The 57,671-nt window shown below is 67.3% G+C and carries 47 protein-coding genes (1 of these 47 running past the window's edge); 19 read left to right on the top strand and 28 right to left on the bottom strand.

The annotated features are described in order from the left end of the window. From tsaC to ACQGNJ_RS17480, 4 genes are all read left to right on the top strand, one after another. Positions 1–339, top strand: the 3' portion of a protein-coding gene (gene tsaC / locus ACQGNJ_RS17495; protein WP_426690521.1) for an L-threonylcarbamoyladenylate synthase type 1 TsaC. 234 nt of this gene lie to the left of the window's left edge; the window shows 339 of its 573 coding nt (coding positions 235–573); its start codon lies off the left edge, out of view; it ends in the stop codon at positions 337–339. 135 nt (positions 340–474) lie between these two features. After that, positions 475–1,848 carry an AMP-binding protein gene (locus tag ACQGNJ_RS17490; protein ID WP_426690520.1) on the top strand — a complete coding sequence of 458 codons (1,374 nt, stop codon included), beginning with the start codon at positions 475–477 and terminating at the stop codon, positions 1,846–1,848. Between the two features lie 79 nt (positions 1,849–1,927). Beyond that, positions 1,928–3,211 carry a phosphoribosylamine--glycine ligase gene (gene purD / locus ACQGNJ_RS17485; protein ID WP_426690519.1) on the top strand — a complete coding sequence of 428 codons (1,284 nt, stop codon included), beginning with the start codon at positions 1,928–1,930 and terminating at the stop codon, positions 3,209–3,211. Between the two features lie 161 nt (positions 3,212–3,372). Beyond that, positions 3,373–4,254: a YbaY family lipoprotein gene (locus ACQGNJ_RS17480; protein ID WP_426690518.1), complete on the top strand. Its 882-nt coding sequence runs from the start codon at positions 3,373–3,375 to the stop codon at positions 4,252–4,254. A 66-nt stretch (positions 4,255–4,320) separates the two neighbouring features. On the opposite strand, the gene ACQGNJ_RS17475 is transcribed toward ACQGNJ_RS17480, so the two are convergent. From ACQGNJ_RS17475 to mnmG, 4 genes are all read right to left on the bottom strand, one after another. Further along, entirely contained in the window at positions 4,321–6,183 is a 1,863-nt protein-coding gene (locus ACQGNJ_RS17475) for an autotransporter outer membrane beta-barrel domain-containing protein (RefSeq protein ID WP_426690517.1), read from the bottom strand. 126 nt (positions 6,184–6,309) lie between these two features. Next, on the bottom strand, positions 6,310–8,643 hold the full coding sequence (locus tag ACQGNJ_RS17470; protein WP_426690516.1) for a Tex family protein: 2,334 nt from the start codon (positions 8,641–8,643) through the stop codon (positions 6,310–6,312). 151 nt (positions 8,644–8,794) lie between these two features. Further along, positions 8,795–9,574, bottom strand: a complete 780-nt coding sequence (locus ACQGNJ_RS17465; protein WP_426690515.1) for an RDD family protein — start codon at positions 9,572–9,574, stop codon at positions 8,795–8,797. A gap of 63 nt (positions 9,575–9,637) precedes the next feature. Continuing rightward, the gene (gene mnmG / locus ACQGNJ_RS17460; RefSeq protein WP_426690514.1) at positions 9,638–11,515 is read right to left on the bottom strand and encodes a tRNA uridine-5-carboxymethylaminomethyl(34) synthesis enzyme MnmG; all 1,878 of its coding nucleotides are present in this window, start codon (positions 11,513–11,515) and stop codon (positions 9,638–9,640) included. A 608-nt stretch (positions 11,516–12,123) separates the two neighbouring features. On the opposite strand from mnmG, the gene ACQGNJ_RS17455 reads away from it, so the two are divergent. Next, the gene (locus ACQGNJ_RS17455; RefSeq protein WP_426690513.1) at positions 12,124–12,309 is read left to right on the top strand and encodes a hypothetical protein; all 186 of its coding nucleotides are present in this window, start codon (positions 12,124–12,126) and stop codon (positions 12,307–12,309) included. A gap of 94 nt (positions 12,310–12,403) precedes the next feature. On the opposite strand, the gene pepN is transcribed toward ACQGNJ_RS17455, so the two are convergent. Next, entirely contained in the window at positions 12,404–15,058 is a 2,655-nt protein-coding gene (pepN, locus tag ACQGNJ_RS17450) for an aminopeptidase N (RefSeq protein WP_426690512.1), read from the bottom strand. A 66-nt stretch (positions 15,059–15,124) separates the two neighbouring features. On the opposite strand from pepN, the gene ACQGNJ_RS17445 reads away from it, so the two are divergent. Further along, on the top strand, positions 15,125–16,126 hold the full coding sequence (locus ACQGNJ_RS17445; protein WP_426690511.1) for an aldose 1-epimerase: 1,002 nt from the start codon (positions 15,125–15,127) through the stop codon (positions 16,124–16,126). Then, a complete protein-coding gene (locus ACQGNJ_RS17440) occupies positions 16,120–17,073 on the top strand; it encodes a pyridoxal-phosphate dependent enzyme (RefSeq protein WP_426690681.1) in 954 nt (317 codons plus the stop codon). The genes ACQGNJ_RS17445 and ACQGNJ_RS17440 overlap by 7 nt, the downstream gene beginning before the upstream one ends. A 70-nt stretch (positions 17,074–17,143) precedes the next feature. Here the strand turns inward: ACQGNJ_RS17440 and ACQGNJ_RS17435 are convergent, their stop codons facing one another. Then, entirely contained in the window at positions 17,144–18,037 is an 894-nt protein-coding gene (locus ACQGNJ_RS17435) for a DMT family transporter (RefSeq protein WP_426690510.1), read from the bottom strand. Positions 18,038–18,117: 80 nt separating this feature from the next. Here ACQGNJ_RS17435 and ACQGNJ_RS17430 point away from each other — a divergent pair, with 80 nt between their 5' ends. The 6 genes from ACQGNJ_RS17430 to ACQGNJ_RS17405 all read left to right on the top strand — a co-directional run bounded on the left by ACQGNJ_RS17430 (position 18,118) and on the right by ACQGNJ_RS17405 (position 23,476). Further along, positions 18,118–18,708, top strand: coding sequence for a DNA-3-methyladenine glycosylase I (locus ACQGNJ_RS17430; protein WP_426690509.1), 591 nt, complete (start codon positions 18,118–18,120; stop codon positions 18,706–18,708). A gap of 120 nt (positions 18,709–18,828) precedes the next feature. After that, complete coding sequence (rhtA, locus tag ACQGNJ_RS17425; RefSeq protein ID WP_426690508.1) at positions 18,829–19,710, top strand: threonine/homoserine exporter RhtA; 882 nt, start codon at positions 18,829–18,831, stop codon at positions 19,708–19,710. A 117-nt stretch (positions 19,711–19,827) separates the two neighbouring features. Beyond that, on the top strand, positions 19,828–20,334 hold the full coding sequence (locus ACQGNJ_RS17420) for a Cif family virulence factor (protein ID WP_426690507.1): 507 nt from the start codon (positions 19,828–19,830) through the stop codon (positions 20,332–20,334). Positions 20,335–20,379: 45 nt separating this feature from the next. Beyond that, positions 20,380–21,489: a sensor histidine kinase gene (locus ACQGNJ_RS17415; protein ID WP_426690506.1), complete on the top strand. Its 1,110-nt coding sequence runs from the start codon at positions 20,380–20,382 to the stop codon at positions 21,487–21,489. Further along, positions 21,486–22,232, top strand: a complete 747-nt coding sequence (locus tag ACQGNJ_RS17410) for a LytR/AlgR family response regulator transcription factor (RefSeq protein WP_426690505.1) — start codon at positions 21,486–21,488, stop codon at positions 22,230–22,232. The genes ACQGNJ_RS17415 and ACQGNJ_RS17410 overlap by 4 nt, the downstream gene beginning before the upstream one ends. A gap of 119 nt (positions 22,233–22,351) precedes the next feature. Continuing rightward, positions 22,352–23,476: an acyltransferase family protein gene (locus ACQGNJ_RS17405; protein ID WP_426690504.1), complete on the top strand. Its 1,125-nt coding sequence runs from the start codon at positions 22,352–22,354 to the stop codon at positions 23,474–23,476. Between the two features lie 163 nt (positions 23,477–23,639). Here ACQGNJ_RS17405 and ACQGNJ_RS17400 read toward each other — a convergent pair whose 3' ends face one another. Next, positions 23,640–25,760: an autotransporter family protein gene (locus ACQGNJ_RS17400; RefSeq protein WP_426690503.1), complete on the bottom strand. Its 2,121-nt coding sequence runs from the start codon at positions 25,758–25,760 to the stop codon at positions 23,640–23,642. Between the two features lie 475 nt (positions 25,761–26,235). Between ACQGNJ_RS17400 and ACQGNJ_RS17395 the strand changes: the two genes are divergently transcribed. From ACQGNJ_RS17395 to ACQGNJ_RS17380, 4 genes are all read left to right on the top strand, one after another. Further along, positions 26,236–27,660 carry a serine hydrolase domain-containing protein gene (locus ACQGNJ_RS17395; RefSeq protein ID WP_426690502.1) on the top strand — a complete coding sequence of 475 codons (1,425 nt, stop codon included), beginning with the start codon at positions 26,236–26,238 and terminating at the stop codon, positions 27,658–27,660. Continuing rightward, a complete protein-coding gene (locus ACQGNJ_RS17390; RefSeq protein ID WP_426690501.1) occupies positions 27,651–27,929 on the top strand; it encodes a hypothetical protein in 279 nt (92 codons plus the stop codon). The genes ACQGNJ_RS17395 and ACQGNJ_RS17390 overlap by 10 nt, the downstream gene beginning before the upstream one ends. Positions 27,930–28,081: 152 nt before the next feature. After that, positions 28,082–29,368, top strand: coding sequence for a sensor histidine kinase (locus ACQGNJ_RS17385; RefSeq protein WP_426690500.1), 1,287 nt, complete (start codon positions 28,082–28,084; stop codon positions 29,366–29,368). After that, complete coding sequence (locus ACQGNJ_RS17380; RefSeq protein WP_426690499.1) at positions 29,361–30,137, top strand: LytR/AlgR family response regulator transcription factor; 777 nt, start codon at positions 29,361–29,363, stop codon at positions 30,135–30,137. The genes ACQGNJ_RS17385 and ACQGNJ_RS17380 overlap by 8 nt, the downstream gene beginning before the upstream one ends. A gap of 93 nt (positions 30,138–30,230) precedes the next feature. Here ACQGNJ_RS17380 and bla read toward each other — a convergent pair whose 3' ends face one another. From bla to bioB, 6 genes are all read right to left on the bottom strand, one after another. Then, the gene (bla, locus tag ACQGNJ_RS17375; RefSeq protein ID WP_426690498.1) at positions 30,231–31,061 is read right to left on the bottom strand and encodes a subclass B3 metallo-beta-lactamase; all 831 of its coding nucleotides are present in this window, start codon (positions 31,059–31,061) and stop codon (positions 30,231–30,233) included. A 553-nt stretch (positions 31,062–31,614) separates the two neighbouring features. After that, the gene (gene bioC, locus ACQGNJ_RS17370; protein ID WP_426690497.1) at positions 31,615–32,493 is read right to left on the bottom strand and encodes a malonyl-ACP O-methyltransferase BioC; all 879 of its coding nucleotides are present in this window, start codon (positions 32,491–32,493) and stop codon (positions 31,615–31,617) included. Then, positions 32,490–33,275 carry a pimeloyl-ACP methyl ester esterase BioH gene (gene bioH / locus ACQGNJ_RS17365; RefSeq protein ID WP_426690496.1) on the bottom strand — a complete coding sequence of 262 codons (786 nt, stop codon included), beginning with the start codon at positions 33,273–33,275 and terminating at the stop codon, positions 32,490–32,492. The genes bioC and bioH overlap by 4 nt, the downstream gene beginning before the upstream one ends. Further along, positions 33,272–34,048 (bottom strand): sulfurtransferase, encoded by a 777-nt coding sequence (locus tag ACQGNJ_RS17360; protein ID WP_426690495.1) that lies wholly within the window; start codon positions 34,046–34,048, stop codon positions 33,272–33,274. The genes bioH and ACQGNJ_RS17360 overlap by 4 nt, the downstream gene beginning before the upstream one ends. A 28-nt stretch (positions 34,049–34,076) precedes the next feature. Further along, positions 34,077–35,282, bottom strand: coding sequence for an 8-amino-7-oxononanoate synthase (gene bioF / locus ACQGNJ_RS17355; RefSeq protein WP_426690494.1), 1,206 nt, complete (start codon positions 35,280–35,282; stop codon positions 34,077–34,079). A 143-nt stretch (positions 35,283–35,425) separates the two neighbouring features. After that, the gene (gene bioB, locus ACQGNJ_RS17350) at positions 35,426–36,457 is read right to left on the bottom strand and encodes a biotin synthase BioB (protein WP_426690493.1); all 1,032 of its coding nucleotides are present in this window, start codon (positions 36,455–36,457) and stop codon (positions 35,426–35,428) included. Between the two features lie 150 nt (positions 36,458–36,607). Here bioB and ACQGNJ_RS17345 point away from each other — a divergent pair, with 150 nt between their 5' ends. After that, complete coding sequence (locus ACQGNJ_RS17345) at positions 36,608–36,814, top strand: hypothetical protein (RefSeq protein ID WP_426690492.1); 207 nt, start codon at positions 36,608–36,610, stop codon at positions 36,812–36,814. Between the two features lie 7 nt (positions 36,815–36,821). Continuing rightward, complete coding sequence (locus ACQGNJ_RS17340) at positions 36,822–37,541, top strand: ComF family protein (RefSeq protein WP_426690491.1); 720 nt, start codon at positions 36,822–36,824, stop codon at positions 37,539–37,541. Between the two features lie 33 nt (positions 37,542–37,574). On the opposite strand, the gene ACQGNJ_RS17335 is transcribed toward ACQGNJ_RS17340, so the two are convergent. From ACQGNJ_RS17335 to ACQGNJ_RS17265, 15 genes are all read right to left on the bottom strand, one after another. Continuing rightward, on the bottom strand, positions 37,575–38,555 hold the full coding sequence (locus tag ACQGNJ_RS17335) for a sulfotransferase (RefSeq protein WP_426690490.1): 981 nt from the start codon (positions 38,553–38,555) through the stop codon (positions 37,575–37,577). A 277-nt stretch (positions 38,556–38,832) separates the two neighbouring features. Further along, positions 38,833–40,896 carry a DUF7024 domain-containing protein gene (locus ACQGNJ_RS17330; RefSeq protein ID WP_426690489.1) on the bottom strand — a complete coding sequence of 688 codons (2,064 nt, stop codon included), beginning with the start codon at positions 40,894–40,896 and terminating at the stop codon, positions 38,833–38,835. Positions 40,897–41,026: 130 nt separating this feature from the next. Then, entirely contained in the window at positions 41,027–41,920 is an 894-nt protein-coding gene (ubiA, locus tag ACQGNJ_RS17325; protein ID WP_426690488.1) for a 4-hydroxybenzoate octaprenyltransferase, read from the bottom strand. A gap of 301 nt (positions 41,921–42,221) precedes the next feature. After that, positions 42,222–43,073 (bottom strand): hypothetical protein, encoded by an 852-nt coding sequence (locus tag ACQGNJ_RS17320; RefSeq protein WP_426690487.1) that lies wholly within the window; start codon positions 43,071–43,073, stop codon positions 42,222–42,224. Between the two features lie 3 nt (positions 43,074–43,076). Next, the gene (locus ACQGNJ_RS17315) at positions 43,077–44,315 is read right to left on the bottom strand and encodes a hypothetical protein (protein ID WP_426690486.1); all 1,239 of its coding nucleotides are present in this window, start codon (positions 44,313–44,315) and stop codon (positions 43,077–43,079) included. A 200-nt stretch (positions 44,316–44,515) separates the two neighbouring features. Then, a complete protein-coding gene (ilvA, locus tag ACQGNJ_RS17310) occupies positions 44,516–46,144 on the bottom strand; it encodes a threonine ammonia-lyase, biosynthetic (RefSeq protein WP_426690485.1) in 1,629 nt (542 codons plus the stop codon). Then, on the bottom strand, positions 46,141–46,389 hold the full coding sequence (ilvN, locus tag ACQGNJ_RS17305; protein ID WP_426690484.1) for an acetolactate synthase small subunit: 249 nt from the start codon (positions 46,387–46,389) through the stop codon (positions 46,141–46,143). The genes ilvA and ilvN overlap by 4 nt, the downstream gene beginning before the upstream one ends. A 23-nt stretch (positions 46,390–46,412) precedes the next feature. Next, the gene (gene ilvB, locus ACQGNJ_RS17300) at positions 46,413–48,269 is read right to left on the bottom strand and encodes a biosynthetic-type acetolactate synthase large subunit (protein WP_426690483.1); all 1,857 of its coding nucleotides are present in this window, start codon (positions 48,267–48,269) and stop codon (positions 46,413–46,415) included. A gap of 187 nt (positions 48,270–48,456) precedes the next feature. Beyond that, positions 48,457–49,467 carry a ketol-acid reductoisomerase gene (gene ilvC, locus ACQGNJ_RS17295; protein ID WP_426690482.1) on the bottom strand — a complete coding sequence of 337 codons (1,011 nt, stop codon included), beginning with the start codon at positions 49,465–49,467 and terminating at the stop codon, positions 48,457–48,459. Continuing rightward, positions 49,464–51,167 (bottom strand): dihydroxy-acid dehydratase, encoded by a 1,704-nt coding sequence (gene ilvD / locus ACQGNJ_RS17290; RefSeq protein WP_426690481.1) that lies wholly within the window; start codon positions 51,165–51,167, stop codon positions 49,464–49,466. Before ilvD ends, ilvC begins: the two co-directional genes overlap by 4 nt. A 327-nt stretch (positions 51,168–51,494) precedes the next feature. Beyond that, entirely contained in the window at positions 51,495–52,592 is a 1,098-nt protein-coding gene (gene leuB, locus ACQGNJ_RS17285; protein WP_426690480.1) for a 3-isopropylmalate dehydrogenase, read from the bottom strand. Beyond that, positions 52,589–53,173 carry a 3-isopropylmalate dehydratase small subunit gene (gene leuD, locus ACQGNJ_RS17280; protein WP_426690479.1) on the bottom strand — a complete coding sequence of 195 codons (585 nt, stop codon included), beginning with the start codon at positions 53,171–53,173 and terminating at the stop codon, positions 52,589–52,591. The genes leuB and leuD overlap by 4 nt, the downstream gene beginning before the upstream one ends. A 139-nt stretch (positions 53,174–53,312) precedes the next feature. After that, positions 53,313–54,725: a 3-isopropylmalate dehydratase large subunit gene (leuC, locus tag ACQGNJ_RS17275; RefSeq protein WP_426690478.1), complete on the bottom strand. Its 1,413-nt coding sequence runs from the start codon at positions 54,723–54,725 to the stop codon at positions 53,313–53,315. Continuing rightward, positions 54,722–55,705, bottom strand: coding sequence for a branched-chain amino acid transaminase (locus tag ACQGNJ_RS17270; RefSeq protein ID WP_426690477.1), 984 nt, complete (start codon positions 55,703–55,705; stop codon positions 54,722–54,724). The genes leuC and ACQGNJ_RS17270 overlap by 4 nt, the downstream gene beginning before the upstream one ends. Continuing rightward, positions 55,702–57,303 carry a 2-isopropylmalate synthase gene (locus ACQGNJ_RS17265; RefSeq protein ID WP_426690476.1) on the bottom strand — a complete coding sequence of 534 codons (1,602 nt, stop codon included), beginning with the start codon at positions 57,301–57,303 and terminating at the stop codon, positions 55,702–55,704. Before ACQGNJ_RS17265 ends, ACQGNJ_RS17270 begins: the two co-directional genes overlap by 4 nt. Positions 57,304–57,671 lie beyond the last annotated feature (368 nt).

Genomic DNA, 57,671 nt, shown 5'->3' with positions numbered 1-57,671 from the left:
GGGGCGGTACTGCAACAGGTACGCGCGAGCTGGCCCGGGCCCCATACGTGGATCTTCCCGCGGTCGAACCAGGTGCCCGACTGGGTCGCCGGCAAGCATGCGGGCATCGCGCTGCGGGTTACCGCTCATGCACCGGCCGCCGCGCTGTGCCGCGCCTTTGGCGGTGCGCTGGTGTCGACCAGCGCGAATCCCCATGGCCAGCCGCCGGCACGCACGGCGCAGGTGGTGGCGGAGTATTTTGGCGATGAGCTGGACGGCGTGCTGGAGGCCCCGCTGGGTGGCCAGTGCAGCCCCACGGTAATTTGCGACGCGCTGTCGGGCGCTATCATTCGGGCCTGAGCGGGCGGGGGAGCGCACGCCGGCGGTGCCGACGTTGCATCGCCGCCATCATCCGCGACCGTCGTTCACGTCGCCGTTCACCTCGCGGCGCGATGCTGATGCACGCGAGGTATCCAGGATCAGGGAGTCAGCAGTTTGGTTATCGTCTACGACCCGTACCAGCGAGAGCTGTCGCCGCTGCTGCCCTTGCTGGAAGCCGCCGATCCGGCACGGACCGTCGCCTGGCGGGATGGCGGGGCGATCACCGCGGCGCACTTCCTGGCTGATGTCCGCGCGGTATCCGCGTCCCTGCCGAATGCAGCGGCGGCGGTAAACCTGTGCGAAGACCGCTATGCCTTCCTGGTGGCGTTCTGTGCGGTGGTGTTGCGCGGCCAGATCAATCTGCTGCCCTCTTCACGTGCGCCGCAGGCGGTGGACGAGGTGATGAGGGCACATCCCGGTTGCTACGCGCTGGGCGAGCACCGGCTTGATCCGCCACCGCCGGGCTATCGACAACTGCCGCCGCTGGAAGCGCTGCCGCCGCCCACGAGCGATGCCGACTGGCCGTCGATTCCCGCCGATCAGGTGGTGGCGATCGGCTACACCTCCGGTTCCACCGGGGTGCCCGGCGCCAACCTGAAGACCTGGGGCAGCTTTCGCGCCAGCAACGCCGGCAACCTGGCGCGGCTGCGCGCGATCGCCGGCGATCGCTTCGAGGTGGTTGCCACCGTGCCGCCGCAGCACATGTACGGCATGGAGATGTCGGTGCTGCTGCCGTTGCTGGGCAACGTGGGCGTGCATATCGGGCGTCCCTTCTTTCCCGGCGACGTGGCCGCCGCGCTGGCGGCCGTGCCGGCGCCACGGGTGCTGGTGACCACGCCGGTGCACCTTCGCGCCTTGATCGAATCGGGCATTGCGCTGCCCGCGATCGCGGCGATGGTTTCGGCCACCGCGCCGTTGCCGCTCGAACTGGCGAGCGCCGCCGAGCAGCGCTTCGGCGCGCCGCTGCTGGAAGTGTTCGGCTCCACCGAAACCTGCGTGTTCGCCAGCCGCCGCCCCACCGTGGACGAGGACTGGTCGCTGTACGACCAGGTGACCCTGCATCCGCAGCCGGACGGCACCGCGGTCGATGCGCCGCAGCTGGCTGCGCCGATTACCCTGGCCGACATTGTCAGCCTGTCCCACGGCGGTCGGCGTTTCCGCCTCTGTGGTCGCCATGCCGACATGCTGGAGATCGCCGGCAAGCGCGCCTCGCTGGCCGACCTCACCCGCCGCCTGCTGGCAGTTCCCGGCGTGCGCGATGGCGTGGTGTTCCAGCACGGTGACGGCGACACGCTCGGGGTGCACCGGATCGCCGCCCTGGTGGTGGCGCCGGGGCTGGACGAGCACACCATCCTCGACGCCCTGCGCTGTGCCATCGACCCGCTGTTCCTGCCGCGCCCGCTGAAACTGGTCGATGCACTGCCGCGCAACGAGACCGGCAAGCTGCCGCGTGCGGCGCTGCTGGAGCTGCTGCAAACCCGCGTCTGAGCTGGCTGGCTCCTCACGACAGTCCCGTCGCTGCCGTTACAATGCGCAGCTGCGCCGGGTGGCGCACGGGAGTGCAGGCATGAAGGTTCTGGTGATCGGTGGCGGCGGGCGCGAACACGCGCTGGCGTGGAAGCTCAGGCAATCGACGCAGGTCGACGAAGTGATCGTTGCGCCCGGCAATGCCGGCACCGCGCGTGAACCGGGCGTACGCAACGCGGACGTCGCGATGAACGACATCGACGGCCTGCTGCAGCTGGCCAGGCGCGAGAAAGTCGGGCTGACCGTGGTTGGACCCGAAGTGCCGCTGGTGGCGGGGGTGGTCGACAAGTTCCGCGCAGCCGGTCAGCGCGTCTTCGGGCCGCGGGCGATCGCCGCCCAGCTCGAGGGCTCCAAGGCGTTCGCCAAGGATTTCCTGCAACGCCACAACATACCCACCTCGCATTACGCCGTATTCAATGAACTGAACCCGGCGCTGGCCTACGTGCGCAAGCAAGGCGCGCCGATCGTGATCAAGGCCGACGGCCTGGCTGCCGGCAAGGGCGTGGTGGTAGCACTGACCCTCGCCGATGCCGAGCTGGCGTTGCACGACATGCTCGGCGCGCACAGCTTCGGGGATGCCTCGGCGCGGGTGGTGATCGAGGAATTCCTCGACGGCGAGGAGGCCAGCTACATCGTGATGAGCGACGGCAGCCACGCGCTGCCGATGGCCAGCAGCCAGGATCACAAGCGCCGTGACGAAGGCGATCTGGGTCCGAACACCGGTGGCATGGGCGCGTACTCGCCCGCGCCGGTGGTCACGCCGGAAGTCGAGCGGCGCATCCTGCGCGAAGTGATCGAGCCGACCCTGCGCGGCATGGCCGCCGAGGGCGCGCCGTTCATCGGTTTCCTCTACGCCGGGTTGATGATCGACAAGGATGGCGCGCCCAAAGTGATCGAGTTCAACGTGCGCTTCGGCGATCCGGAAACCCAGCCGATCATGCTGCGGCTGAAATCCGACCTGGTGGACCTGATCGATGCGGCGCTGGATGGTCGGCTGGCGCAGATCTCGGCGCGCTGGGACGCACGGCCGGCGATCGGCGTGGTGATGGCTGCCGGCGGCTATCCGGCCCGTGTTCGGCTGGGCGATGCGATCAGCGGACTCGACGCGCCGACCGCTGCTGACGTCAAGGTGTTTCATGCCGGCACCCGCCTCGACGAGGCGGGGCGCGTGGTCACCGCCGGCGGGCGCGTGCTGACCGTGTGCGCGCTGGGCGCGGACATTGGCGCGGCGCGCGAGAACGCCTATGCCGCCGTCAGCCGGATCCACTATGACGGCGCCTTCTGTCGCCGCGACATCGCGCACCGGGCGTTGCACCGCGGCTGATCGGGCAACCAGTACGCCGGCGCATGGTAGGCCGTTGGATGGATTGACTTTTCCGGGCTGCGCTTTTTGGGCTATGCTTGGAACTTCCCCCGCGTAAAAGTCGTGGCGCCGAGCGCTCGAACGGACACGTGCCTGATTTCACGTTGAAGAGGTTTCCCCCGATGCGCAAGACGGTTTTGTCGCTGATGTCGGTTGCTGCACTGGCCCTGGCTGGCTGCAACAACGCTTCCAATTCGTCCCAGCCGGCGGATGCTTCCGCGCCCGCCTCCGCGAACACTGCCGGTGCCGTGGCCAAGGCGCCGAGCCAGGTGAGCGGCACGATCTCGCTGCGCGCGGGTTCGCCGGCGCCTTCGGAAAAAGCCAGCCTGGTGCTGAACCTGGTCGACGTGTCTTCCACCGCGGTGGGTTCGGCGCCACTGGCCAGCAAGACGTCACCGGCCGGCACGTTCCCGCAGGCGTTCACGCTCAGCTTCAATCCGGCCGATGTCAAGCCGGCCGATCTGTACGTGATCCAGGCCACCCTGACCGACGGCGAGCGTCAGTACACCATGCCGATCCAGGCCCCGGTGCTGGCCAAGGGCAGCAACAACGACGCGGTGGCGATCCAGCTGCAGGCCGAACAGACCCCTGCCGAAAAGCTGCTGGCGGATTTCGCCGACGTGAAGGCGCAGATCGGCGGCATGAAGATCAGCCACGGCACCAAGCTGGAGAAGGACGACTCGCGTGGCTGGCAGCTGTTCCGCCAGGCGGGTGAAGTGAAGTACATCCGTGAAGAAGTCGACTACGGCGACAAGGGCTATACCAGCACCGATTACGCCTACAAGAACGGCAAGCCGTGGGTAGTCGTGCAGGAAACCAAGGCGAACCGCGACGGCAAGCCCAGCGCGATCGACCGCGCCGGCTGGAGCGACGACGGCACGCTGGTGCTGCAGCAGCATCAGGTCGGTTCGGACGTGCAGCCGCTGGATGCCGCCGCCGCCGCAACCATGAAGAAGGACGCGATGTCGATCCTCGGTATCGCCACCGGCGGCAAGAACAAGTAAGCCGTCTGGACGTCCAAAAAAAAGCCGCCGGGAAACCGGCGGCTTTTTTGTTGCGCGGGCGTCGGCTCAGAACTTGATCCGGAAGCCCATGTTGAAGCTGCTGTTCTTCTCGCTGGTGTCGCTGAAGCGGCTCTCGTAACCGATCCAGCTGGTGATCGTCGGCGTCAGCTCGGCGGACAGGCCGAGTGAGACATCGCCCCATGCCTTGTCCGGCGTGAAGCCGCTGATCGCAAACGACCCGTTCATCGTATTGAGCCCGGTCGTCACCATGCGCGTGGCATCGGCCTTGCTGTCGCGGTTCCACGCCAGCTCGGCGTAAGGCGCCATCACCAGGTTGGCGACCTGCCAGTGCCCCTGCAGGCGCCAGCCCAGGCTGCCGACCAGGGCTTGGCGATGCTGCCGGCCGAACCACATGGCGGTCGCGTCGCTGCCGCGCTCGTGATAGCTGTCAACGGTGATGTCCTGCCAGTCCAGGCTGGCGAACGGGCCGGTCTTGATGTCGTCCATGTTGAACCACCAGCCGCCGCTCACGCCGACGCCGTAGTGTGAACCGTTGGTGTCGCCGGTCTCGCTGATGTTTGCGGCGCCAATCTGGAAGTTGCGCTTGATCCCGCTGAAATCGGATCGGCCGAGGTGGCCATAGCCGCTGACGTAGCCACCGCCGAGGTGATAGGTCACGAAACCGAGCGCCGAGTAGTCCTTCATCTCGTAACCGCCGCCGCCCTGCATGTGCGCCGCATCGTGACTGACGCCAAGCGCGGCACCCGCGGACAGGCTGTCGCTGGTCTTCCAGTCATAGCCGAGTGTCAGGTTGGCGTTGTTGCTGTTCAGCGCCGGCGAGCTGGGCGTGGCGTCGAAGCGATGCGTGGCATAACCGACGTTGACGAAGGCGCGGGTGCCTTCGCCCAGGCTGTCCTTGGCCATCTGCATGTCGAGGGTGCTGCCGTAGGCGTTGGCCGCAGCCAGCGGCGCCTCCGGCAACAGCGAGATCTGCTGCGGCGCCTGCAACTCCGACATCACCACCTGGGCCAGCATCGCGTGCGTGGCCGGGGTCGGGTGCACGCCATCGGCGAACAGGTAGGTCTGAGCTGCCCCCGGCGCCACCAAGGTGCTGCCGTCGCAGTCGTGCGAGCTGCCGCCGGCGTCATTGCAAGCCGGCGTGGTGATGTTGGTGAAGCCGTATTTTCCCGGGTTCGCGATGATCTGCTCGAACAGGCCAAACGTATTGACGCCCAGGGTATGCGTGCCCAGCCCGGCGTTGAGCGTCGCGTTGTAGGACTGCGACACGCTGGTGAGGTAGGCGCTGATGCCCGGTACGAGGGCTTCATTCGCGTGCGCCGACGGCGTCGCGCCGATGTCCGGCAGGTTGAAAACGACCACGTAGTTCGCGCCGGCCTGCTTGAGCTGGTTGATCAACACCAGTTCCTGGGTTGCCGCGGCATTGATGTTGCCGCTGGCCTGCGCCGCGGTTTCGCCCAGCGACGGGATCAGCGTGTGCAGGCCATACTGGGTGGAGTGATAGAAGATGTCGTTGGCGCCGCCCCAGACCATGTAAAGGCTGTGCGGGTCGGCCTTGGCACCGTTGGCGAGATAGCCCGTCACCTGCTCGGTGATGGTGGGGATGGCCGGGTCCGGACCATTGTCATCGGTGACCACGCCGGAGCCACCGAAGGCGTAGTCGCTGCCACCCACGCGGGAGGGTTGCAGGTTGAAGCCATAATTCCTGGCCACGATCTGCACGGTGACATCGCCGGGATTGACGGTGAACTTGGTGTAGTCGTTCAGCGCGGTGGAGAAAAACTGGCCGGTGTCGCTGAGGCTGTCGCCGAATACCACGACATTGTTGAATGGCACCGACCCGGCGTGCGCGGCGCCGGCGCAACCGAGGGCCAGCGCCAGCGCACTGGCGAGCTTGCGCGAATGGAACATGGTGACACTCCTTTGTTCGTTAACGAGAAGTTAGATGGCGCGTATCCTGACGCATTCCATACGTTTGCGCATGCTGCGCTGCGTACAGGTACTTCGTGGCCAGCTTGGCAGCTCCAGCCACGGGCTTCAGCGCTTGATGGCGCGTGACATCGCGTCGGCGAAAGCGCTGTTGGCGGGGACCGCCACCGGTTTCGGCGTGCTCTCGCGCGGTCGTGCGCCGCGCGGATTGCGGGCATCGCCACGCGTTTCATCACCACCACGCCCACTGCGCGCCTGTCCGGGTTCGTCGTCCAGTCGCATGCTGAGGCCGATGCGCTGGCGCGGCAAGTCGACCTCCATCACCTTGACCTTGACGATGTCGCCGGCCTTGACCGCGTCGCGCGGATCCTTGACGAAGGTGTGCGACAGCGCCGAGACGTGAACCAGACCATCCTGGTGCACGCCGATGTCGACGAAGGCGCCGAAGGCGGCGACGTTGGTGACGCGCCCTTCCAGAATCATGCCCGGCTTGAGGTCCTTCACGTCCTCGACGCCTTCGGCGAAGCTCGGCGCCACGAACTCCGGGCGCGGATCACGGCCGGGCTTTTCCAGTTCCTTGAGGATGTCGCGCACGGTCGGCACGCCGAATTTTTCGTCGGTGAACTGCTCGGGCTTCAGGCTGCGCAGGAAACTGCTGTCACCGATGATGCTGCGTACTTCACGACCGCATTGCGCGATGATCCGCTCGACCACCGGGTAGGCTTCCGGGTGCACCGAGCTGGCGTCCAGCGGGTTGTCGCCGCTGGACACGCGCAGGAAGCCGGCGCATTGCTCGAACGCCTTGTCGCCCAGCCGCGGCACTTTCAGCAGCGACTTGCGGTTGGCGAACGGACCGTTGGCGTCGCGATGCTTGACCAGGTTCTCCGCCACGCTGGCGCTGAGCCCGGCGACCCGCGACAGCAGGGCGGCCGAAGCGGTGTTGACGTCGACACCGACTGCGTTGACGCAGTCCTCGACGCGGGCATCGAGTGCACGCGCCAGCTTGATCTGGTTGACGTCGTGCTGGTACTGCCCGACGCCGATCGCCTTCGGCTCGATCTTCACCAGTTCGGCCAGCGGGTCCTGCAGGCGTCGCGCGATCGAGACGGCGCCGCGCAGGGTCACGTCCAGGTTCGGGAATTCCTTCGCGGCGGTTTCGGAGGCCGAATACACCGAGGCGCCCGCTTCACTGACCACGACCTTGGCGATCGCATGCGCAGCGTCAGCCTTGGCCAGGCCCTTGATCAGCTCACCGGCCAGCTTGTCGGTTTCGCGCGAGCCGGTGCCGTTGCCGATCGAGATCAGGTCGACATGGTGCTGCTTGCACAGCCGCGCCAGTACAGCCAGCGACTCGTTCCACTGCCGCTTCGGCTCCAGCGGATAGATGACATCCGTGGCCACCACCTTGCCGGTGGCGTCGACCACCGCGACCTTGCAGCCGGTACGGATGCCCGGATCCAGCCCCATCACCGTCTTGGCACCGGCCGGGGCGGCCAGCATCAGGTCCTTCAGGTTGTCGCCGAACACGCGGATCGCCTCGTCCTCGGCGCCTTCGCGTACGCGGCCGAACAGATCCAGGGTGAGGTGCAGGTGCAGCTTCACGCGCCAGGTCAGCCGCACCGTCTCGCGCAGCCAGGCATCGCCGGCGCGGCCGCGATCATGGATGCCGGCGTGGGCAGCCACCCGACCTTCGGCTTCGAGATGGCCCCGCTCGCTGTCGGCAGCGGGCGCCAGCTCGATCTCGATCACGCCCTCGTTGCGCGCGCGCATCAGCGCCAGCAGACGGTGCGAGGGAATCTTGCCGAGCGGCTCGACGTGGTCGAAGTAGTCGCGGAATTTCGCGCCTTCGGTTTCCTTGCCCTCGACCACTTTGGCGCGGATCTGCCCCTGCACCCACAGCCAGTCGCGCAGCTCGCCGACCAGGTGGGCGTCCTCGGCGATCGACTCCATCAGGATCGCGCGCGCGCCGTCCAGCGCGGCGCGCACATCGGCCACGCCTTTTGCCGCATCCACGAAGGATTCGGCGAAGGCTTCCGGAGTCAGCGTCGGATCTTCCCGCAAGCCCAGCGCCAGCGGCTCCAGTCCCGCTTCACGGGCGATCTGCGCCTTGGTGCGGCGCTTGGGCTTGTACGGCAGGTACAGGTCTTCCAGCCGCGCCTTGGTATCGGCGGCGAGCAGGTCGGCCTTCAACGCATCGCCGAGCTTGCCCTGTTCTTCGATGCTGGCCAGGATCGTCGCGCGGCGGTCTTCCAGCTCGCGCAGGTAATGCAGTCGTTCTTCCAGCAGGCGCAGCTGGGTGTCGTCGAGACCGCCGGTGATTTCCTTGCGGTAGCGCGCAATGAACGGCACGGTGGCGCCGCCGTCGAGCAGGTCGACCGCCGCGCGGACCTGGGCGGTGCTGGCGGCGATATCGGTGGCGATGCGTTGTTCGATACTTTGCATGAGCAGCTTTCAATTCCTTGCAACGGCGCGGGCGCCGGGTGAACGGGTTGATCGTCGATGATAACAAGCGCTTTCGCTGGTGCGGTGGCGCAAATGCAAGCGGCGCCGCGGATCGACCGCGGCGCCGCTTGCATGCCCCACATCGCCGTCGTCAGGCGTTGAACGAGTTGTTCTTCCTGGCCGCGGACGGGTTGGTGTTGAATTCGCTGGCGCGGCCGTTCAGCACCAGGGTGCCGCAGATCATGTCGTGCAGGCCCTGCTTGCGCTGGGTCCAGGCCACCATCAGGAAACCGATGGCGAAAATGATCGCGCTGAGGATCTTGGCGAAGTAGCGGCCGAAAGCCCGCGCAAAGCTGATCCGGTTGCCATCCAGGTCGGTGACGCGGATGCCCAGCGCCAGCTTGCCCACGGTGCCCTGCCAGGCCGAGCTTTCGCAGATGGTGAAATAGAGGATGCCGATCACCATGATCAGCAGCATCGCCGGCCACATGGTGCTGTAGTAATGCATGTTGGCGGCCATCAGCGCGTCGGGATTGCCGACGCCATCGAGGGCGGCCTGCTGCAGGGCCGCCTTGGCGGCATCGCCGCCGAATGCCTTTTCGATCAGCATCTGCGGGATGTACAGGATGATCGCATCGAGAATGTAGGCAGCCACGCGCTTCCAGAAGCCGGCATAGTCCTCCAGTGCCGCGGCGGTGGTCTGCGGCAGCAGCGGTGCGGCAGGCGCGGCATACGGGTTGCTGCCCGGACTGGCCGTGGGTGCGGCGCTCACCGCGTCGGGAAACAGCACCGACAGCGGCTGCCAGTCGGCGAGGCCTTCGTACCAGGCCAGGTCGGCCGAGCTGACCTGGCCGCTGCGCAGCCATTCGCGCACGTCTGCTTCCTTGTAGGGGCCATGTCGTTCACCGTCGCGGCCGATCCAGATTTCCATTGCGCACTCCCCGGGCTGGTCAAAGTGGGCATGATGCCATGACCCGGTGTGGCGCCGGCAAGCTCAGGCGGCGTCGCGGCGCTTCAGGTGCACCAGCAGCAGCGAAATCGCGGCGGGCGTCACGCCACTGACGCGTGCTGCCTGACCGACGGTAGCCGGTAGCGAACGCTTGAGCTTCAGCAACACTTCGGCGGACAGTCCGCGCACCTTGTCGTAGTCGAAACCGGCCGGAATCGCCTGGTGTTCCTGGCGGCGCTGGCGCTCGATCTCCTCGCGCTGGCGTTCGAGATAGCCGGCGTACTTCACCTGCACCTCGACCTGCGCGGCGACATCCTCGGCCGCGACCGTGGGTCCCAGTTCGGCCACGCCGGCCAGGCGGGCGTAATCCATTTCGGGGCGGCGCAACAGGTCGGTCGCGCTGGTTTCGCGGCTGACCGTGATGCCCAGCTGCCGCTGTACCGCCGCGCCGAGCGCGTTGGTTGGCGAGATCCACAGCGCGCCCAGCCGTTGCAGTTCGCGCTCCACCGCGTCGCGCTTGCGGCGCAGCGCATCGAAGCGTGCCTGTGCGACCACACCCAGCGCGAAGCCCTGCTCGGTCAGGCGCAGGTCGGCATTGTCCTCGCGCAGATGCAGCCGGTATTCGGCGCGCGAGGTGAACATGCGGTACGGCTCGATCGTGCCGTTGCTGGTGAGGTCGTCGATCAGCACGCCGATATAGGCCTCGTCGCGCCGCGGATACCACGGCGCCTTGTCCAGCACCGCGAGCGCGGCATTGAGGCCGGCGATCAGGCCCTGCGCGGCAGCTTCCTCGTAACCGGTGGTGCCGTTGATCTGGCCGGCGAAGTAGAGTCCGCCGATGGCCTTGGTCTCCAGCCACGGGTTCAGTCCGCGCGGGTCGAAGTAGTCGTACTCGATGGCGTAGCCGGGACGGGTGATGTGGGCGTGCTCGAAGCCCTTGATCGAGTGCACCAGGGCCAGTTGCACGTCATAGGGCAGCGAGGTCGAGATGCCGTTGGGGTAGATCTCGAAGGTGTCCAGACCTTCCGGCTCGATGAAGATCTGGTGCGAGGATTTCTCCGCGAAGCGCACCACCTTGTCCTCGATCGAGGGGCAGTAGCGCGGCCCGACGCCCTCGATCTGGCCGGTGTATAGCGGCGAACGGTCCAGCGCGCCGCGGATGAGCTCGTGCGTGCGCTCGGAGGTGTGCGTGATCCAGCAGCTGACCTGGCGCGGATGCTCGTCGCGCGAGCCGAGGTAGGAGAACACCGGCATCGGCGTGTCGCCGGGCTGCTCGTCCAGGCCGCTGAAGTCGATGCTGCGCAGGTCGATGCGCGGCGGGGTGCCGGTCTTCAGCCGGTCGGCGGCCACCGGCAGTTCGCGCAGCTTTTGCGCCAGCGTGCTGGCCGGCGGATCGCCGGCACGGCCGCCCGCATAGTGCGCCTGGCCGATGTGGATCTTGCCGGCGAGGAAGGTGCCGGCGGTCAGCACGACGCTGCGAGCGCTGAACGACAGGCCCATCTGGGTGACCACGCCGGTGACGCGGCCGCCTTCGATGATCAGGTCGTCCACCGCCTGCTGGAACAACTGCAGATTCGGCTGGGTTTCCACGAGCTGGCGGATCGCCGCCTTGTACAGCGCGCGATCGGCCTGGCAGCGGGTGGCGCGCACGGCCGGCCCTTTCGACGCGTTCAAGGTGCGCCACTGGATGCCGGCGCGGTCGGCGGCGTGTGCCATCGCGCCGCCCAGCGCGTCGATCTCCTTGACCAGGTGCCCCTTGCCGATGCCGCCGATGGCCGGGTTGCAGCTCATCTGGCCGATCGTTTCGATGTTGTGACTGAGCAGCAGGGTGCGTGCGCCTGCGCGCGCGGCAGCCAGCGCCGCTTCGGTGCCGGCGTGGCCGCCGCCGATCACGATGACGTCGTAGTGGGTCGGGTGGTGCATCAAGCTGACCTGAGCGTGCAAAAAGTGACGGAACGGGTCGACATGGTAGCGCCATCAAGCGGTTGGAAGCGTTGACTTCATGATGGCACGCTTCCTGCTTGATCCGGTCAGCACTTTCTTGGGCAGACGCTGCGCGACTACGCGCGCCGAGATCGAACTGACAGGGGTTCGATCGTGTACCGGGAAAGGAAGCAAGACGGCACCCCTCGGGGTGCCGTCGTCTTTTGTGCGGTGTGAGCTTTTTGTGCGCGCCCGCCGAACGTCCCAAATGACGAGGCCCCGCGGCTGGCAGCCGCGGGGCCTCGTGCTTTTAGATCTGGCGCTCGGCGGTCTCAGGAACAGGGGGAATCCAGGATGACCGTGTTGCCGAGCGCCAGAAACCGGAAAATGACTGACGCGAAAGCAGCGTCTGCTGCTTGGTGTTGCGGACCGATAATCACCGAAAATGCGTGAACAAGGGGTGACTGAAAAGGAAATTTGTGCCGGATCACGGCAGCTGATGACGTGCTGCGTCAGTCGCGTGATCCATGCCCGAATAAAGTGTGACCCAGTTCACGCATGGCATGGCGGTTGCATCCACTTCGCTACCAACCACGAAGGGGTACGTCATGGACATGAGCTTCGATTTCCAGCCCGTCTATCCGCGTCATGACCTGCTGATCGAACTGGGCCAGGTCGAGATGGACATCGACGAACTTTACGGCCGCAATGACAGCGACCGCGATGCGTTGCAGCCGGACCTGGAGTCGCGCATGAACAGCCTGCTCGAAGCACTCGATCACCTGGCCGTCTGAATGAAACATGCCGCCCACGTGCGTGGTGATCATTTCACCACGCATTGCCGGACGGTGTAGCGGGCAGCCCCTTTGCGCGGCGCCCCCTCGGCGGTCAGTGATTCAGCACGCTGCCGATGATTTCGGCGAGGTTGCGGGAAAGCCCGCGATGCGCCCCCAGCTCCACGATCACGCTTCGCGCCGCCTCGCGTCGCTTCGGCTCCAGCCGCTGCCAACCGTTGAATGCCGTGGCCAGCCGCGCCGCGACTTGCGGATTCAGTGCATCAAGCGTCACCAGTCGCTCCGCCAGCAGGCGATAACCGGCACCATCCACACGATGGAAACCGCTCGGGTTGTTGCGCACGAAAGCGCCCAGCAACGACTGCACGCGGTTCGGATTCTTGAGCGTGAATGCGGAATCGTCCTCGAGCATGCGTACCCGCGCCAGGGCCGGCTCACCGGGCAACTGCGCCTGTACCGAGAACCACTTGTCCAGCGCCAGCGCGTTGCCGGCGTGACGCGCGCGAAACGCGGCGAGCACCGCGCCCGCCTGCGGGGCGCCGTTGCGCACCAGCACCGACAACGCGGCAAGGCGGTCGGTCATGCCGGGAGCTTCATGGAACTGCCGCTCTGCCACGGCGCAGGCGCCGTCATGGTCGAGCAGGACCAGCAGTTCCAGCACGCGGCGCTTCAGGCGGCGCCGGGCCTGGCTGGCCGCGTCCAGTGCGATCGAGGTTTGTGCTGCCAGCGTGGCGTAGCGCTCAGCCAGCCCGCGCGCGCCCAGTCTTGCGGCGAGTCGCTGTTGCAGCTTCTGGCGCAAGTGATGGATGTGCTCCGGATCGATCGACGATTCGCGCTCGGCCAGCTCCACCTCCCCCGGCGGAGTCAGCAGGTCGGCCAGCAGGGCGTCGTCGATGGCGGCATGGTCGAACAATCCGGCCAATGCATCGGACCAGGCCAGCAAGGCCTCCTCGGTGCTGCCGTCACGGAGGTTCTCGTAGGCGCGCAGGGCCAGTTGCTGGCCAGCCTCCCAACGATTGAAACCATCGACATCGTGGGCCAGCAGCAAGGCCAGGTCGGCGGGGCCGTAATCGCACTCCAGCAGCACCGGAGCGGAGAAGCCGCGCAACAGCGACGGCACCGGTCGCGCCGGCACGGCGGTGAAGACCAGGCGCTGCTCGATCTGGCTCAGCACCACCACCTGCTCGGTATCGCCGTTGGACGTCTGGCCGTCCAGATGCAGCGGCAGCATCCGGCCATGGCGGTCGAACAGCGCCAGCTTGACCGGAATCGGCAGGGCCGGCCGGGCCTCGCCACCGGCGACGGCGGGCGCCTGCTGGGACAGGGTCAGCGTGTATTCCTGTCGCTCGATGTCGTAGTGGCCGTGCGCCTTCAGCCGCGGCGTGCCGGGCTGGGCGTACCAGCCCAGGTACGGCATCAGGTCGGTCTGGTTGGCCTCGCCCAGCGCGCCGAGGAAATCCTCCAGCGTGGCGGCGCGGCCATCGTTGCGCTCGAAATAGCGGTCCATGCCGCGACGGAAGCCATGCTGGCCCAGCGCGCCGGCCAGCATGCGCACCAGCTCGGCGCCCTTCTCGTAGACGGTGGCGGTGTAGAAGTTGTTGATTTCGCTGTACTGCGCCGGGCGCACCGGATGCGCCAGCGGGCCGGCGTCTTCGGGAAACTGCGCGCGGCGCAGCAGCGACACATCATCGATCCGCTTCAGCGGCGCCGAATTCATGTCGGCCGAGAAGCTCTGCTCGCGGAACACGGTGAGCCCTTCCTTCAGGCTCAGCTGGAACCAGTCGCGGCAGGTGACCCGGTTGCCACTCCAGTTGTGGAAATACTCGTGCGCCACCACCGCCTCGACGTGGCGGTACTCGTCATCGGTGGTCGAATCCGGGTCGGCCAGCAGGCACTTCGCGTTGAAGATGTTGAGGCCCTTGTTCTCCATCGCGCCCATGTTGAAATCATGCGTGGCGACCACGTGGAACACGTCCAGGTCGTAGTTGCGGCCGTAGGCCTGCTCGTCCCAGCGCATCGAGCGTTCCAGCGCGTCCATCGCGTAGTGGCAGCGGTCGATCGCGTCGGCCTCGGCCCAGATCTTCAGCTGCACGGCGCGACCGTCGGCGGTGACGTAGTCGCGTTCGAGCAGCTCCAGCCGACCGGCCACCAGCGCGAACAGGTAGCTCGGCTTGGGATGCGGGTCGACGAAACGCGCCCAGTGCCGGCCACCCTCGAGTTCGCCGGCGCCATCGGGATTGCCGCCGGCCAGCAGCACCGGGAAGCGCTCGCGGTCGGCGCGCAGGGTGACCGTGTAGCTCGACAGCACGTCGGGCCGGTCGGGGAAGAAGGTGATGTGGCGGAAGCCCTCGGCCTCGCACTGGGTCAGCAGGAAACCGCTTTCGCGCGGGCCGGACAGGTACAGGCCTTCCAGCGCGGTATTCGCCGCCGGACGCAGCCGCACGCGGGTTTCCAGCACGCTGCCATCGCCGGCGCCGTCCACTTCCAGCACGTTGCCGGCGTAGCGGTAGGCGGTGGCGGGCAGTTGCACGCCGTCCAGGCTGATCGACAGCAACTGCAGGTTCTCGCCGTCCAGGCGCAGCGGCTCGTCCTGCGCAGGATCGCGGCGCAGGCGCAGGCGCGAACACAGCTCGCTGGCGTCGATGCCGAGCTCGAAATCCAGTTCGACCGTCTCCACGTGCCAGGCCGGGGCACGGTAGTCACAAAGGCGGATCAACGCCGGGGCGGCTTGCTCGGGTAGTGCATGCATGGGGAATAGATGGGGCGTGGGGACCGAAAAGGATACCATGCACCTGTTAAACCACGGGAAAGTCACATGGGTGCGACGCGCTACACCGCCCGGCTCAGCCGCCTTGGCGATCAGGACATCGTGGTGCTGACGGATGTCGACGGCGGCCGTTGCATCCGCCTGGCTCGGCATGATGCGGCCTTGCTGAGCTTCGAGGCCGATCTCGATGGCACCACGCGCGACCTCGCCGATGGCTACGACAGCCCCGCCGAAATCGTGCATCGACCCGGCTCGCGCTTCGCCATCATGGTGCCGTTTGCCGGCCGCGTTGCCGATGCCCGCTATGACTTCGACGGCCAGTCGCAGGATCTCGATCCTGGCGTTGCCGGCACCGATCGCGCCAGCCGGCATGGCTTCGTGCGCGACACGGATTTCGAGGTGGCCGGCCTGGCGGCCGATGACGATTCGGCGCGTGTCACGTTGCATACCGGCGCGATCCGCCCACGGCCGGGATACCCGCATGCGATCGACCTGGTGGTGACCTTCACCCTGGATGCCGACGGCCTCACCCTGGATGCCTGCATGAAGAACGTGGGTGACAGCGCGGCGCCCTGCTTCTTCGGCTGGCATCCGTATTTCCGCATGGCCGATGCCGAGGTCGACGGCTGGCAGTTGCAGATTCCCGCGCAGACGCTGATCCGCACCGGCGCCGACCTGATCGCGCTCGCCGGCGCCGAGGCCTACGTGTCGCTGGACGACGCGCCGGCGCTGGACTTCCGCGAGCCGCGCCGGATCGGCGACAGCATCCTCGATCAGGGCTATACCGATCTGGACGTCGAGGCCGACGGCCGCATCCGCACCCGCTTGCGGGATCCGGCCAGCGGCTTCGCCATCGCGGTGTGGCAGGAACGCGGTGTGATGCATGCGTTCACCGCCGACACGATCAGCCGCGATGCGCGCCGTGCGATCGCGCTGGAGCCGATGGAGTGCATGGCCGACGCCTTCAACCGGCCCGAATGCGCCGCGGCGATCCGGCTGGAGCCCGGTGCCGAACGCCATTTCCGTTGTGGCGTGGAGATCGAATCGTGAAAGACGCCTTGCCCGGTTTCGACGATATTCGCGACGCCGCCGCGCGCATCGCGCCGCATGCGCGGATCACCCCGGTGCTGCGCAGCGCAGGGCTGGACGCGCTGGCTGGCGCCGAGCTGCACTTCAAGAGCGAACACCTGCAACGTGGCGGCGCGTTCAAGTTCCGCGGCGCCTGCAACGCGGTGTGGTCGCTCAGCGACGCCGAGGCCGCGCACGGCGTGGTCACGCATTCCTCCGGCAACCACGGCAATGCATTGGCGCTGGCCGCCGCCACCCGCGGCATCGCCGCGCACGTGGTGGTGCCGGAGGGCGCGGTGCGCGCCAAGCTCGAGGCGATCGAGCGCGCCGGTGCGATCCTGCATCGCTGCGCCGCGACCCAGGCTGCACGCGAAGCGAAGTGCGCCGAAGTGCAGCGCGACACCGGCGCCGAGCTGGTCCATCCGTATGCCGACACGCGGGTGATGGCCGGCCAGGGCACGCTCGCGCTGGAACTGCTGCAGCAGGCCGGTGCACTGGACGCGCTGATCACCCCGGTCGGCGGTGGCGGTCTGGCCAGCGGCGTGGCGATCGCCGCGCACGGCATCGACCCGGCGCTGGCGCTGTTCGGCGCCGAGCCGCTCGGCGCCGACGACGCGGCGCAATCGCTGGCGCAGGGCCGGCGGATCACCACGGTGGTGCCGGACACCGTCTGCGACGGTTTGCGCGCGCTGATCGGCGAGCGCAACCTCGATGCGCTGCGCGCCCATCGGGTCGAGGTGATCACGGTCAGCGACGCCGAGATCATCGCGGCGATGCAGCTGCTGTGGTCCGAACTGAAACAGGTGGTGGAAGTCTCCAGCGCCACCGTGCTGGCGGCGATCCTGAAACAGCCGCAGCGTTTCGCCGGCAAGCGCGTCGGCGTGGTGCTGACCGGTGGCAATGTGGATCTGCAGGCGCTGCCCTGGTGAGACGCGAGAAGCCGGGAGTGAGTGAGGAGGAGTGAGAGAAGAGTTGATGCATGGCTGCTGTTGCTCTCTCTCACTTCTCACTCCGCGCTCTGCGTCCCACCCCGCTGACCGCCAGCAACCCCGCCAGCACGAACACGATGCCGACCAGTTCCATCATCGAGGGCTGCTCGTGCAGGATCAGCCAGGCCAGCAGCACGCTGACGATCGGCACGCCCAGGCTGGACACGCTGGCCACCGTGGTCGGCAGCCGCTGCAGCACGATCGACCACAACCACCACGCCAGGCTGGACGCCAGCACCACGCTGTACACCAGCCCGCCGATGAAGGCCGTATTCCATTCGATCGCGCGCTCCGGCACCGCCAGCGCGAGCAGGCCCAGCAACGCGCCGCCCAGCAGCATCTGCCACGCCGTGAGGCTGAGCACCGACGGCGCGTGCTGGCGGAACATGCGCTTGCTGAGCACGGTACCCGCTGCCCACGCGGCACCGCCGACGATCGCCAGCGTGGTGCTCATGATGCTGCCCAGGTCATGCCATGGCTCGATGATGCAGAGCAGGCCGATCGCTGCCAGTCCCACGCCCAGCCAATGCCGACGCGTGGGCCGATCACCCAGCACCAGCCACGCCAGCAGCACCGCCCAGAACGGCATGGTGTAGGCGAGCAGGGCGACGTGGCCGGCACCGCCGCTGAGCAGGGCCAGTTGCTCCAGGCCCTGGAACGCGGTGGTCTGGCACAGGCCGATCAGCAAGGTCGGCAACAGCGGCGGCGGCCGCAACGACTGCCGCGTCAGCAGCAGCGCGGCGAACAGCACGGCGGCGCCCAGCAGATAGCGCAACGCGGCGAAATGGAACGGCCCGGCATACGCCAGCACCTGCTTCATCACCACCCAGCTATAGGCCCAGATCAGGATCGTGGCGATCAGCGCAGACAGCGCGCCGCGTTGGGGCGAGAACGATGAAGGCATGGTGGGTACAGGCGCAGGCGGGGCGACAAGTCTAACGGCGTGGGTTACGTTGTGCGGCACCCCACGACCATCCTCCCGCCATGACCACGACCACCGAGCCGCAACGTTGCCACTGGGCCGCCGCCGGCGACGCGCTGATGCGCGATTACCACGACACCGAATGGGGCGTGCCGCTGCACGACGACCGCGCGCTGTTCGAGTTCCTGTGCCTGGAAGGCGCCCAGGCCGGCCTGTCGTGGCGCACCGTGCTGACCAAGCGCGACAACTACCGCAAGGCCTTTCATCACTTCGAGATCGCCCGCGTCGCCGCGATGAGCGACCGCGAACTGGAACAGCGGCTGCTCGATCCGGGGATCATCCGCAACCGGCTGAAAGTCTCGTCCACCGGCGGCAATGCGCTCGCCGCGCTGGCGGTGATCGAGGAATTCGGCAGTCTGGACGCCTACCTGTGGTCCTTCGTCGACGGCAAGCCGCTGGTCAATCGCTGGCGCAGCCAGGGTGAAGTGCCGGCCAGCACCGAGCTGTCCGACCGCATGAGCAAGGCGCTGAAGAAGCGCGGCTTCCGCTTCGTGGGTACCACCATCTGCTATTCGCTGCTGCAGGCCACCGGGATGATCAACGATCACCTGGTCCGGTGCTTCAGGCACCGGGAATGTGCCGGCAAGGATTGACTGACAGGGCTCGGGCCATCCCATGCTGCTGCCAGCGCGTGTCAGCAGCGACGGCGCGGCGTGTGGGTTCCGCGCGCGGTGGCAGGCATCATGGCCGCGGTTTACCTGCCGGCCAGACCCGTGTTCCCACGTTCCGATTGCACCCCGGTGTTGTTTGCAGTCGCCATGCTGCTGGTCAGCATGGTGTCGTACCAGTGCGGCGCTGCGCTGGCCAAGCAGCTGTTCCCGCTGATCGGCGCGCAGGGCGCCACGGCGTGCCGGCTGGGTCTGGGTGCGCTGATCCTGCTGGCGGTGCGGCGACCGTGGCGTTCACCGCGACGCGTGCGCGACGTGCGCGCGTTGTGGGGTTACGGCCTGTCGATTGGCGCGATGAACCTGGTGTTCTACCTGTCCCTGCGCACCATTCCGCTGGGCATCGCGGTGGCGCTCGAATTCACCGGGCCGCTGGCGCTGGCCCTGTTCGGCTCGCGCCGCTGGCTGGATTTTGCGTGGATCGCGCTGGTGCTGGCCGGGCTGGCGCTGCTGCTGCCGCTGCGCGGGTCGGCGCAGGCGCTTGATCCGGTGGGGGTGATGTACGCGCTGGCCGCGGGCGTGGGCTGGGCGTTGTACATCGTGCTGGGCCAGAAGGCGGGCGCGGCGCACGGCGCCGACACGGTGACGCTGGGCACCTGCATCGCGGCGCTGCTGGCCATCCCGTTCGGGGTCGCCCACGCCGGCAGCGCGCTGTTCTCGCCGACACTGCTGCCGCTGGCCTTGGGCGTGGCAGTGCTCAGTTCCGCCTTGCCGTATTCGCTGGAAATGCTGGCGCTGACCCGCCTGCCCACGCGCAGCTTCGGTACCTTGCTGAGCCTGGAGCCGGCCATAGCGGCGATCGCCGGGGTGGGCTTCCTTGGCGAGCAGCTGAGCCTGCTGCAATGGCTGGCGATCGCCGCGATCATCGTGGCCGCGGCCGGTACCGCACTCAGCGTGCGTCGGCCGGTGGCCGAGCCGCCATTGAACTGAGCGTCGCGGCCCCGGCACTCGCTTCGTCGACAGCCAGGCACGGACTGGCGCAAGACGCTGGTGATCAGCGCGCTCGCATGGTTTCAATGCCACTTCATCCAGCAAAGGAGGCGGTGCATGAGCAAGCTCGCGATGACTTTCGGTTTGTTGACAGGCTTGGCGTGCTCGGGTCTGCCGGCTGCGGCCAGGGCAGTTGATGCCGTCCACGCCAAGGCCCAGGTCGAGCAGGTGATCGAGCGTTTCCAGTCGGCGATCCTCGCGCACGACAGGACGGCGCTGGAAAGCATGTTCATCGCCGAGGGCGGCTCCTGGTTCGAGGTGCTGGGCGCGGACGCGTACCGGCAGATCAAGGCGAAGAAACCGGGCCTGTCGCGCGTGCATGCCGACAACTACCGCCACTTCGCGGCGTTCGTCGGCGACAGCAAGCAGAGCATCGAGGAGAAGTTCTCGAATGAGCGCATCCAGACCGACGGCGCGGTGGCGTCGGTGTATTTCGATTTCGTCTTCCTGGTCGATGGCAAGACCAACAACGTCGGCAGCGAAACCTGGCAGCTGGTGCATACCGGCGAAGGCTGGAAGATCAGCGCCATGGCCTATTCGAGCTACCCAGAGCGCACGCGCTAAAGTGGCGGCCGGCGCGCAAGTCGCGCGTCGTTGTGGGGAGTTCGCATGATTCGTGTCGCCGCCGCCCGTGCTGGTGCGGCATCGTTCTGGCTGCCTTGGCTGGCCGGCGCGCCGCTGGTGCTGTGCATGACGGTGATGGCCTTGCCGGAGATCGGCTACGCACATGCGCTGCAGTTTCGCGGCCTGTACGCGCTCGCCTATCTGCTGTGGACGTTGCCGCTGGTCGTCGCGCAGCGCGCGCTGCAGCGCCGCCTGGCATGGCCGCTGACCGTGCTGGTGCTGCTGGCGCTGACCTACCTGATGTCGATCGCCAACAACGCGCTGGCGATGCTGCTGGCCGTGCACTGGCACGCGGTGCCTGCCTTCGATTGGCGCCGCCTGTTCGGCGGGCTGGACGGTTGCTGGCTGGCGTTGATCGCGTTCTGTGCCATCCACGCGGTGGTCGACCGCTATCGCGCACTCGAGGCCGAGCGCGTGCGCGTGCGCGAAGCACTGGCGCTGGCCCGCGAGGCCGAGCTGCGCGCGCTGCGCTACCAGTTGCATCCGCACTTCCTGTTCAACACGCTCAACGCCATCTCCACCCTGATCACCGAGCAGCGCAGCACGGACGCGAACCGCATGCTGGCGCGCCTGGCCGATCTGCTGCGCGCCACGCTGGCGCGCGGCGAGGTGAACGAGGTTTCGCTGGCCGAGGAACTCGCGCTGACCGGTCACTACCTGGACATCGAGAAGATCCGTCTCGGCGCACGGCTGACGCTGGAACTGCGCGTCGGCGCCGACCTGTTGCAGGCGGCCGTGCCGGCGCTGTTGCTGCAACCACTGGTGGAAAACGCGATCCGCCACGGCATCGCGCCGCGTGCCGCCGGTGGCCGGCTGCAGGTGCAGGTGGAGCGCGCGGGCGAGCGCCTGCAGGTGCGGCTGCACAACAACGGCGTGGCATCACCAGCGGATACCGAGGCGACGTCACGTCCGGCCATCGGCCTGCAGAATGTGCGTGAGCGACTGGATCGTCTCTACGGCAGCGCACACGAATTCGGCTTCGTCCTCGCCGCGAATGGCGACTGCACGGTGGAGGTTTCCATACCCTTCCGCGTCATGCCATCCAACGTCATGCTGCCCGACGCGCTGTCGGCGCCGGCGATGGTGGCTGCATGAGTCTGCGCGTACTGATCGTCGACGACGAACCGCTGGCGCGCGCCGGTGTGCGCGCCCGGCTGGAAGCGCATGCCGATGTCAGCGTGCTCGGCGAGTGTGGCGATGGCGCCACGGCACTGGCCTTCCTGCACACGCAATCGCCGGACCTGCTGTTCATCGACGTGGAGATGCCGGGCTTGAGCGGCCTGGAAGTCATCGAGGCGCTGAGCCTGGAGCAGCGTCCGCTCACCGTGTTGCTGACCGCCTACGAGCAATTCGCGCTGCGCGCCTTCGAGCTGCGCGCGCTGGACTATCTGCTCAAGCCGGTCGACGACGAGCGCTTCGCCGACGCACTGGACCGCGCCCGCGACACGCTGGCCCTGCGCCGGGGCGAACTGCCTGGCGCGCAGGCGCCGCGCTACGTCACGCGTTTCGAAGTGCGGCTTGGCCATCGCCTGCGGCTGGTCGATGCCGACGATGTCGACTGGATCGAGGCGCAGGGCGACTACGCCGGCCTGCACGCAAACGGCCAGCTGCACCTGCTGCGCGAATCGCTGCAGCGGCTGGGCGGGCGGCTCGATCCGGCGCGCTTTGCCCGCATCCATCGTTCCACCATCGTGCGGCTGGACCGGGTCGCCGAAATGCAGCCGCTGTCCAACCGCGATCATCTGCTGCGCCTGCGCGACGGCACCGTGCTGCGGGTCAGCCGTACCTGCGTCGACGCGCTGCGCGCGGCCTTGCTGGCCAGTGGCCCGCCGTCCTAGGCAACGTCGCGCCAGCGCCCGCGGCTTGCCCCGGTCTTGCCAGCATTCGCGCACGCCATTCCGCCAGACTGCCTCGTCGCCATGCATCGGGCGCGCGGCACCCCCGACCAAGGATCACCATGCAACGCCTCCCCGGACTGGACCTGCTGCGCGCCTGGGCGATCGTCTGGGTGATGCTGTTCCACTCGTACATCGTCGGCGGCGTCGGTGAGCATTTCGCCTGGCTGGCCGGCGACGGCTGGATGGGTGTCGACCTGTTCTTCGTGTTGAGCGGCTACCTGATCGGCTACCAGCTGCTCGCGCCGCTGGCACGCGGTGAGCCGCTGGCATGGCAGGATTTCTATCGCCGCCGCGCGTTCCGCATCCTGCCGGCGTTCTTCGTGGTGCTGGCCGTGTATGTCGCCTTCCCGCTGCTGCGCGAGGCGCCCGGCCTGCAGCCGGCATGGCAGTTCCTCAGCTTCACCCTCAACCTGCTGATCGACTACCAGCACAACCAGGCGTTCTCGCACGCGTGGTCGCTGTGCGTGGAAGAACACTTCTACCTGCTGTTCCCGTGGCTGGCGTTCTGGATGACGCGCCGACCGTCCATGCACCGCACGATCGCCTTGGGTCTGACGGTGGTCGCCTTCGGCATGGCCGTGCGCGGCTACGTCTGGCTGCACGAGATGGCGCCGGTGCGCGATCAGGACGGTCCGGCGTTCGGGCTGCGCTTCGTCGAAGGCATCTACTACCCGACCTGGGCCCGGCTCGATGGCCTGCTCGCCGGCGTGGCGCTGGCTGCGCTGCGAGTCAGCCGGCCGGCATGGTGGAAGCGCTTGCAGCTTCATCGCGGCCAGCTGTTCGCTGCAGGCATCGTTCTTTTCGCGTTGGCTATCTGGCTGTTCCGCGAGCGCCTCGGCTTCTGGCCGTCGGTGCTGGGCTATCCGCTGCTGTCGCTCGCGTTGGCGCTGTGCGTCGCTTCGGCCACCGCATGGCCGGCGCGTTGGTCGCTGCCCGGCGTGGGCTGGCTGGCGCGGATTTCCTACAGCCTCTATCTCAGTCACAAGCTGGCACTGCATGCGGTGGCGACATGGGTGGTGCAACCGTGGCAACTGCACGGCGGGTTGGCCTTCGTACTTTATGCAGCCGGTGTGCTGACTCTCGGCGCGCTGCTGCACTATCTGGTGGAGCAGCCGTTTCTGGCCTGGCGCGAGCGGCTTGATGCCCGGCGACTGGCGACGACGCTGCCAGCAGCGGCCGTCTGATTCGGTGGTCGTGGTCAGTCGATGGTGAAGGAGCCGATGCCATGCATCGTGCAGGAAACCGGCCGCTCCCATGCGAAAGCGGCAGCATGCGTTCAAGACGCGAGCTGCCGCTTTCATGCCACTTCACCCCATCAGGCGATGCCGTCCGGAGGTGAACCTGTCGTTACAGCGCCAGCGCGAACTTGAGCATGACCTGGCCTGACCGGTAGCTGTGGTTGAACTGGTAGTCGTACGCCGCTTCGAGTGACCACTTCGTGCTGCTGGCGACCAGCAGGCCGGCGCCCAGATCCATCAGATCCCGGCCCGGCTTGACGCCGGTGGCGGTGAACGACGGGCCGCCGCTTTCGAAGGATGCCGTACTGCTCATGGCATTGCCGCGGAACGAATGCAGCCAGTTGGCGTGCAGCTCGGGACGGATGGTCAGCGGGCCGCCGCTGGCAAGGTCGCGGGCCAGCTTCACGCCAAGGCCGGACTGCAGGAAGTCCTCGCTCTGCGCGTCGACCTTGAGGTTGACGGCGTTGCCGCCGGTTTCGCGGTAGCCCGGGGTCTTCATGCGGGTGTATTGCAGGGTGGCCGTCGGGGTAATGACGGTGCGGCCGTCACCCACGTAAAAGTGGTAGCCGGTGGCAGCGAACGCGGTGTACTGATGGCCACTGTAGTCGGCCCGCGCGGTCTCGTTGACTCCCGGGAACACCACCCGGCGCGAGCTCGAATAGTCATCCAGTCCATACACCAGGGCGCCATTGACGAACCACGCCCCCGGCGCATAACCGAGATAGGCGGTCGCCTGGTAGGAACGGATGTTGCCCCGGCTGCGCGCGTCGAGGCCGTCGAGGGTGGAGCGGGCATAGCGGACGCCGACACCGGCGGTCGTCGCCTGGCTGAGCGGAATATCCAGTCCGACCATCGCGCCATGACTGTTGTCGTTGTATCCCTCGTAGCCGTTGTTGTTGCGCTGCGTGCCGGCGGAGCCGTAGGCAGCTACCCATACTTGCGGATCCCTCTTGTCGGGCTGGCAGACTGTCGCATCGTCCTGCCGCTGCCGGTTGCGTTCGTCGGGCTGGTCACCCTGCGCACAGGGCCGCTGGGTGCCTTCCATGTGCGCGGCCCACAGTCCCTGCAGCTGCTGGGTGACCCGGTAACTTGCCTGCGAGGCAGCCAGGTTCGCGGCGCCCGGCTGGAGTTGCCCCAGCGCATCGGCGACGGCGGCAGCGTCCGGCAGCAGGGTAATGGCGGTCAGCAACGGCGTGGTGGCCGGTGTCAACGGCAGCGCATCGATGACCGGGGCGATGATCGGCGCGGTCGGGTTGGCGATCGGCGCCACCACGGTGGCCAGCGGGATCTGCGTCGCGATGATCTGCACCTTGCCGTTGGTGGTCGGCGCCGCCGAAAACAGATAGCGCGTGGTGTTGCTGGTGGCGGTGACGGTGCTGCCACTGGTGCCGCTGGTGGCATCGACGATATTGAAGATGCTGCCTACCGGAATCGGCCCGGTGACCGTCACGTGGACCTGCAGCGCGTTGCCGATGGTGGCCGCGCCGACCGGCACGATCTTGCCGTAAAGCAAGGGACTGAAGATCGTGGTGTTGATGGTGCCGGCCACCGGAATCGCGAACGCACCGGCCACGTTGAGTGTGTTGGTATCGAGCGAGTAGGCGGCGGCATTGGCCTGGCCGGTGATCAGCGCATTGCCGCCGACCACGTTGATCTGCCTGAGTCCGCTGGCAGCGCCCACGGCACCATCCAGGATGCTGTTGGCCTGCAGGGTCAGCGTGCCGGTGCCGGCGCCAGCCGTATTGGTGATGGCGGCCTTGACGGTCTGGCCCGCGCCGACATTGATGAAGCCGTCACCGGCAAAATCCATCGTCGATCCGGTGTTGCTGGTAAAGCCACCGTTGAAATTGACCGTGCCGGTGCCGGCCACCGAAAACGTCGTCGAGTAGACCGGGCCGTTGAAGGTCACCGTGTTGGCGTTGGTGCCCGCGGAAATGTTGAGGAAGGTGCTGCCGGTCGCGCCGACGAAGCCGGTCACCGTTGAGCTGTTGTTGAACAGGACACTCGCGGTATTGGCGGCATCGGTGGTGATCGCGCCACCGGGGTCATTGCCGGTATTGATGTCTTGCGCGCCCACGGTAAGCAGGCCGGGGCCTTGCGTGTCGACACCGCTGACGACGCCGACCGGGTTGACCACGCCGGGCAATACGACGACTTCGCGCGCCACGGTCAGCGGCAGCCAGGCCACCATGGCCGAGCCGAGGAGGGGAATGATGATGGTCTTTTTCACGGGGATGTCCTGCAGAGTGTGCGAACGAAGCTCGCGGTCGTGCTTGGCCCACTGGGTCAGCAGGTGCGAAATATTCGTCAGTCCCCGTTTGGCGTATCACCCCGGAGGCAAGCGTGTGTGGCCTGGAAGTGGCTGCAACCTTCCTTGCTGCGACGGCCTTGGTGCCTGCGCAGTTGATGTGGTGGCTGTGGGCGATGGAGAGGACAGCCGCTGCCGACCTGTCTGGCCGGCCGCATCGCATCCCGCGAGAAAGGTCGAAGCAACCGTTCGCATCAGGCACTGATCCGCGTGACGCAGGCGTGTACGCCTGGTTGCCCGGGCCTGGCGCCAGCGCGGCGTCGGCGCCAGGCCTTCGTCGCGCTGCAGTCGCGGTTCGTCGGCGCATACCGGCATGCATCGCAAATCCCGACGGCGATGGCGCGCCCACGGATAGCCTCGCCGTCTACCAGCAATACCCGTCCCGTCGAGGAAACCCATGCGCCCACTATTTCTTTCCATCGCCAGCGTCATCGCCATCGCCTGCCTCCCGCCCACCGCGGCGCGGGCAGAAACTCCCGTCAGCAAGGCCAGCGTCACCCGCAATGCCGAGCAGATGATGGCGGACTTCTACAGGGCGGACGCCCCCGGCGCCGCGGTGCTGGTTGCCCGCGGTGACGAGATTCTGTACCGGGGCGCCCGCGGTCTTGCCGACGTCAAGAGCGGCGCACCCCTGACGCCCGATTCGGTGTTTCGCATCGGTTCGATCAGCAAGCAATTCGCCGCCGCCGGCCTGCTCAAACTGGTCGAGGCCGGCAAGCTCTCGCTCGATGATCCGTTGTCGAAATTTCTCCCCGACTTTCCGAACGGCAAGCACATCACCGTGCTCGAATTGCTCAACCACACCTCGGGCGTGAAGGACTACACGCACATCGCCGCCTGGCGTGCCGGTCCGTTGGAAAAGGATATGAGCACCGCCCAGCTGATTGCGAGCTTCAAGGACGCCAAGCCCGATTTCGCGCCGGGCGAAGACTGGGCCTATGACAACTCGGGCTACGCGCTGGTCGGCGCCGTGATCGAAGCGGTCAGCGGACAACCGTGGCATGCCTACCTGCGCCGTGCCTTGTTCGAACCGCTGGGCCTGACCCATACCGGCTACGGTGCCGACCCGACATTCACCGCGCAACAGGTGCACGGCTATTCGCTGGACGATGGCAAGGTGGTCCCGGCGAAAATCATCAGCATGACGGTTCCGAATGCGGCCGGCGCGCTGGTCTCCACGGTGGACGACTTGCTGAAGTGGAACCGTGCACTGCACGAAGGTCGCGTGCTCGGGTCGAAGGCCTATACGCAGATGATCACCCCGGTCGGCACGGCGGTCGAGGCACACTATGGCCTTGGCATCGAGCTGGCCACGGTGCAGGGTCAGCCCATGCTCGACCACAGCGGCGGCATCTTCGGCTTCGAATCCATGCTCGACTATGTGCCGGGGCCCGATATCAGCGTGGTCGTGCTGCAGAACAACGACAGCAACGACGACAACAAGGGGCCGGACATGCTTGCCCGCAAGTTGGCGGCGGCGGCCCTGGGCGAGCCCTATCCCGCGGCCAGGGCGATCCCGCTCGACGCAGCCACCTTGAAGCAGTTCGAGGGGGTGTATCGAATCGATGCACACAGTGCGCGCGTGCTGCGCGTGGTCAACGGCAGGCTCACCGCGCAACGCACCGGCGGGCAACGCAGCGACCTGCTGCCGATCGCCGCCGACGAGTTCCTCTACAGCGATGGCCTGACTCGCTTTAACGTGCAGCGCAATGCGGCCGGCACCGTCACCGGCATGCGCTTCTTCGCCGATGGCGAGCCACCGGGCGTGCTGGTCGCCCGCACCGGCGAACCGCTGCCGAGCGAGCGCAGGAGGTGCCGCTGACAGCGGCCGCACTCGACCGTGTGCTCGGCACCTATGCCGCTGGCGACATGAAGATGAAGGTCTTCGTGGAGGGCAAGCAGCTCCAGGCACAGATGGGCGGTCAGCCGCCGGTGGAGATCTTCGCCGAAACGCCGAATCTGTTTTTCATGACCGCCGTCGATGCCACGCTCGCCTTCGCGCCGGGCGCGGGCAAGCCGGGCGCGGGCAAGCCGGGGACGGTCACGCTCAGCGAAGGCGGCCACGCGATGGCACTCCGGCGCCTGCCGTAGACCGGGGCCGACCGCCACGCCGTGTGCAAGCGGGCGCGGGGCAGTCACCTGCCTCAGCTTGCGATCCCGGTCCAGACCACGCCGTTACCTTGTTTCGTCGGCTCCTGTCGCTTTCCGTCGGAAGTGGGAACCCACCCGAGCGCACGCACGATATGCTTGTTCACCATCCAGCACCGGCCGGCATCAACGTGATCAGCGGACTGCTCTTCTTGCTGCGCATCGCGCTGGCCTGGTTCCTGCTCATCGTGCTCGTGGCGCTGGCGTGGAGCACGATCCCCTGGCTCGGTGCATACGACTGGCCGGTCACCGCCGCCGGCATTCTCCTCATGGCATGGGTGGTCGCTGGCGCGTTTTCACATCTGGCCCGTGTGCGGCTGCTCGCCGGCCACCTCGATCACGGCGCGCTCGCCAACCGCCAGCGTCGGCAGATCGAGATTCCGCTGGACGCTGGCGACGCCTTCGACCTGCTCGAGGCTGCGGTCCGCGAGCTGCCACGCATCGAACAGGTAGAGAGCGCACGCGGCAGCTTGATGATTCGTGCCACGCTGGGCCCAAATGGCGAACATTCGCCGGGCCGATGGAACCCGCTGGCGTGGCTCGGCATGCCGTGCAACCAGTTGCAGGCCACCGTGGCAGCCGGCCACGACCGCTGCAGCGCGACGCTGATCTGCGAACCGGCAGCGCCGGCGTGGAGCTACTGGTTTCTGCTCGATGGTGGCAGCAACTTCGAGCATGCCGAGACCGTCACGCGCGCGGTCAGTGAGCAAGTGGCCGCACGGCGTCGCACCGAAAAGGCGGCCGCCGCGCAGACCGAGACGGAGAAGCAACTCACCGTCGCCAAGCTGCGCCTGCTGCACGCCCAGGTGGAGCCGCATTTCCTCTACAACACCCTGGCCAGCGCGCAGTTGCTCGCACGCAACGACCCGCCGCGCGCCGACGAAATGCTCGGGCACCTGATCCATTACCTGCGCCACTCCCTGCCGCGGGCCGATGATCAGATCTCGACACTGGACGTGGAACTGGATCGTGCCGTGGCCTATCTGGAAATCCTCAAGATCCGCATGGGTCAGCGCCTCACAGTGCAGGTCGACGTAGCCGAAGCACTGCGCGCCACCGCGCTGCCACCGATGATGCTGCAGACCCTGGTCGAGAACGCCATCAAGCACGGCCTGGAACCGCGGATCGGCGGCGGCACCCTGTGGATACGCGCACGCCGCAGTGGCGACGCCGTGGCGCTGACCGTGGCCGACGATGGCGTCGGCTTCACCGTCGGCGGCAGTACCAGTGACACCGGTATCGGCCTGAACAACGTGCGGGAGCGCCTGCGGCTGGTCTACGGCACGCACGCGGCGTTGGCGGTGGTCGCCAACTTCCCGGCCGGGGTCGCTGCGACGATCAGTGTGCCGGCCGGGTTCGCCAGGGAAGGCCAGCATGGCTGAGGCCATCGCCACTTGCGTCATCGCCGAAGACGAAGCGCTGCTGCGCCAGGCGCTGCTCGACCAGCTGGCGCAGGCGTGGCCGCAGTTGCAGATCCTCGCCGCCTGCGAAGACGGCGCCAGCGCACTGGAAGCGCTGGCCAGGCACCAGCCGCAGGTCGCCTTCCTCGACATCAGCATGCCGGGCCTGAACGGGCTGGAGGTCGCCGCCGCTGCGGTGCAAGTCAGCCCCGGCACGCAGATTGTCTTCGTCACCGCCTACGACCAGCATGCGCTCGACGCCTTCGAGCACGGCGCGATCGACTACCTGCTCAAACCGATCAGCGCCGAGCGCCTGGCCGCGACCGTGCAACGCCTGCAGGCACGCACCGACCGTGTGGATGTCGGCAGGCTGACCGCGCTGGTCGAACAACTCGGCAAGCAGCTTCCGCGCATCGGTGCCCCCGAGCCATTGACCTGGATCACCGCCAGCGCCGGCCGCGAGACACGGCTGATCCCGATCGAGGATGTCGCCTACTTCCGCGCCGACCACAAATACACCACGGTGATGACGGCCGACGGCGAGGCGCTGCTGCGCACCCCGATCCGCGAGTTGCTGGCCCTGCTCGATCCGGCCACCTTCAAGCAGATCCACCGCTCGACCATCGTCAACCTCACGGCCATCGCGGGCATCGTGCGCGACGACAGCGGGCGCGGCATCGTGCGGCTGAAGTCGCGTCCCGAAACTCTGACAGTCAGCGTGACTTACATGGCGCTGTTTCGGCAGATGTGAGCGGCCGCGGTCATTGTTGGGTCGGGCCCGAGGCGGAGCGCGCTTCGGATGGTCCGCGACTGGCCAGGCGGTGAGCGCTGCCGGGAATCGCCGCTATTTTGCCGATGCCGCTTCCGCCCGCTGCTTCGCCCGCTGTGCCTCGAACCTTTCGCGTGCACTGTCCGCGTAAGTGCGGCATCCCCTGGGATCGATCAGTGCGTTGACATCGCCCTGCTTGCGCGTGGTCACCCGCTCCCAGAAGTTCACCATCTCCGGATGTGGACCAAGCGGGATGTCGCAGGGCAACGCCGCAACCAGCGCAAAGCTGTGCTCAAAATCGCTCACCACGTCCGCGGATCTTGGTTTCCCGACCAAGTGGAAACCGGGCGCCGACAGGCTGCCGACATCAACCACATGCAAGCAGCGCGTGCCCTCGCACGAGGTCCATGTCCAGGTCGTGTTGCCCTTGGTATGCCCCGGTGTCGCGTGCGCAGTCAGCGCCAGCTCACCCAGCTGCAGAACCTCGCCGTTGGTTACCGTGCGCGCCACCCGCACCGGCGGGAACGGAAACCTGTCGCCGTATTGAGGATCATCGTGCCCGCCGCGTTCCAGCAGCGGCGTATCCGCCACATTTGCGATCACCTGCGCACCCGAGTCGTGCGCGAGTCGCGCGATGCCACCGGCGTGGTCTGAGTGCGCGTGCGAATTGAGAATCCATTTGATGTCGTGCAACCGGAAGCCCAGCGCCACGATATTCGCCTCGATCAGCGGAGCCTCTCCGGGCACGCCGCCATCAATCAGGACATGGCCGGAAGGGGACGTGACAAGAAAGACGCCAAGGCCATGCGGCCCGACCGACCATGTATTGCCATAGATGCGAAACGGCTTCTGCGGCGCCGTCCACGACGGATTGCCTGCAATGTTCTCTCGCTCGGATTCAGGCATGTGGAACGCATTCTGCGTGTCCATCCACGCGGGACGGGTCCCGGAGTTCGTGTGCGCGGAAGGCGGTACTTGCGCGTGCGTGCTGTGCACGAGCAGGCCGCCAAGGAGAGTCGCAGCCATCAACGGACGCATACGTCATTCCGATCTGGTGAAAAGCGCAGGGTGAAGGTTCGGCATGACCTGTCGCTGGCGCAGTCATGGAATTTCGCGGGCAGTGAAACGCAGCGGCTGATGCGGAGCGGTGCAGCCAGGAGCCATCCAGTCACGGCAACCCGCTGTCGACGAACGCTTCAGGCGGCAGTGCCCCCCTCGGACAAGTTGCTTTGCTCAACGTACTTGGGCAACGGCAACTGCGTGCGATGCCGCTGCTTCACCGTGTCAGCAAGGGCGCTCGAAGACTCGTCGCCGACCCCGGGGTCAGGTCTTGTTTTGCGACATCCTCTCGCGAATGAGTGATGCGCGGACGAGAGCCAAGGTGCGGTGCGTTTGAGCGCCCGCAGTTGAGGCGCACCGAGGCTGAAGAAGCGGGTGCCACCACGGCGCAAAGGCGGGCCTACTTCCGCCGCGACCCGCGCAGCGAATCGAGCGAGAACGTCGCCACCTCGCCACCGGGCACGCGCCGCGGCTGCCCCACCGGCGGTCCCCACGCGTGGGCGCTGACCACTTCCCACGTCGCCGGAATGCGGCCGTCCTTGCGCCGGGCTTCATACGCCGCCAGCATGCGCTGGTAGGTCGCCTTGCCGGTGAGGCCGCGCGCGCGCGCGCGGTCGGCGTTGGTGGCGCCCAAGCCCTGCAGCTCTTCCAGCAGCTTGCGCGGTTCGCTGTAGGTGAGGGTGTAGCGGAACACGTCGAGAACCGGGTCGCGCAGGCCGGCGGTGAGCATCGCGTCGCCGACGTCGTGCATGTCGAGGAAGCGGGCGACGTGGGCCTGCTGGTCGGCTTCGGCCCAGGCGGCGCGCAGTTCCATCAGGGTATCCGGGCCGAAGCTGGAGAACGCCATGAAGCCGCCGGGTTTCAGCACGCGCATGCATTCGCCGAACAACGCCGGCAGATCGTCGACCCACTGGAAGCACAGGTTGGAAAACAGCACGTCGACGCTGTGGTCGGCCAGCGGCAGCTGCGTAGCCTCGGCACACACGCGGCGGAACGGCTTCAGCCAGCTGCTGTGCTGCTTCGCCGCGCGCAGCATCGGCAGCGCGAGGTCGATCGCGATCACTTCGGCCTTGGGGTATTTCTGCTTGAGCAGGGCGGTGCCGCGACCGGTGCCGGCGCCGATGTCGACCACGCGCGCGGGCGTTTCCAGATAGAAGTCCAGGCGTTCCAGCAGTGCGGCCTGTACTTCGCGCTGCAAGGCGTCGTGGCGTTCATAGCTGCTGGCGGCATGGCCGAAGTGGCGGCGCACCAGCCGTTGATCGAGTTGAAAATCGCTCATTGAATCTGCTCGGGGAAAAGGGGAGCCAGCAGTGGCTGCAAGGCCTGCACTACCGCGTCGGCATGGCCGAAGAACGGCGCGTGGCCGGCCTGCTGGATGTCGGTGTGTTCGCCGCCGCACTGGCTGGCAGACCACGCCATCGCCTGCGGCGGTACCAGTCGATCACGCCGGCCGCTGATCCATGCGCTGCGCACGGCAAGGTCGGGCAGGGCGGCGCGGCGGTCGGTGGTTTCCAGGATGCGGATGCCTTCCTGCAGCACGCGCAGGTCAGGCTCGCCGCGGGCGAACACCAGTTCGCGCAGGTGGCGCAGTTCGGCGCGCGGATCGGCGCTGCCCATCGCTTCCAGGGCGATGAAACGATCGAGCGTGGCGCGGTAATCGGTTTCCAGGTCGCTGGCCAGTTGATGCACCAGCTGGGCATCGCTGCCGTGCGGCCAGCCGGCGTCGCGCACGAAACGCGGCGTGGCGCACAGCATTGCCAGCGCGCGCACCTGGCGTGACATCTCCAGCGCGGCAGTCAGCGCGATGGTGCCGCCCAGTGACCAGCCCAGCCAGATCGCTGGCGGCGTCGCGGCGGCGATCGCGGCGGCGCAGGCGTGCGGTTCCAGCGGCAGTCCGCAGTCGCGCGAGTAACCGTGGCCGGGCAGATCGACCACGTACATCGTGCACTGGTCTTCCAGCGCCTCGACCAGCGGCGCCAGCACGCCGCCGTGCATCGCCCAGCCGTGCAGCAGCACCAGCGGGACGGGGCCGTGGCCGCGCTGGTCGATGTACAGGGTCATGCGTCGGAATCCTTCTCGCCGCTGCGCGGCGCGGGCATCGGGACCTCAGCCGGAGCCAGCGTGCGGTCGACTGCTACCCGCCCATCGAACACGAAGCAGTCACCGTTCCAGTGCTTGCCGTCGGTCTGTTCCAGATATTTCAGGATGCCACCGTCGAGCTGGTAGACGTGCTGCATGCCGAGGTTCTGCATGTGCAGCACGGCTTTCTCGCAACGGATGCCGCCGGTGCAATACGACACCAGGGTCTTGCCTGCGTAGCGCGTGCGATCGGCGGCGATCGCCGCCGGGAACGCGGTGAAGCTGGCGATGCGGTAGTCGACCGCCTGCGCGAACTTGCCCAGCTCGGTTTCGTAATCGTTGCGCGTATCCAGCAGCACCACCTCGCGGCCGTGATCGTCATGGCCCTGGTCCAGCCAGCGCTGCAGGGTCGGCGCATCCACTGCCGGCGCGCGGCTGCCTTCGGGGCGGATCGTGGGCGATCGCATGGTGATGATTTCGCGCTTGATGCGCACCCGCAGGCGGCCGAACGGCACGGCGTCGGACAGCGATTCCTTCGGCGCGATGTCGGCGAAACGCGGGTCTTCATGCAGGCTGCTCATGAAGTCGTCGATCTGCGCGCGGCTGCCGGCCAGGAACAGGTTGATGCCCTCCGGCGCCAGCAGGATGGTGCCTTTCAGGACCAGCACTTCACAGCGTTCGAGCAGCCGTTCGCGCAGCGCGGGCAGGTCGTCCAGGCTGATGAACTTGTAGGCGGAGATGTTGACGATCGACATGCGGGGGAATCGGCAGAGCAGACGCCGATTATACGGGGTCGCCGGGCGCGGCCTGGGCTGAGGCCGCCAGACGCAGTGTTTCCAGCGCGTCCAGCAGGCGATCGACATGGGCTTCCTCGTGCGCCGCCGACAAGGTGATGCGCAATCGCGCCTGGCCGGCAGGCACCGTGGGCGGCCGGATCGCGGTGACCAGCAAGCCTTGCCGTTCCAGCGTTTGCGCAGCGACCAGGGCCGCGTCGGCACTGCCCAGCAACAGTGGCTGGATCGCGCTGCCGGATGCGGCCAGCGGCAGGCCGAGTTGCTCCGCGCCGCGGCGGAAGCGGCTGATCAAGGCGGCGAGTCTGGCGCGACGCCACGCTTCGACCTGCGCCACCCGCACTGCTTCCAGTGCGGCGGCGGCCAATGCCGGCGGCATCGCGGTGGTGTAGATGTACGGCCGCGCGAACTGGATCAGGCCGTCGATCAGCGCAGCCGGCCCGGCCACGAACGCGCCGCTGCAACCAAGCGCCTTGCCCAGCGTGGCCATCAGCAGCGGCACGTCGTGCTGGCTGAGTCCGGCCGCGCTGACGCTGCCGGCGCCATCGGCACCGAGCACGCCGAAACCGTGCGCGTCGTCGACCATCAGGGTGGCTTGCTCGCGCGCGCACAGCTGCGCGAGTTCGTGCAGCGGCGCGACGTCGCCGTCCATGCTGAATACGCCGTCGGTGGCGAGCAGCGCGGCGGCCGTCGGGTTGGATGCAAGCTGCCGTGCAGCGGCGCCCACGTCGCCGTGCGGATAACGTTTCAGCTCGGCGCCGCCGAGCTTGGCGCCATCGAGCAGGCAGGCATGGTTGAGCTTGTCCTGCACGCAGATATCGCCGCGGCTGAGCAACGCCTGCAGCACGCCGAGGTTGGCCATGTAGCCGGTGGAGAACAGCAGCGCGCGCTCGCGTCCGGTCCACACGGCCAGCGCTTCCTCCAGCTCCGCATGGACGCTGCGATGGCCGCAGATCAGGTGCGCCGAGGTGCTGCCGACGCCATCTTCGCGGGCGGCACGAGTGAGCGCGGCAATCAGCCGGGGATGCTGCGCCAGGCCGAGGTAGTCATTGCTGCAGAACGACAGCAGGCGCCGGCCGCCGGTTTCCAGCCACGGGCCGTCGACGTGGTCGATGGTGCGCAGCCGGCGCAGCAGCCTGGCGCGTTCGCGCTCGGTGGTTTGCGCCGCCAGGCGCTGCAGCAGGTCAGAGCGAGGCATGGCTCAGTGTACTGCGCAGGGCGAAGAGCACCCCCTCCTGACCTCCCCCTGCTGCGCAGGGGGAGGAACCGGATCGTTGTTGCGTGCCATGCTCCCTCCCCTGTCCGCCCCAACAGGATGGGCAGGGGAGGGCTGGGGTGCTTCTACGCCGCAGCACTGCAGTCGCAGCCGGTGGTTTCGTTGTCGACCCTGTCCGCATGCGCGGTGCCTGCGTTCTCGACCACCTCCATCGGATGCAGGTCGAGCCGGCGGAACAGCGCGCGATCGGCTTCCACATCCGGGTTGCCGGTGGTCAGCAGTTTCTCGCCGTAGAAGATCGAGCCGGCGCCGGCGAAGAAGCACAATGCCTGCACCGCGTCGTCCATCTGCTGGCGACCGGCGGACAGCCGCACGATCGACAGCGGCATCAGGATGCGTGCCACCGCAATCGCGCGCACGAACTCGAACGGATCCAGCGGCGCGGTGTTGCCCAGCGGCGTGCCGGGCACCGGCACCAGCTGGTTGATCGGCACCGACTGCGGATGCTCGGGCAGGTTGGCCAGCGCCTGCAGCAGGCCGGCGCGCTGCTCGCGCGTCTCGCCCATGCCGACGATGCCGCCACAGCAGGTCTTCAGGCCGGCGTCGCGCACCTGCGCCAGCGTCACCAGCCGGTCCTGGTAGTCGCGGGTGTGGATGATCTCGCCGTAGAACTCCGGCGCGGTGTCGATGTTGTGGTTGTAGTAGTCCAGTCCGGCATCCTTCAACGCCTGCGCGTGGCCGTCGCCGAGCAGACCCAGCGTGGCGCAGGTTTCCAGGCCCAGTTCCTTCACTGCGCGCACGATCGCGGCGACCTTGGGGATGTCGCGGTCCTTCGGTCCGCGCCAGGCTGCGCCCATGCAGAAGCGGCTGGCCCCGGCCGACTTGGCGGCGCGCGCGCGTTCCAGCACCTCGTCGATCTCCAGCAGCTTCTGCGCCGCCACGCCGGTGTCGTAGCGCGCCGCCTGCGGGCAGTACGCGCAGTCCTCGGGGCAGCCGCCGGTCTTGATCGACAGCAGGGTCGACACCTGCACCGCATTGGGATCGTGGTGTTCGCGGTGCACGCTGTGTGCGCGATGCAGCAGTTCGTTGAACGGCAGGGCGAACAGCGCGACCACCTCGGCGCGGCTCCAGTCGTGGCGGATGACGGTGTCAGTCATGCAAGGGCAACTCGCTGATGGGCAAGCCTGAAAGTGTGGAAGCGGTCCTGCATGCTGTCAACCAGACTCTCATTGTCACGGTTTACGAGACGCAGAGACTGGCTACCGCTAACATCGCTGGTTCGCGCGATACCAACTGGGGGCCGTCGGATGAGTGAAGGGCAAGGCAGTACGGGCAACGTGCTCGCAGCGATCTGCAGTTTTTTCATTCCCGGTCTGGGCCAGCTGGTGCAGGGGCGACTGCTGCTGGCTATCGTGATGTTCGTGCTGGCTGCGCTGCTGTGGATCGTGCTGCTGGGCTGGCTGATCCATCTTTGGTCGATCCTCGACGCCGCGCTGTACAAGCCCAGGCGCTGAGCCACCGATGCCCCCGGATTTCCTGGCCACGCCATGGCGAAGGTTCCAGCGCTTCGTGCTGCCCTTGCGTTGCCTGCTGTGCAACGCGCGCGGCGAGCACGATATCGACCTGTGCGCCGCCTGTGCCGCCGAGTTGCCGCGCAACGGCAGTTGCTGCGCGCGCTGCGCGCTGCCGCTGGCCACACCGGCGGCGCTGTGCGGCGAATGTCAGCGCAGCCAGCCGCCGTGGGATGCGGCGTGGGCACCGTTCCGCTATGGCTGGCCACTGGACCGGCTGGAGTCGCGTTACAAGTTCTCCGCCGATCTGGCCGCCGGTCGCGTGCTGTCGCTGCTGTGGCAGCGCGAGCCGCGCCCGGCCCGGCTGCCGCAGTTGCTGCTGACGGTACCTCTGCATCGCAGCCGGCTGCGTCGCCGCGGTTACAACCAGTCGCTGGAACTGGCTCGGCCGCTGGCCCGCGCCCTCGGCGTGCCGTTGTCGCATGACGCGCTGCTGCGTCGCCGCTCCACCACCGCGCAAACCGAACTCGATGCCGTCGCGCGTCGCCGCAACGTGCATGGCGCATTCGCCCTGCGCGAAGGCATCACGCTGCCTGCGCACGTGGCGATCCTCGACGACGTGATGACCACCGGCGCCACCCTGGCCGAGTGCGCGCGCGTGCTGCGCCGCGCCGGCGTGCAACAGGTGGATGTGTGGGCACTGGCAAGGGCGCCGTCGCCGCGCGGGTGATTCCGGGGAAGGCCGCCGGATTCGGAGCGGGCTCTATGTGTCGCGATCGACGAGTTCGCCAAGGAATCGGGTGACGCGCGAGGACAGGCGTCCCAGCGGGGTGAAATGCGCCTGGTCGAGGTGACCGTCGTTCTGCTCGATCTGGACCAGGCTGAAGCCGGCAAGTGCCTCGCGCATGAAGTCTTCGTACAGTGCCATTGCCTCGGCGGTGGCCGTACGGTGGAGTGCCGGAATGTCATCGAGCGTGTAGTGCCGGACCTTGCGGTGGTCGTAGTAATCCAGCGCGGGGCCCAGATCCGTACCCAGTGCCTTGCCCAGGGAGTTGAATACGCCGGCATCGACCTTTTCGTGAAAGACGACATGCACATGCGGCAGGTTGCGCAGGGCACGGAAATACAGCTGCACGACCGCGAGAAGGCCAGCCAGCACTTCGGTGTGGCTGGCAACCCGACCGCCATTGAGCTGGGCCAGGCCGCGCGTGGACATCAGTACGTCAAGCGGGTTGCGGAAGGCGAAAATGTAGTGCGAGGTGTAGAAATTCCGGCAATGGAAATCGAACAGCTGCGCGCATTCGGCCACGGCACGCTCGGGATTGATGACGATTTTCGAACCTACGTGGCGGTACATGTCCGCCAGGCGTGCAAGATAAGCCCACCAGGGGGCATCCGCTTCAAACAGTTGCGGGCAGTGGCTGCTCTTGTTCTGCTGGTTGCCCCAGGCGCGGTGCATGCCGTTGTATCGCGTGGCGAAATCCGCGCTGCCCGGATCAAGATGAAAGCGGGGCTCGCCGAACAGGAAGACATCGTCGGCGTCGTTCAGCGCGTTCTGCAGGATCGTGGTGCCGGTGCGTGCGGCGCCGATGACGAACAGGCCCTGCGCCGCGATGCTCCGACATGCCGCAGTCGGATCGGCATGGACAGAGGAAGTCTGTGGTGCGGCACCGTTCGTTATCGCGGCCGTGGCCGGCGACCGAAGCCGTCGCGCGCGCAGCAGCAGTTCGAGTCGTCTGGTCAACGAAACCACGCGATTAGTCCGTGACACCTGCCAATCGCCCGGGCGGGGCGATCGCCGCAGCGTGGAGGCGAGTCTCGCATGTCCGTGGCGGTGGCGGTACATGATCGGGAAAGGACTCGCCCGGCGATCGCATCCGGCACTGGCGTCTCCTGCTTGTCGGCTCCGGTTCGCCCGGCAGGACACTGAACTCGAGCCGGAGAACGACGTACCCGGCCGGTCGATCCAATCGATGCAGACCGGGCCTGCGGACGACTCCCGAAGCAGAATGTCGCGGCGGTCACGGGCCTGTCGCGACGTCGATGTCCAGGCTGATCAGGGCGATGCCAAGCCGCCGGTCGTCGCTGCTCCTGCCCAGCGTCAAGGGCGAGGTGGCGGCGGGCACGGCAATCTGCAGGTGGTCCAGGCCGGCCGGGTTGTGGAACTGCAGGCGCGTGGACTGTTGCTGTTCGCCGAGCATGAAGGTCTTCGTCTCGCTACCGACCGTCATGGTGAAAGGCCTGCCGGCATTGGGGCCGTAGGCGGAGGCGACCAGACGCAGGCGGGCCGAAGCCGGCAGTGGCCGGGTGAAGTGCAGTACCACTTCGTCGGCGTCGGACCAGCGGCCAAACCGCTCGGCACCGGACAAGCCCTGCACCGGTCCCAGGTCCGGGCTGGGGCCGCTGAAGTCGATGTGGAACGGCGCCGGCAGACGGTACAGCGCGAAGCCGCCGTTGAAGTGCTGCTCCGACAGCGACGCAGCCTGCATCGGGTGCACCCCGATCACCAATGCCCACCTGCTGCCTGCGGGGAGCCGACCCGCATCGACGGGCTGGCCGGGGGGCAGCGGCATGACCGTGCTGTCTGCGGCATCCAGCTGGAACTGCGCCTGCACCAGCTTGAAGAGGTCATCGCCGACGATCACCACGCCCGAACGCTGCGACGCAAGCAGCGCTCTCGCCGTGCGCGCTGCCGTGTCGTAAGTGTCCGGAATTCGCCGCTGCGCCGCTTCGCGGGCGACCAGATGTGATGCTCCCAAGGCAAATACCGGCACGAAGATCCAGGCGTACAGGATCGTGCCCAGCCGGCGGCTGATGAACCACATCGCCAGGATGCCGAGTCCAAACGCACTGACCACGTGGAAGAAGTGTGGGTCGACCACCACCCCATAAAGTTCAGGTGCGTCGATGCGGTTGGGGGCGAAGCCGCGGAACTGGCGCCAGGTGGCGAGGATCGACAGACCCCCGACGACCAGCGCGGCCGCGACATGCCTGAGCGTGCCGCCGCGGGTCGGTGGCGTGTCGTCGGCGGTCCATGCGCCAGCCACCAGGTAAAGCAGCGGCAGCGCGAAATCGTAATAGCGCATGTGCAGGCGGCGCAGTGCCTCCAGCGGATTCCCGTCCGGAACGTTCGCGGTGAAGTACACCGTAACGGCCACCAGCGTGGACAGCATGGCCAGGCTGAACAGCATCAGCCGTTGGCGGTCGGCCGGGAGAGCATCGTCATCGGCAGGCAGGCGACCCAGCTGGAACAGACACGCCAGCGGCACCGCATACAGCGTGACCAGCGCCAGGCCGTGGCCGAACAGCGACTGCGCCCCGTAATGCAGCAGTGAGCCAAGGTCGGGATGGCTGAAGCTGGCGTTGGCTTGTGTCTTGTAGAACCCGCCGAGGAGGTCGAGGCCATGGCGGCCGGCAAGCAGGCCGCCGAGGCCGAAGCGCACTGCCAGGAAGGTCAGCAGTGCGGCGGGAACCCCCTGCCACACGCCGCGGAACCGCGACGGGCCACGACCAAGCACGCCAGTCGCCAGCAGGTAGCCGCAGTAGCCACCCAGCAGGAACAACGCATGCAGTTTCACCAGGCACATCATGCCAAGCAGCGATCCGACCAGCATGCCGTTGCGCGCCGATGCCCGTGGCGCGATCACCAGCACCAGCCATGCAAATACCCAGAACAGGAAGAAGTACATCGCCTCGGGCATGAAGAACGCGGTATAGGTCGACACCGGCCCGAGCAGGCTGGCCAGCGTCAGCAGCAGGGCCAGGCCGAGCTGCATGTAGCGCCGGGCAAGCATGAAGACAAACGGTGCCGCCGCCACGAAGAAGCCTGCGTTGAGTACGCGTACGCAACCCATGAAGTCGGGGCCGCATGCGAGGCTGCTGCGATAGACCAGGAAGTACAGGAACGAGGGCACTTGCGCCTGTGACAACGGCAGCAGCCGGCTGTACAGGCTGTAGGTCCACTCGTCACCCAGCACCGAAGGGCCGAGGCCGCTGTTGCGGAAGATCAGCAAGACAAATACGGCGACCATCGCCAGCCACAAGACGCGTGGGACGGGCTGGCGGCCGGGGTCGGTGGGTGTCATCGGGGCGGAGTCCGGCAGGTGGATGTGGCGACGAAAGATGGACTGTCCATGAAAGACGCATCAGGTTGCCGGTGAAGCAGAAGACCAAAAGCTGGCGACACGGTTGCGGCGAGTCTGCCCATTTCCCGGCTCAGCGCACCGCCAGCGCCAGCACGATGCCGATCCACACTGCGAGGCCGAGCCAGTTGTTGTGGCGGAACGCGGCGAGGCAGGCGTCGCGCAAGCGGTCGCGGATCAGCCAGTGCTGGTAGGCGAACAGTCCGGTGGCAACCAGCAGGCTCAGCCAATACGGCCAGCCCAGCGCGGCGCGCTGGCCGACGAAGACCATGGTCAGCAGGAAGGTGCCCATCAACACGCCAATGATCGGCAGGTCGGCGTCGCCGAACAGGATCGCGGTGGATTTCGCGCCGGCCTTGAGGTCGTCCTCGCGGTCGACCATCGCGTACTCGGTGTCGTAGATCACCGACCAGATGATGTTGCCGATGAACAGCAGCCAGGCCACCGGCGGCACCGTGCCCATCACCGCCGCAAACGCCATCGGAATCGACCAGCCGAACGCGGCGCCCAGCACCACCTGGGGCATATAGGTGTAGCGCTTGGTGAACGGGTAGATCGCCGCCAGCGCGGCGCCGGCGAACGACAGCTCGATGGTCAGCCGGTTGGTGAACAGCACCAGCACGAAGGCGAATGCCAGCAGGCTGCCGAACACCAGCAGCGCCTCGCGCGGGGTCACCCGGCCGCTGGCGATCGGCCGCCCGGCGGTGCGCGCCACCTGCGGGTCGAGCTTGCGGTCGGCATAGTCGTTGATCGCGCAGCCGGCCGCGCGCATCGCGAACACGCCCAGGGTGAAGATGATCAGCGGCTTCCACGGCGGGAAATCACCGGCCGCCAGCCACAGCGCCCACCAGGTCGGCCAGAGCAGCAGCAGCGCGCCTATCGGCCGGTCCATCCGGGTCAGCACCAGGTAGTCCAGGGCCTTCTCGCGATACGGCGTCGGCAGCTTTTGCAGCAGCCAGTTCAGCACGCGCGTGGCGCGGCTCGAACTGTCCGCCGGTTGCGCAGCTTTGGGAGCAGCTTTCTTGACACCCGGCCGCGGCCGCAGCGCCGGCGAGGTTGAAGGCGAGGCGGCAGGCTTGCGTCGCTGGCGTTTGCGGGGTGGAGGGGCCATCCGCCGAGTTTAGCGTGCCAACCGGGGATGGACAGCATGGCGGTTCACGAACGGCAACAACGGGAACAACGGGAGCAACGGCAAGTCGGGAACGGGATGGGGTTCACCTTGCCGAACGGCAGGAAGTGAACCTGGCTGGTGTCGGCAGTGACCGGTTTCAGTCAGCATCCGGCAGCGCCTTGCGCTGGCAGGCAATGGATTTCACCAGGATCTCGCAGTCTTCCAGGAACAGATTCCACCAGTCTTCCCACGGTTCGGAGTTCATGCGGACGATGTGAAAGTCCACCGTCAGCAGCACGTCGGGCAACAGCGTCGTGGTGTAGTTGAGTGCTTCCGGCATGGCCGGTCTTGGTGCCCAGAGGTAGCGCAGCCAATGCATGGCATTGCAGGTCAATACTTCGTAGCTCAGGGGCGGGGCCAATAGGCCGTTCTCGATAATGTGGTCGATCTGGTACTGCGGCAGCGGATCGCCGGTAATGGTCTTGCCGTTGAAAGCCTCATCGCGCACCTTCCAGTTGGGGCCGCCCTCGGACTCCAGATAGGCGGTGTAGTCATGCCGCAGGTAGTCCTCAAGCAGGGTCGTGTCATCGGGCTTGAGTTGGATGTCGTGCTTGACCCGTTCGAGTTGCCAATGGGCCGTTATGACGGCATAGGGCGGATGCGGAACGGGGTAGAAGCGCGAGCTGTGCCAGCGTGGCAGGTGGTAGATCCAGTTGCTGAGGCCCAGCTTGATCATCGGGTGGTACGTGCGCGAATCACTGAGGTTTGATTCTTTGAAAGCGTTGGTGTCAAGGCTGACGCGATCGGAGTCGGGTGTACCCATGCCCTCGCCGAAGGCGGCCGAGGGTTCGAGAAAGCGCAGGATGAATGACCCGCAATCAACTTGCCGGGGTATGACACCGGCTACTGGAATGCCGCCTTGTGGGGCATGAAACGCTGCAGTGGCACGTTTGTACCAGGGGCGCGGAGGGCGCTTGAAGGGAGCGGCTGATACGGGGTGCTTGGTCATCGCTCAGGCCATCTCGGAGGGGTGGAACTGCTGCGCATAACGAGCAAGCTCATGATGGCCGGTGAACGCCAATTGTTCCACATAGGTGTCCAGACCCAGATAGGGCAGCGAATGCGGACTGGCGAGTGGGTCATCGCCGAGCACCAGGCCGCGGAACTTCAGTGATCGCGCCAGCCCGCCCAGGCTGAGATCATTCGGACCGGCAAGGTTGGGCACCAGGTCGAACGGATTGTTGCGCACGTGCTCGATTGTGATACCGGCGCGGGTGCAGGTGAGTTCGGCCCGCTTGATGTTGCAGCCGGCGCTGTGCAGGCAGACGCTGTGGCAATCCAGACGCATGCCGTAGTGCTTCAATGCAAACTCGACGGCGGTGCTGAAAATGATGGCACCCTGGCTATGCGCCACCCAGCGCGTGCGGTGGCCGCGCTGTTGCGCCTCCTTGAGCACGGCGGCCAGATGCTGGCTGTTGAGACTGCAGGTAACGACGCTCTGCTTGTCGTAGGCGCACTCGAACAGATCCCGACGCGCACCGTCGGTGGGGTTATGGAACAGGGTGTAACTGTCCACAGGATGGGTCGCGTGGGTGTAGGCCGTTTCGAGGTGCGTGCCCATCAGCCAGGCAGCCTTGCCCAAGTTATTCAGCATGCCGTTGACGGCCGCGTGGAGGGTGTCAACGCGATGGGTAGGCAAGGGGGCTCTAGTGTCCCAACTACGAGCCAAAGCATCGACGACATCTCCGGGCTCGTTGCCCAAGCGGTTGAACTCAGGCGTAAAGCGGGCGCTACCGGCTCTGTCCACGCGGTACAACGCATTGCGTTGCACTGAATCCGGCAAATCCGGTCGCAGTAATTCCCGGTCCATGAAAATGTCCGCTATCAGCACCGGTTCGCCCGGCCTCATCGCGTAGCTGATCTTGTAGTGATAGCCCTTGAACGGATACCGGGTGGGAAGCAGCCGCTGGAACCAGCTTCTGCGACCAATGTCGGCATCGACCCGATTGGGGTATTTGGCGATTTCCAGCAGCTCGTCCGCCACCTTGCGGCGGTCGAAGTCGTTCAATGCGCACAGCATCCGCAAGGCTGGGTCGCTAAGAACAAGCTTCTTGTCGAGCGTGCGGAATGCCGGGCTCTGTGTGCCGAACAAGGCGGCGATCTGCGGTGCCTTGGCCGCGGCTTCATGCCATGCATGGTTTTGCGCGGCGCGCTGGCGCAACTGTTCACGGCTCAGCAATTGTCGACTCATCGTCACGGATCCTTGTGATGGTGTGGCGGCGCAGGCGGAGCGTCGCCGGTGGTCCAGCTTCCAGCTTGGAAACAACCAGGACAGCAGCAAGGACAGGCGTCGATAAGACCGTGCCCTGGCGGAACATAACACCGCCGCAAGACGAGGGACGGTTCGCTTTCCGGTTTCGGCGATGCCGAGCGTTTCGCCGACAAGCTCGATCAGGTTTGCCTGTCGTCATGCGGGATATCCGCGCTTGACCGGCTCGCTTGCGAAACCGGCGGCACGTCGACCGGGTGGTCGCGCAGCAGCAGTCGATACGCGGGGTGTTCGCTCTCGTCCACGTGCGGATAGCCAAGCGTGGCAAGGAAGCGCTGGAACAGCGGCTGCTCCGCGGCAGGCACCTGGATGCCCACCAGGATGCGGCCGTGGTCGGCACCGTGGTTGCGGTAGTGGAACAGGCTGATGTTCCAGTCCGGGTGCAGCCGGCCGAGAAACTGGGTGAGCGCGCCGGGCCGCTCGGGGAATTCGAAGCGGTACAGCCGTTCGTCGCGAGCCAGCGGCGAACGGCCGCCGATCATGTGGCGCAGGTGCAGCTTGGCCAGTTCGTCGTCGGTGAGGTCGAGCACGTCGAATTGCTGCGCGCGGAACGCCGCCGCCAGCGCCTCGCGTTCGTTACTGCCGGCGATCCGCACGCCGACGAAGATGTGCGCGGAGCGGGCGTCGCCGATGCGGTAGTTGAATTCGGTGATGTCATGCCGGCCCAGGGCAACGCAGAAGCGGCGGAAACTGCCGCGCTCTTCCGGGATGGTCACCGCGAACACCGCCTCGCGCTGTTCGCCGACTTCGGCGCGCTCGGCGACGAAGCGCAGACGGTCGAAATTCATGTTGGCGCCGGAGACGATCGCCACCAGTGCGCCGGCACCGGCGCCGTGCGCGGCGACGTATTGCTTCAGCCCGGCCAGCGCCAGCGCGCCGGACGGTTCCGGCACGCTGCGGGTGTCCTGGTAGATGTCGCGGATCGCGGCGCAGATCGCGTCGGCATCGACCCGCAGCATCGCGTCGACATGCCGCCGGCACAGCGCGAAAGTCAACGCGCCGACCTGCTTCACCGCCGTGCCGTCGGCGAACAGACCAACTTCGTCCAGCGCGACACGCTGGTCGGCTTCCAGCGAGCGCGCCATCGCGTCGGAGTCCGCCGCCTGCACGCCGATCACCTGCACCTCCGGTCGCAGCGTCTTGATGCAGGCGGCGACGCCGGCGAGCAGGCCGCCGCCGCCGACCGGCACGAACACCGCCTGCAACGGGCCGGGATGCTGGCGCAGGATTTCCAGCGCGATGGTGCCCTGGCCGGCGATCACCGCAAGGTCGTCGAACGGATGCACGAATACCGCGCCACGATCGGCCTGCAGGCGTGCCGCGGCGAACTGCGCATCGCTGTAGGAATCACCCGCCAGTACCACCTCAACCATCGCTCCGCCGAAACGGCGCACCGCGTCGACCTTCACCTGCGGCGCGGTCACCGGCATCACGATGGTGGCGCGGATGCCCAGCTTCGCCGCCGCCAGCGCCACGCCCTGCGCGTGGTTGCCGGCCGAGGCGGCAACCACGCCGCAGGCGCGCTGCGCGGTGTCGAGCTGCACCATCCGGTTGTACGCACCGCGCAACTTGAACGAGAACACCGGCTGCTGGTCTTCGCGTTTCAGCCATACCGGCTGGCCGAGTCGCGTGGACAGCAGCGGCGCCATTTCCAGTGCCGATTCCTGCGCCACTTCATAAACACGCGCGGCACCAATCTGCGCCAGCAGGTCGCCGTCAGCATCGACGGCCAGTGGCGCCACCGCGCTCACGCCGCGAGGGCCGTCGCCGGATGGGCCACCTGCACCACGTCGACCAGCTTGCGCGTCTGCTGCAGGATCTGGCCCAGTGCCGCCTCATCGCACTGCAGGCTCAGGGTCAGCCGCGACACCGCCGGGTCGTGCGTGGCGGCGACGGTCAACGTGTCGATGTTGTAGCCGCGGGCGGCGAACAGCCCTGCCACGCGCACCAGCGCGCCGGCTTCGTTTTGCAACAGGATGGACAAGGTGTGGTGCATGACGCAGCCCTCGGTGGATGGTGCTAGAACATGTGGGACGGCGAAGCCTCGCTGGCGGCGGGCGCCGTGCGTGAGGCGATGAAATCGCCGGTGATCATCTGGGCATAACTGGCGCCGGGGCCGACCATCGGATACACGCCGGCATCCGGATCGATCATCACTTCGAGGAAGGCCGGTCCGTCGAAGGCGAGCAAATCGGCGATGGTGGCTTCCAGTGCGTCGTTGCGTTCCAGCCGCCTGGCCCAGGCAAAGCCGTCCGCCTGCGCGGCAAGCACGAAGTCCTTCCTGTGCAGGCTCTTGTCGGAGCAGGCGAAGCGGCCCTTGAAGTACAGCTTCTGCCACTGCCGCACCATGCCGTCGCCCACGTTGTTCAGCACCACCACCTTCAGCGGCAGGTTGTAGGTGGTGACGGTTTCCAGCTCGCCGATGTTCATGCGGATGCTGGCGTCGCCATCGATGTCGATCACCAGTTTGTCGCGATGCGAGAATTGCGCGCCGATCGCCGCCGGCAGGCCGAAACCCATCGTGCCCATCGAGCCGGAGGTGAGCCAATGGCGTGGCGCGCGAAAATCAAAATACTGCGCTGCCCACATCTGGTGCTGGCCGACGCCGGTGCTGACGATGGCGCGCCCCTGGGTGTGGCGGTTGATCGCCTCGATCACCGCGTACGGCTGGATCAGGGCGCTGGCACGGTCGTAGTTCAGCGCATGCACGCGCTTCAGTTCAGCGACATGTGCATGCCAGGCGTCTAGCTGCGGGCGCCAGCCGTGTGACTGGCCGTAGGCGGTGAGTCGTTCCAGTGCGCGTGCCAGCGGGCCGATGTGGTGCCAGTGGACCGGCTTCACCTTGCCGATCTCGGCCGGGTCGATGTCGATCTGGGCGATGTACTTGGCCCGCGGCGCAAACTTGTCCGGCACGCCGGCGACGCGATCGTCGAAACGCGCGCCCAGTGCCAGCACGAAGTCGCAGTCCTCCACCGCGTAGTTGGCGTACGCGGTGCCGTGCATGCCGAGCAGGTGCAGCGCCAGTGGATCGGTGGTATCGAAGCCGCCCAGGCCCATCAGGGTGGTGGTGACCGGCAGGCCGAACGCATCGACGAAGGCACGCAAGGCGTCCGCCGCGGCTGCGGCAATCACCCCGCCGCCGGCGTAGATCAGCGGTCGCTTCGACTGCATCAGCGCGGCGAAGAAGGCGGCGCAGTCGGCATCGGCCAGCGCGGACTGTTCCACTGCACGCAGCCGAGCACGGTAGCCGGCCAGCGCCAGCTCGCCGCTGCCGCGCCAGGTCAGCGGCATGTTCTGCACATCCTTCGGCACGTCGACCACGACCGGACCGGGGCGGCCGCTGCGCGCCAGGGTGAACGCCGCGCGCACGGTCGCTTCCAGTTGCGCGGCGTCGGTGACCAGGAACACGTGCTTGGCGCACGCGCCCATGATGTTGCTGATCGGCGCTTCCTGGAACGCGTCGCTGCCGATCGATGCGGTGCCGACCTGGCCGCAGATCACCACCAGCGGGATCGAGTCGGCCATCGAGTCGCGCACCGGGGTGACCATGTTGGTGGCGCCGGGGCCGGAGGTGACCACGGCCACGCCGACCCGGCCCGAGGCGCGCGAATAGCCGGCGGCCATGAAGCCCGCGCCCTGTTCGTTGGCCGGCACCACCAGTGGCATCGGCTCGCTGCCGTCGGCGCGCGGATGCTCCGCGTTGTAGCGGAATACCGCGTCGTACACCGGCAGGATCGCGCCACCGGAATAGCCGAACATCACATCCACGCCTTCATCGGCGAGTACCTGCACGATCACTTCGGCGCCGCTCATGCTCCGACCGGCCAGCGGATGCCGGTCGGTTTTGGTATCGGCTTTCAGTGCTGGTGCATTCACAAGAGATCCCCACAAATTCGATGTCGTGCTCCGTCCCCGGTGCAAGGAATGGAGCCAGGCGGATGTGCTCCCTCCCCTGCTTGCAGGGGAGGGTCGGGGTGGGGTTGCTCTTGACCTTGATTCACGATCAAAAGCGTTACCCCCTCCCAGCCTCCCCCTGGCCATGCAGGGGGAGGAGCCAGGAGCATCAGCCGGCCTTCTTCAGCGGCGTCGCGGAGACCGCGGCGGAAGTCGGCTGCAGCCACGGCATCTGCGCGCGCAACTTCGCGCCGACCTGCTCGATCGGGTGCTCGAGGTCGGCCTGCTTGAACTTCTTGTAGTTGGGCAGGCCGGCGGCGTATTCGGCCGTCCAGTTGCGCGCGAAGGTGCCGTCCTGGATGTCGGTGAGCACCTCCTTCATGCGCGCCTTCACCCCGGCATCGACCACCCGCGGGCCGCTGACGTAGTCGCCGTACTGCGCGGTTTCGGAGACGAACTGCAGCATCTTGCTCAGGCCGCCCTCGTAGAACAGGTCGACGATCAGCTTCAGCTCGTGCATCACCTCGTAATAGGCGATCTCCGGCTGGTAGCCGGCTTCCACCAGCGTCTCGAAGCCCTTGATCACCAGTTCGCTGGCGCCGCCGCACAGCACCGCCTGCTCGCCGAACAGGTCGGTCTCGGTTTCTTCCTTGAAGTCGGTCTTGATGATCATCGCGCGGCCGCCGCCGATGCCGTCGGCGTAGGCCTTCGTTCTTGCCTCGGCCTGGCCGCTGGCGTCCTGGTGCACCGCCCAGATGCACGGCACGCCGCGCCCGCGTTCGTATTCGGTACGCACCAGTGCGCCGGGGCCCTTGGGTGCGACCAGGATCACGTCGACGTCGCTGCGCGGGTTGATCTGCTTGAAGTGCACGTTGAAGCCGTGGGCGAACAGCAGCGCCGCACCGGACTTGATGTTCGGTTCGATCGCGTCGCGATACAGCGCCGGCTGCACCATGTCGGGGGTGAGCACGGCGACCAGGTCGGCGCCACGCACGGCCTCGGCCGGATCGAGCACGGTGAAGCCGTCGGCGCGGGCCTTGAGCGAGGTCGGCCCGTTCGGGCGCAGGCCAATCACCACATCGAGACCGGAGTCGCGCAGGTTGAGCGCGTGCGCGCGGCCCTGGCTGCCGTAGCCGAGCACGGCGATGCGGGAGTTGGCGAGGGTGGTATTGCTGCTCATGCGGTAGCTCCTTCGGTAACTGCTTCAGTGAGTGGTGTGCGGATGGCGACGCGGGTATCGGGATGGGTGGTGGCGCCGTCGGAGGCGGAGCCGACCAGCAATGCGTATTTGGCCAGCGCGCCGCGACTGACTTTCGGCGCCGGCGCCTGCCAGTTCTTGCGGCGCGCGACGAGGTCGGCGTCTGTGCGCAGTTCGCGCTGGCCGGCATCGATGGCGATGCGGTCGCCGTCGCGCAGCAGCGCGATCGGACCGCCGCGCGCCGCTTCCGGCGCGACGTGGCCGACCATGAAGCCGTGGGTGGCGCCGCTGAAGCGGCCGTCGGTGATCAGCGCCACGTGATCGCCCAGGCCGCGACCGACCAGGGCGGCGGTGACGCCGAGCATTTCGCGCATGCCGGGGCCGCCGGCCGGGCCTTCGTTGCGGATGACCAGCACGTCGCCGGCGTGGATACGATCGCCCTGCACCGCGGCGAACGCCTCCTCCTCGCTCTCGAACACGCGCGCCATGCCTTCGAAACTGCCGCTCCTGCCGGGAATCTTCAGGATGCAGCCTTCCGGCGCGAGATTGCCGTAGAGGATCGAATAGCCGCCGCGCGGCTTCAGCGGATCGCTGACCGGGTGCACCACGTCCTGGGCTGCGGCACGCGGCGCCGCGGTTACCTCGGTGAACAGCGAGCGGCCGGTGACCGTCGGCGTGTCCTCCAGCATGCCGGCGGCGATCAGCTCCTGCGCCACGCGCGCACTGCCGCCGGCACCGAACAGTTCCACCGCGGTATAGCGCCCGCCGGGCAACAGGTCGGCGATCACCGGCGTGTGCACGGAGGCCGGCTCGAAATCCTCCAGCGTCCACTCGACGCCGGCTTCGCGGGCGATCGCCAGCAGATGCAGCACGGCGTTGGTGGAGCCGGCGGTGGCGGCGACCATGCGCGCGGCGTTGCGCATCGAGCTGCGGGTGATCAGCGCGCGTGGCGTGCGGTTCTCGCGCAGGCATTCCATCACCAGCTCGCCGCTACGGAAGGCCGCCGCGCCCTTGGCCGGATGGGTCGCCGGGATGTCGTTGAAGCCCACCGGCGACAAGCCCATCGTGGTCAGCACCATCGCCATCGTATTGGCGGTGAACTGGCCGCCGCAGGCACCGGCGCCGGGACAGGCGTCGCGCTCCACCGCGGTTAGCTCCTCGTCGCTGATCTTGCCCGCGCCGTGCGCGCCGACCGCCTCGAACACCTGCTGGATGGTGATCGGATGCTGGTCATGCGTGCCGTGCGCGATGCTGCCGCCGTACAGCGCCACCGCCGGGATATCCAGCCGCGCCATCGCCATCGCGGCAGCCGGGATGGTCTTGTCGCAGCCGCACAGCACCACCATCGCGTCCAGGCAATGGCCGTCCACCGCCAGCTCGATCGAGTCGGTGATCACTTCGCGGCTGATCAGCGACGAACGCATGCCCGGCGTGCCCATGGCGATGCCGTCGGTCACCGCGATGGTGTTGAACTCGACCGGTGTGCCGCCGGCGGCGCGCACGCCAGCGGCGGCCTCGACCGCCAGCTCGCGCAGGTTGAGGTTGCACGGGCTGACGTTCGACCAGGTGTGCACGATGGCGACGATCGGCCTGGCGATCGCCGCGTCGTCGAGGCCGGTGGCGCGCAGCATGGCGCGGGCGGGTGCGCGGTCGGGGCCGCTCTTGATCAGGTCACTGCGCATGAAACACCTCCGAATGAGGGTGCCCCGACCTGCCGGTGCGGATGCACCGGCGGAACGGCGAAGCCGGCCCGAAGGGCGAGCGCCAGGGATGGTGCGAGTCAGGGGCGGATGGGGAGCGGAGGGCCGCGTTGAAGCCGCTCGGAGAGAACTCATCGCAGGGCTCTCTGGTTGCAAAAAAAGCGCCCCCGGCGTGCTGAGGGAGGTTGGTCGGACGGGACAGGGCAACGGCGTCATCGCGACGACCACCAGCCGTCCGTGCCGATGGCACGCAGGGGGCAGCAGAAAGAGCGGGTACGTCCGTGTGCCCGCCGGGGAAACCTGGTCGGATCAGCCGCATGCGCGTGCTCCGCAAAAGAACGCCGCCGCGCGGTCGGCGTGGTCCTCGATGGCCGCGAGCACGGCATCGCGCACTTCGGCGGTGCCGGCGTGACCGCCGATGTCGCGACTGTGCGGGCCATGCCGCAATACGTTCTCCACCGCCGACTCCACCGCGATCGCTTCGGCTTCCAGGCCCAGCGAATGGCGCAGCAGCAGCGCCGCGGAGAGGATCGCGCCGACCGGATTGGCCACGCCGGTGCCGGCGATGTCCGGGGCCGAGCCGTGGATCGGCTCGTACAGTCCGATCTTGCCGTCGCCCAGCGAGGCCGACGGCAACAGGCCCAGCGAGCCGGCCAGCGCCGCGGCCTCGTCGGTGAGGATGTCGCCGAACAGGTTCTCGGTGACCACCACGTCGTAGCGGTTCGGCTGGGTCAGCAGCAGCATCGCCATCGAGTCGACCAGCTGGTGCTCGACCTTCACGTCGGGGTAGTCGGCGGCGATGCGCTGCACCGTGCTGCGCCACAGCCGCGAGGTTTCCAGCACGTTGGCCTTGTCGACCGAGGTGAGGTGCTGCCGACGCTCACGCGCCAGCACAAACGCGCGACGAACCACGCGCTCGATCTCGGTCACGGTGTATCTGCACTCGTCGGTGGCGGCGTCGGCCGTGCGCGTCTTCGCACCGAAATAGGCACCGCCGGTGAGTTCGCGCACGAACAGCACGTCGACATGCTTCAGCCGGTCGTTCTTCAGCGGCGACAGATTGGCCAGCGCCGGATGCACCTGCAGCGGGCGCAGGTTGGCGTAGACGCCGAGCGCGGCGCGCAGGGCCAGCAAGCCCTGTTCGGGGCGCACCGGCGCGTTCGGGTCGGACCATTTCGGTCCACCGACGGCGCCCAGCAGCACCGCATCGGCGGATCGGCAGGCGGCCAGCGATGCGGCGGGCAGCGGCTCTCCGGTGGAGTCGATCGCGCTGCCGCCGATGAGTTGCTCGTCGAACGTGAAGTCGTGTTCGTAGCGTGCGGCCACCGTTTTCAATACCGCCACCGCGGCGGCGGTGACCTCGGGGCCGACGCCATCGCCGGGCAGGGTAACGATGCGTGCCTTCATGCCGCTTGCTCCAGGTGTTTTTCGTAAGAGGTGATCGCGTCTTCGTGTTGCAGCAGGTAGCCCAGCTGATCGACGCCGTTGAGCAGGCAGTGCCGTGCGAACGCGTCCAGCCGGAACGGAATGCGGCCACCATCGGGCAGCGCGATGAACTGTTCGCGCACGTCGATGCTCAGCTCGATGCCCGGATGCTTGAGCAGCCAGCGGTGTTCAAGTTCATCGATGACGATGGCGAGCAGGCCGTTCTTCAGCGCGTTGCCGCGGAAGATGTCGGCGATCTCGCTGCACAGCACGGCCTGGATGCCGTAATCGAGCAGCGCCCACGGCGCATGTTCGCGCGACGAGCCGCAACCGAAATTGCGTCCGGCAACCAGGATCGTGCAGCCCTTCGCTTCGGGCCGGTTCAACGGAAAGGCAGGGTTGTCGTTGCCATCCGGCTGATAACGCCAGTCATGGAAGCAGAGCTTGCCCAGTCCGTCGCGGGTGGTGGTGGTGAGGAAGCGCGCCGGGATGATGCGGTCGGTGTCGATGTTCTCGTCGGCCAGCACGGCGGTGCGGGAATGGAGGCGGGTGATGGGATTCATGGCTGGCTCGTCTGAGAAGTGAGTGGAGAGGAGTGAGAAGTGAGAGAAGGGCGAAGAGCGGGCGCGCGCAGAGAGAACTCGCCGGCATGCGGCTCCTGCTCTCTCTCACTTCTCACTCCTCTACCCCCACTCCTGCCTCTCATGCCGCCACCTCCACCAGGTACTCGCGTGGATCGGCAATGCGCCCGGCCACCGCACTTGCGGCAGCTGTCGCCGGGCTGGCCAGCACGGTGCGCGCGCCCTTGCCCTGGCGACCTTCGAAGTTGCGGTTGGAGGTGCTCACCACCAGCTGGCCCGGCTGCGCCAGGTCGCCGTTCATCGCGATGCACATCGAGCAGCCGGGTACGCGCCACTCGGCGCCGGCGGCGGTGAACACGTGGTGCAGGCCTTCGCGCTCGGCGTCGCGGCGCACCGCCTCGGAGCCGGGCACCACCAGCATGCGCACGCCACTGGCAATCCGACGGCCGTGCAGCACGCGCGCCGCTTCGCGCAGGTCGGACAGGCGCGAGTTGGTGCAGCTGCCGACGAACACCACGTCGACCGGCGTGCCCTGCATCGGCTGGCCGGGCTTGCTCTGCATGTAGTCGAGCGCGCGGCGTTCCTGCGCGTTGGTGGCCGTCGGCACCGGCGCATCCATCGCGATCGCCATGCCTGGATGGGTGCCGTAGGTGACGGTGGGTTTCACGGCGCTCGCGTCGATGCGTACTTCGCGGTCGTAGTGCGCGCCATCGTCGCTGCGCAATGCACGCCACTTCGCCACCGCCGGGTCCCAAGCTGCACCCTGCGGCACGCGCGGTCGGCCCTTCAGCCAGGTAAACGTGGTCTCGTCCGGCGCGATCAGCCCGGCGCGCGCGCCGGCCTCGATCGACATGTTGCAGACGGTCATGCGCTCGTCCATCGACAGCGCCTCGATCGCCGCGCCGCGGTACTCGAGTACATAGCCGGTGCCGCCATCGACGCCGATCGTGCCGATGATGTGCAGGATCAGATCCTTCGCACCCACGCCCGGCGGCAGCTGGCCGTCGACGTGGATTGCCATGGTCTTCGGCCTGCGCTGCAGCAGGCACTGCGTGGCCATCACATGGCCGACCTCGGTGGTGCCGATGCCGAACGCCAGTGCGCCGAATGCACCGTGAGTGGAGGTGTGGCTGTCGCCGCAGACGATGGTCATGCCGGGCTGGGTGGCGCCAAGCTCGGGGCCGATCACGTGCACGATGCCGCGGTCGGCGCTGTCCCAGCCGTGCAGCTCGACACCGAACTCGCGACAGTTGGTTTCCAGCTGCACGACCTGCGCCTGTGCTTCGGCGTTCGCATACGGACGGCTGCCGTCGGCATTCGTGGGCAGGGTCGGCGTGGAGTGATCCAGCGTGGCCAGCATGCGGTCGGGCCGGCGCAGCTTCAGTCCGCGCGCGCGCAGTTCGCTGAACGCCTGCGGCGAGGTGACTTCATGCACCAGGTGCAGGTCGACGTAGATCACCGCCGGCGTGTCGGCAGTTTCCGCGGCGACGACGTGGGCGTCCCAGACCTTTTCGAACAGGGTCTGCGGGTTCATGCCGCTGCCTCCGTCATGTCGTGCGCGCGTTCTTGCACGCGCTCACCCACGGCGGTCGGTGCCGCGTTGACCAACTCCAGCCAGTTCCAACGGTCTTCGGTGCGCCCGTCGAACAGGCCGAAGAACGCCTGCTGCAACTGCTTCGTCACCGGCCCGGGCGCGCCCTTGCCGATCGCCTTGCGGTCGACCGAGCGCACCGGCGTGATCTCGGCGGCGGTGCCGGTCATGAACACCTCGTCGGCCGAATACAGCGCTTCGCGCGGCAGGTCGCGTTCTTCCACCGCGATGCCGAGGTCGGCAGCGAGGCTGATCACGCTGTCGCGGGTGATGCCGGCCAGGATGCCCGCGCTGGACGGCGGGGTGAGCAGCTTGCCGCGCTTGACCAGGAAGATGTTCTCGCCGGCACCTTCGCTGAGCAGGCCGTTGTGGCCCAGCGCGATGCCTTCGTCGTAGCCGTTGCGGCGCGCCTCCAGCCCGACCAGCTGGCTGTTGAGGTAGTTGCCGCCGGCCTTGGCCCAGCTCGGCAGGGTGTTCGGTGCGGGCCGGTTCCACGACGACACGCAGACGTCGGCGCCGCGCTCGGCGGCCTCGCCCAGGTAGGCGCCCCAGTTCAACGCGATCAGCGCCACTTCGACCGGAGCGTCCGGCTTTGCCAGCACGCCCAGGCCGCCGGCGCCGCGGAACACGATCGGTCGCACATAGGCCGACGGCATCGCGTTGGCGCGGACCAGTTCCAGGCAGGCGGCGTTGATCTCGTCTTCGCTGTAGCCCACATCGATCTCGTACACGCGCGCCGATTCGAACAGCCGCCGGGTGTGATCGGCCAGCCGAAAGTAGGCCGGGCCGCGCGGCGTGGCGTAGACCCGCTCGCCCTCGAACACCGACGAGCCGTAGTGCAGAGCGTGTGCGCTGACGTGGACATTGGCCTCGGTCCAGGGCTTGATCCGGCCGTTGTGCCAGAGGAAGGTCGGGTTGCTCATGCGGTGGCTCCGCGGGCGCGTGCGATAACGGAAACGGTGGTTGGCGTCTGGCGTTCGATCCGGTTGACAATGACCAGCGCGGCCAGCGCGGCGGCTTCGACGATGTCGGTGCTGCTGCCGTGACCGCGCCAGGTGCGCGCGGCATGGCGGGCGCTCAATTGCGCGTGGCCTTCGGCGTCGGCGCCTTCACCCAGTGCGTCGATCTGGAAGCGGGTCAGTTCCAGCGGGGTGCCGGTGGCGCGCTCGATCGCGCGCAGCACCGCGTCGACCGGGCCGTCGCCGATCGCCGCCTCGCCGACCTGATGGCCGTCGTCATGGGCCAGCTTCACCGAGGCCGAAGCGTTGCCGCCCAAATGCGAGTTGGCATGCAGTTGCACCAGATGCCATGGGCCGGTGGCGTGCGGGTCGTGGCCGAGCGCCAGCGCTTCCAGGTCTTCGTCGTGCAGCTCGCGGCCGTGGTCGGCCAGTGTCTTGAAACGCGCGAAGATGTCGTCCAGCGCGGCGTCATCCGGGGTGTAGCCCATCGCGTCCAGGCGTTGGCGCAAGGCGGCGCGGCCGGAATGCTTGCCCATCACCAGGCTGGTCTCGGCGATGCCGACGTCCTGCGGCCGCATGATTTCGTAGGTGCCGCGGTGCTTCAGCATGCCGTGCTGATGGATGCCCGACTCGTGCGCAAATGCATTGGCACCGACGATCGCCTTGTTGCGCGGCACCGTCTGGCCGGTCAGTTCGCTGAGCAGGCGCGAGCTCGGATACAGCTGGCGGGTGTCGACGCGGCTGTCGACGCCGAAGTGCGGCGCGCGCACCTTCAGCGCCATCACCACTTCTTCCAGCGCCGCGTTGCCCGCGCGCTCGCCGATGCCGTTGATGGTGCATTCGACCTGGCGCGCGCCGGCGCTCACCGCGGCGAGGCTGTTCGCCACCGCCATGCCCAGGTCGTCGTGGCAATGGCTGGAGAAGATCACCTGGTCTGCGCCCTTCACGTGCCGACGCAAGTACTCGAACAGCGCGACGATTTCCGATGGCGTGGTGTAGCCGACGGTGTCCGGCGCGTTCAGCGTGGTGGCACCGGCGGCCACCGCGGCGCTGAACACCTCGACCAGGAATTCGGGTTCGGTGCGCAACGCGTCCTCGGCGGAAAACTCCACTTCGTCGCACAGCGTGCGAGCCCGCTCGATCGCGCGCACCGCGGTGTCCAGCACCTGCGCCTTGCTCATGCCCAGCTTGTGCTCGCGGTGCAGCGGGCTGGTCGACAGGAACAGGTGGATGCGCGAATGGCGAGCCGACTGCAGTGCGCGGGCGGCGCTGTCGATGTCGCCGTCCTGGCAGCGCGCCAGGCCGCATACCGTGGTGTTCTTCAGCGCACCGGCGATCTCCGCAACGGCAGCAAAATCGTCCGGCGAGGCCTGCGGAAAACCCGCTTCCAGCACGTCCACGCCGAGCGCCTCGAGCTGTTGCGCCATGCGCAGTTTCGCGCGCCGGTCCATCGAGAAACCGGGCGCCTGCTCGCCGTCGCGCAAGGTGGTGTCGAAGATCCGCACGCGTTCGGCGACTACCTCGTCGCCGGTCGGGGCATTTTGCTGGTCGGGGTTTTTCATCATGGCTCCGCTGTGTGGGCGGCGCCGAAGGCACAAAAAAACCCCGCATCCGTTTCCGGGTGCGGGGTTCTTTGGGTGTTTTCAGGTCTTTCTAGCTACCTGGACACGTGCCCTCAGCCCGCACCTCCGTTGGTAATGAGGAGTACGAGTACGAGGGCAAGAAGGAGCGTGCCGCGAGCCTGCAGCAAGCCGGCAACCGTCAGGAGACGGTTTTCCTTGGCGATGCTGTGGTGGCTGTTGCGCTGCGACATGTGATCGAACGTACGTCAGTTCAAATGACCTTGTCAACACTTTTCTTCAACTTGTGCCGACTTCCGCATAAAACGGACATACAGACGTCCAGATGTCCAGATGACAGGGGCGCGTCA

This window comes from Rhodanobacter ginsengiterrae, from assembly GCF_050026815.1.
In the GTDB taxonomy this organism is placed as follows: domain Bacteria; phylum Pseudomonadota; class Gammaproteobacteria; order Xanthomonadales; family Rhodanobacteraceae; genus Rhodanobacter; species Rhodanobacter ginsengiterrae.
Note: the sequence above shows the minus strand (reverse complement) of the source record. Positions and strands in the feature narration are given on the sequence as shown.

What these genes read in the sequence shown, in the direction of transcription:
- purD (WP_426690519.1), top strand. Translation starts at nt 1,928, where the DNA reads ATGAAGGTTCTGGTGATCGGTGGCGGCGGGCGCGAACACGCGCTGGCG.
- ACQGNJ_RS17480 (WP_426690518.1), top strand. Translation starts at nt 3,373, where the DNA reads ATGCGCAAGACGGTTTTGTCGCTGATGTCGGTTGCTGCACTGGCCCTG.
- ACQGNJ_RS17475 (WP_426690517.1), bottom strand. Translation starts at nt 6,183, where the DNA reads ATGTTCCATTCGCGCAAGCTCGCCAGTGCGCTGGCGCTGGCCCTCGGT.
- ACQGNJ_RS17470 (WP_426690516.1), bottom strand. Translation starts at nt 8,643, where the DNA reads ATGCAAAGTATCGAACAACGCATCGCCACCGATATCGCCGCCAGCACC.
- ACQGNJ_RS17465 (WP_426690515.1), bottom strand. Translation starts at nt 9,574, where the DNA reads ATGGAAATCTGGATCGGCCGCGACGGTGAACGACATGGCCCCTACAAG.
- mnmG (WP_426690514.1), bottom strand. Translation starts at nt 11,515, where the DNA reads ATGCACCACCCGACCCACTACGACGTCATCGTGATCGGCGGCGGCCAC.
- ACQGNJ_RS17455 (WP_426690513.1), top strand. Translation starts at nt 12,124, where the DNA reads ATGGACATGAGCTTCGATTTCCAGCCCGTCTATCCGCGTCATGACCTG.
- pepN (WP_426690512.1), bottom strand. Translation starts at nt 15,058, where the DNA reads ATGCATGCACTACCCGAGCAAGCCGCCCCGGCGTTGATCCGCCTTTGT.
- ACQGNJ_RS17445 (WP_426690511.1), top strand. Translation starts at nt 15,125, where the DNA reads ATGGGTGCGACGCGCTACACCGCCCGGCTCAGCCGCCTTGGCGATCAG.
- ACQGNJ_RS17435 (WP_426690510.1), bottom strand. Translation starts at nt 18,037, where the DNA reads ATGCCTTCATCGTTCTCGCCCCAACGCGGCGCGCTGTCTGCGCTGATC.
- ACQGNJ_RS17430 (WP_426690509.1), top strand. Translation starts at nt 18,118, where the DNA reads ATGACCACGACCACCGAGCCGCAACGTTGCCACTGGGCCGCCGCCGGC.
- ACQGNJ_RS17420 (WP_426690507.1), top strand. Translation starts at nt 19,828, where the DNA reads ATGAGCAAGCTCGCGATGACTTTCGGTTTGTTGACAGGCTTGGCGTGC.
- ACQGNJ_RS17415 (WP_426690506.1), top strand. Translation starts at nt 20,380, where the DNA reads ATGATTCGTGTCGCCGCCGCCCGTGCTGGTGCGGCATCGTTCTGGCTG.
- ACQGNJ_RS17410 (WP_426690505.1), top strand. Translation starts at nt 21,486, where the DNA reads ATGAGTCTGCGCGTACTGATCGTCGACGACGAACCGCTGGCGCGCGCC.
- ACQGNJ_RS17405 (WP_426690504.1), top strand. Translation starts at nt 22,352, where the DNA reads ATGCAACGCCTCCCCGGACTGGACCTGCTGCGCGCCTGGGCGATCGTC.
- ACQGNJ_RS17395 (WP_426690502.1), top strand. Translation starts at nt 26,236, where the DNA reads ATGCGCCCACTATTTCTTTCCATCGCCAGCGTCATCGCCATCGCCTGC.
- ACQGNJ_RS17385 (WP_426690500.1), top strand. Translation starts at nt 28,082, where the DNA reads ATGCTTGTTCACCATCCAGCACCGGCCGGCATCAACGTGATCAGCGGA.
- ACQGNJ_RS17380 (WP_426690499.1), top strand. Translation starts at nt 29,361, where the DNA reads ATGGCTGAGGCCATCGCCACTTGCGTCATCGCCGAAGACGAAGCGCTG.
- bla (WP_426690498.1), bottom strand. Translation starts at nt 31,061, where the DNA reads ATGCCTGAATCCGAGCGAGAGAACATTGCAGGCAATCCGTCGTGGACG.
- bioC (WP_426690497.1), bottom strand. Translation starts at nt 32,493, where the DNA reads ATGAGCGATTTTCAACTCGATCAACGGCTGGTGCGCCGCCACTTCGGC.
- bioH (WP_426690496.1), bottom strand. Translation starts at nt 33,275, where the DNA reads ATGACCCTGTACATCGACCAGCGCGGCCACGGCCCCGTCCCGCTGGTG.
- ACQGNJ_RS17360 (WP_426690495.1), bottom strand. Translation starts at nt 34,048, where the DNA reads ATGTCGATCGTCAACATCTCCGCCTACAAGTTCATCAGCCTGGACGAC.
- bioF (WP_426690494.1), bottom strand. Translation starts at nt 35,282, where the DNA reads ATGCCTCGCTCTGACCTGCTGCAGCGCCTGGCGGCGCAAACCACCGAG.
- bioB (WP_426690493.1), bottom strand. Translation starts at nt 36,457, where the DNA reads ATGACTGACACCGTCATCCGCCACGACTGGAGCCGCGCCGAGGTGGTC.
- ACQGNJ_RS17345 (WP_426690492.1), top strand. Translation starts at nt 36,608, where the DNA reads ATGAGTGAAGGGCAAGGCAGTACGGGCAACGTGCTCGCAGCGATCTGC.
- ACQGNJ_RS17340 (WP_426690491.1), top strand. Translation starts at nt 36,822, where the DNA reads ATGCCCCCGGATTTCCTGGCCACGCCATGGCGAAGGTTCCAGCGCTTC.
- ACQGNJ_RS17330 (WP_426690489.1), bottom strand. Translation starts at nt 40,896, where the DNA reads ATGACACCCACCGACCCCGGCCGCCAGCCCGTCCCACGCGTCTTGTGG.
- ACQGNJ_RS17320 (WP_426690487.1), bottom strand. Translation starts at nt 43,073, where the DNA reads ATGACCAAGCACCCCGTATCAGCCGCTCCCTTCAAGCGCCCTCCGCGC.
- ACQGNJ_RS17315 (WP_426690486.1), bottom strand. Translation starts at nt 44,315, where the DNA reads ATGAGTCGACAATTGCTGAGCCGTGAACAGTTGCGCCAGCGCGCCGCG.
- ilvN (WP_426690484.1), bottom strand. Translation starts at nt 46,389, where the DNA reads ATGCACCACACCTTGTCCATCCTGTTGCAAAACGAAGCCGGCGCGCTG.
- ilvC (WP_426690482.1), bottom strand. Translation starts at nt 49,467, where the DNA reads ATGAGCAGCAATACCACCCTCGCCAACTCCCGCATCGCCGTGCTCGGC.
- ilvD (WP_426690481.1), bottom strand. Translation starts at nt 51,167, where the DNA reads ATGCGCAGTGACCTGATCAAGAGCGGCCCCGACCGCGCACCCGCCCGC.
- leuB (WP_426690480.1), bottom strand. Translation starts at nt 52,592, where the DNA reads ATGAAGGCACGCATCGTTACCCTGCCCGGCGATGGCGTCGGCCCCGAG.
- leuD (WP_426690479.1), bottom strand. Translation starts at nt 53,173, where the DNA reads ATGAATCCCATCACCCGCCTCCATTCCCGCACCGCCGTGCTGGCCGAC.
- leuC (WP_426690478.1), bottom strand. Translation starts at nt 54,725, where the DNA reads ATGAACCCGCAGACCCTGTTCGAAAAGGTCTGGGACGCCCACGTCGTC.
- ACQGNJ_RS17270 (WP_426690477.1), bottom strand. Translation starts at nt 55,705, where the DNA reads ATGAGCAACCCGACCTTCCTCTGGCACAACGGCCGGATCAAGCCCTGG.
- ACQGNJ_RS17265 (WP_426690476.1), bottom strand. Translation starts at nt 57,303, where the DNA reads ATGAAAAACCCCGACCAGCAAAATGCCCCGACCGGCGACGAGGTAGTC.